A 57,671-nucleotide genomic window follows, 5' to 3' on the forward strand; every position below is an offset into this window, starting at 1 on the left:
ATCTGATAATGCTGCAAAGGCATACTTAGAAAGAAATACGATTGCCACTAAGTTAATAACAGCCATAATACCCATGAATAAATCTGCTACATCCCAAACGATTTGAATTGTCGCTACAGACCCTAGCATAACCATACCAAGTACAGCAATGCGGTATGCATTTAATAACACTTTACTTCCATTTAAGAACTCAATATTCGTTTCACCATAGTAGTAGTTACCTACTAATGAACTAAATGCAAACAAGAAGATCGCAACTGCTACAAATATAGAAGCCCATGGACCGATATGTTGACTTAACGCCTGCTGCGTTAATTGAATTCCATTTAAATCAGCTGCATTATGCACATCTGATAAAAGAATAATAAATGCTGTACAACTACAAATTAATAATGTATCAGTAAATACCCCTAAAGTTTGAATGAAACCTTGTTTAACTGGGTGCGTTACGTTTGCAGTCGCTGCTGCGTTCGGCGCACTACCCATACCTGCTTCATTTGAGAATAACCCACGTTTTACCCCTAATAAAATCGCAGCTCCTAATCCTCCGCCTACTACTTCTTTAATTCCGAAAGCATGTAAGAAAATTTCTTTAAATACATATGGAATTGCCGTAATGTTTGTTACAACAACGAATAATGCCACTGCTACATAAATAATTGCCATTACTGGAACAATCATTTCAACCGCGCGAGCAATTCGTTTTACTCCGCCAAAAATAATAACTGCAAGTAAACCAGCCATTACAAGACCTACTAATCTACTATCTGTTTTGAATGCTCCATCAAAAGCAGCTGCTACAGTATTAGATTGCACAGCGTTAAAAATCAATCCGAAACTTACTGTTATTAATACAGAGAAAATAGCTCCAAGCCAGCGTTTATTTAAACCCTTTTCCATATAATACGCTGGACCACCACGGAACGTATTCCCATCTTTCACTTTATAAATTTGCGCTAATGTGCTCTCTACAAATGCAGAAGCACCCCCAATTACCGCGATTAACCACATCCAAAATACTGCTCCTGGACCACCTGCTGAGATTGCAATAGCTACACCAGCTAAGTTACCAGTACCTACACGAGAAGCTGTACTCATACAAAATGCTTGAAATGATGATACGCCGCTCTTCTCTTTTTGCGCTTTTCTCGTTTTCGAGCTTGCTCCATCCCCAAGCAAACGAATCATTTCACCGAAGTAACGAACTTGGACAAATTTCACACGAAATGAAAAATAGAGCCCTAACCCAATTAACATCGCAATAATGACATATGACCAAAGGATATTATTTACATCCCCAATTACCTTAGCTAAAAAATCCATATTTGCATTGCCCCCTCTTCCTAACAATAAGAAAATTATATTCTAAAAACTTTAAGTAATCAAGAACTTTATGTAAGGTTTTATGACATGAGTATGTCAAATATCTTAACGTATATGTTTTTTTACATAAAAATATAGCCATCACATGCATTTATCCAATACTCAATCACTTATCCTCTTCGACCAGTCATACTTTTAAAATAGTACGTTCCCCACAAATAACGAGAGGAACAAACAAAAAAAGTTATATTAATAATTACCTCTCACCCTTTTCATCATTTACTACAACAAAAAAGGCGAGCATCGAATTCATCTCGATGCTCACCTTTTCATTATACTGCTTTTTCTTTATCCATTACTGCTGACTTATCCCAACACTCTGTATTTGTTAAGCCAGGAATAGAATCTGCACTGAAGACTGGATCTTTTCCTTGTTTCTTTTGTCTTACATAGTCTGCCAATGCAGCATACGCAAATCGTCCAAGAAGTGTAATCGCAATTAAGTTTGTGATTACCATTAGTCCCATAAATAGATCCGCCATATTCCATACAACTTGAAGCGTCGCAACAGAACCGAATAATACCATTCCTACTACCGCAATACGGTAAATCGTTAACCACGTTTTACTTTGTTTAATGAATTCAATATTCGTTTCACCATAATAGTAGTTTCCTAAAAGAGAACTAAATGCAAATAAGAAAATAATAATCGCTAAGAAGCTACTTGCCCATGGACCGATTTGTGAACTTAATGCATTTTGCGTTAACTCAATACCTTCTAAATTTGTTACTTTATATGCACCAGAACATAGTACGATAAATGCTGTTGATGTACATACTAAGAATGTATCTACTAATACGCCAATTGTTTGAATAAAACCTTGTTTTGCTGGATGCGTTACATCAGCCGTCGCTGCCGCGTTTGGCGCACTACCCATACCTGCTTCGTTCGCAAATAATCCGCGCTGAATACCGTATTTCATCGCAGCGCCGATACCGCCACCTACAGCTGAATCTAAACCGAATGCACCTTTAAAGATTTCCGTAAACACATCTGGTATTAAATAGAAGTTTTTAATAACAACAAAAATAGCTACCGCAATATAAATAAGCGCCATTGGCGGAACAATCATTTCCGACATACGTGCAATACTTTTTACACCACCAAAAATAATAACCGCAACTAATGCAGCTAATACAATACCAACAATATAACGCTCTAAACCAAATGCATTTTCAAATGCTAATGTTACTGTATTCGCTTGTACTGAGTTAAAAATTAAACCGTAACTAATTGTAATAAGGATAGAGAACCAAATTCCCATCCAACGTTTATTTAAACCTTTTTCCATATAATAAGCAGGACCACCACGGAAGCCACTGCCATCTTTTATTTTATAAATTTGGGCCAGCGTACTTTCTACAAAACTTGAAGAAGCCCCGATAATCGCAATAACCCACATCCAAAATACCGCGCCAGGTCCTCCCATAGATATAGCTAACGCTACACCAGCTAAGTTACCGATACCAATACGAGCTGCTGAACTCATACAAAACGCTTGGAAAGAAGATACACTACCTTTTTTACGCGTCTTTCCAGTTAATCCATCACTCATTAGTCGAACCATTTCCCCTAAATGAGTAATTTGTACGAATTTCAATTTAATAGAAAAATAAAGACCTAAACCAATTAACATCGCAATAAGAATATATGACCAAAGAATTGTATTCGTTGATGAAACAAATTGCTCTAAAATATTCATACAATTAACCCCTCCTTTTCTCCATAAAACGAATTATATTTAAAAAACATTCAAAAATCAACATTTTTCGACAATTTGCAATTTCCAAATATTAGCCAGGCTCGCAGTAACAATATCTTTATGACTGCCCTCCCTCTAACTGTGCATACTAAAACAAAAAATAAATTCACAAACAACCCCATTGACAAAAACACCAACCTGTAACTATAATGATTACAACAGGTTGTAACAAACCTAATTACAATACATTCATTCACTTTCAGATATACACTTTAACAAAACACTTTGGAGGGATTTATTATGAAAATCGGAATTATCGGAGCAACTGGTAAAGCAGGAAGTCGTATTTTAAAAGAAGCATTAGATCGCGGACATGAAGTAACTGCAATCGTAAGAAACGCTGCAAAAATTACAGAAGAAAACGTAAAAGTGTTAGAAAAAGACGTATTTTCTCTTACATCTAACGACCTACAAGCATTCGATGTAGTTGTAAATGCATTCGGTGCTCCAGCAGGACAAGAACACCTTCACGTAGATGCAGGAAACGTACTAATTGAAGCGATGAAAGGTGCACCTAACACAAAATTACTTGTAGTTGGCGGCGCTGGAAGCTTATTTGTAGACGAAGAGAAAACAACACGTGTATTTGAGACACCAGGTTTCCCAGGCGAATACCTTGCAACAGCTCAAAACCAAGGCAAAAACTTAGAAATCTTACAACAAACAAATGATATCACTTGGACATTCATCAGCCCTTCTGCACTATTCGCATTAGGAAAACGCACTGGTTCTTACAAAGCTGGTAAAGACAACCTTCTTGTTAACGCAAAAGGTGATAGCTACGTAAGTTACGAAGATTTCGCAGTAGCAGCACTTGATGAAATCGAAAATCCAAAACATGTAAACGAACGCTTCACAGTAGTTTCTGAAGCTGAATAATAAAAAAGCTCGTAAAACATTATGTTTTACGAGCTTTTTCTTATTATTGTACTTGCTCTAAGCCATTTTGAGTAATCTTGAAGGAAATCTCTTTAAATTTTTTCGCATCCCCTTTTCCAATTAACTCACCAGTTTTATACCAACTTAAACGATCAGATTCTGCATGATACACTTTTACTACATCACCATACTCGAACATCATACCATTTACTTGCTCAGCAAAATTCTTTGAAGTCTCTTGTCCTTCTGCCGTTACATGCTTTTTCTCGGTTCCATTTTGATCATATACCGTAAGTCCTATATACTGTTCATTTACAAAACGATAATGTATTTCACCATCAGTAAATGTTGCATGTAATTTCTTCGCATCATGATTTAAGGTAACGATTGAACGCGTTACATCAGCCACACCTTGGTATACTATACTATCTCCATACATCACTTCTAATGAAGCTTCCGTCACTTTCTTATTACCAAAGCGATCTTTTGTTTCTACTTTTACTTTTTGTTCACCAATTTTTGTTGTATTCGGTTTTTCTACAAATCCGAGTACTTCTCCATCTTTCACTTGAACAAAGTTTTTTGCATCTAATTTTTCAGCGTCTGTTCCAATTACTACTTTTTGTGGTACTGCTGTTACTTCTTGCCCAGCTTCCATTCTTTCAAAGCCGTTTTCAGTAATTTTGAAGACTAGTTCCTTTATCTCTTTATTCTTTCCTTCTCCCGCATATACACCTTTTTTGTACCAGTGTAGGCGTGAAGATTCTGCATGATATACTTTCAACATATCTCCATACTCAAATGTTAATCCATTTACTTCCTTGGCAAAAGCTTTCGTATTTTCCATACCTTTTACCGCTATATTTTTCTTCACTCTTCCTTCTTTATTGTACAGAGTAAATTCAAAATACTTCTCATCTTTAAAGTAATCATGAATCAAATTATCCGTATCTGTCGCACTCATTTTTTTCGTATCATGATGTAACGTTATAATCGATTTCATATCGTCACTACCATAACTTAATCCATATACAAATAGGCTATCTCCATAAGTTACTTCTACTGGAACTTCCGTCACTTTCTTATTTCCGAAACGATCTTTCGTTTCTACTTTTACTTTTTGTTCACCAATCTTTGTCGTATTCGGTTTTTCTACAAATCCAACTACTTCTCCGTCTTTCACTTGCACAAAATCTTTTGCTTCTAATTTTTCAACGTCTGTTCCAATTACTAATTTTTGTGGTACTGCCGTTACTTCCTGCAGAGCTTCTAATCTTTCAAATCCATTTTCAGTAATTTCAAAGAATAATTCTTTTATTTCTTTATTTTTTCCTTCTCCCACATATAAACCTTTTTGATACCAATGTAAACGTGAAGACTCTGCATGGTATACTTTCACCACATCTCCATATTCAAATGCTAACCCATTTACTTCCTTGGCAAAAGCTTCTGTATTCTCCAAGCCTTTTACCTCTATATTTTTCTTCTCTTTTCCCTCTTTATTGTACAAGGTGAATTCAAAATACTTCTCATCTCCAAAGTAATCATGAATCAAATTATCCGTATCTGTCGCACTCATTTTTTTCGTATCCTGATGTAACGTTATAATTGATTTCATATCGTCACCATCATAGCTTAACCCATATACAAGTAAACTATCTCCATATGTCACTTCTAATGGAACTTCCGTCACTTTCTTATTTCCAAAACGATCTTTCGTTTCCACTTTTACTTTTTGTTCACCGATTTTCATTGTATTCGGTTTTTCTACAAAACCAATTACTTCTCCACCTTTTACTTGAACAAAGTTGTTCGCCTCTAATTTTTCAGCGTCTGCCCCGATTACTACTTTTTGCGGTACTGCTTCTACTTCCTGTATACCGTCTATTAGTTCATATCCTTGTGGAGTAATCTTAAAGAACTTTTCTTTTTTATTCTTAGCTCCACCTTGCTCTACAAGTTTATTACTTTGATACCAATCGAAACGACTTGGTTCTGCATGATATACTTTCATAATATCGCCATATTGAAGTTCAACACCTTCAAGTTGCAAAGCAACTTTTTTAGAATTTTCTTGACCTTCTATAGAAATATTTTTCTTTTCATTTCCGTCCTTATCATATAAGGTAATCCCTACATACTTTTCATTTTTAAAGCGCTCATGGAACTCATTACCAACGAAAGAAACGTTGATTTTCTTTTCATCATGAAGGAGCGTTATAACAGAATTTACCTCATCACCGTAACCTTTAAATACCATAGTATCTCTATAAAGACTGTTAACTGGAACAGAAATGAAATTCCTCTGTCCTTTCTCATCCTCAATTTCTACTAATACCGCTCTTTTTCCAACCTCTAAATCCAGCCACATAATTCTACCTGTTACTTTTACATTTTCACCTAAATTTTGAACAAGACTATTTGCTAGATTTTCATTAAAATTCGCACCAACGATGAGATCTTGTACCACATTAGACGCTTCACCATAAGGAAGCCCGCCGTATGGTTTCACTTGTTTTTCACGAATAATATTACTATCTGTTGCTTTCCATATTTCTTTTTCTAATTTAGGTAAATTTAAATTTTCGATTTTCCCTCTAACCTCATCATTTGGACCTAATCCCCATTTCTCAAAAAACGGTACTAAGTTTTGTTTAGCCGCTTTCGATGCCATATAAATAAACATTTGCTTTTTATCTTCATCTGAAGCAGGCATTTCAGATTCTGGTAATAAGCGATACATTTGATGTAAATTAGGGTAAAAATGCTCTCCATAAGCTAAATCAAGTTGCCAAAACATTACTAGTTTCTCGAATTCTTCCATATTTTTTTGAGCATCAGGATTATCTAAGTAAGCAAAAGCTTTTTTATAATGACCATCTTCTTCTAGACTTGATTTATTGCCTAACATTCTTTGAACCGATAATGAATATATATTTACTGTTACTTCTCCTACACCTGACCAAAACCAAGGAGCTTGCTGATGTAAATGCCCTACTTCATGCCACGGTCCCCAGCCATCTCCTTGTAATCTCTTTATATTTAAAACCCTATCCATAGTCTCTGGAACATACCCTGTATGATAATGAGTAGCAAACATCCAATCATCTTTATCTGGTTTTCTCTTTTCAACAAATTGGATATAGTGGTTTGGAGCTTTTGACACCCCTATACCATCTTCAGATAATCCTGCTACAGAATTTTCAAAGCGAATAATCTTATCATGTAGCCTCATTAATTCTACTGGATCCGTCTCTCCCATATAGTTTTCCACTGCTTCAGGACTTGCAGTAATTAAACTTCTCTCACCCTTCAATTCAACTGCATAAGGATTTTTATACTTCTTTAACATTGCATCCCAATCTTTTTTTGTGTGCTTCCCTAAGATAAATAATGGAAAATGACTTCCTCCATGAATAACTGAAGCTGTTACTTCGCCATCATTATTCATGTTATAAAAATATAGTATTCCACCTATTGAAGATGAAATATTATTTTCACCAGGTTTTAACTCAAATTCTTCAAACCCTTTTTCATCATATGACTTCGTTCCTATGAACGCTTTAATAGATTGCGTTCCTTTTATTTCAATTTTAATTTCTTCATTTGGACCAGCATAAATTCCAGTTGGTTCATTCGCTGAAAGTACATAACGTACTTTTAAGCGTTTTTGCTCTTCTTCAATACTACCTTTCCCAGGCAAATGAAACGTTCTCTGCTCCAAACGATTCTCTTTACTCTCTTCCAACTGCCCGCCCTTATTCTCTTCCAAAGGCGCCGCATATCCTTTCGATGCTTCGAAAGCTACTGGTGATAATAATGTAGATATACAAATACCAGCTACTAATATCCTACTCTTTTTCTGCTTTGACATAATCTGTGTCCCCTGTCCTTTTTTTAGACAAACCATCCTATATATTCATTTAATAAGAAATCCTATTATTTTTATAAAAACATTTAACGAATAGACTAACGCCTCTCGCACCTATATCAATTACTTCCGCATTTCTCTAAATGTATTCGCTTTCTTACATTGTAAAATTTTTCATGTATTATGCCCTCCTCACTTCACTCTACTTGTGATGAGTTCTCTTCTTACATAAAAGAAACATAGTAAAAGATATATTTTAGTCTCGTCATCTATACATCTAAAAATAAAACCTTACATTTTCTTCATATATGACCACCTATAGGTAGTTTTTCCAACTGAATTGTACACGCTTTACACTTTGTTTGATAGACTTTTCAATTAGAATAATGTTACAATTTTGTGAATTTAATCTATTTATTGTAACGTTTGGATTTTATTATATTTTGTTATTTCCAAATAATTTTCTCAACATAAAAACAGTGTTTTATCTAATTAATAATTATCTTGATATAATTTTAAATTTCATATATAAAAAGCATTGGTTAACACCAATGCTTTCATCCTTACCTTTTATATTGATTCGGTTTATGCGGTTCATTTGGAGTATGTGGTTTATTATTATCATGACCATTTCCTTTTTTCCAACTCACTGATAACTCCGGACTTGTTTCTTCTTCACTACGCTCAAGTAATACAACTGCATTTTGAATTGTGGGTGTACCTTTATGTGCAATCCCTTGTAGCTTCGTTAATTTCCCGATTACTTTAAAGCTAAATCCACCAGCTGGTGTTTGTTTCGGAATTAAAATGCGGAACTTCTCTCCTACATTAAATTCTGTTTTTGTTTCGCCCTTTTCATTTGCAAATTTCACGCCCGCTGGTGCACCTGTTGGTTGCACTTTATACGTTCCGCTTTTTGCATTTGTTTCTACTGTATATAAGCCTGTTTCAAAGAAATCATTTTTCAATACCGCTTCTTGTTCTTCTGTTGGTACGACACTCATCGTAATTTCTTGTAACTCTTCACTAGCGCTAGCTTTTGCAACGATATCTTTCGTCACCTTTTCTACATTTTTATTACGGAAATCTAAATCATTAATATCGATTTGTTTTAACGCATTCCATACTGCAAGCTGCGTTGCATAATGAGCTTCTCTCCAATCAGAAACACCTAATTCTTGCGGGCTCTTTTGTGGATATCCATTCAATAATACGCGATATACGTTAATATCCACTTTCCCCATTTCCGGTAAATCTTGACCGCTTGGAGATTTTAAATCTACATTTAAGCAAAAAGCAATTTTGCCATCTGCCGTTTTAATAAGCTCTGTTCGAATTGGTTTCTTCTTGGACTTACTATAACTCCAATCCATTTGATACTTTGTATGGTCCATCACTTCTGCGAATGCTTTTTGAAGTGGGAATAACACAAATAAAACACTTAAAAACATAGCTAAAAGTTTGAACGATTGCTTTATATTCATGTTCACAGCCCCTTAATAACAAACTTAATACTAAGTAGTATTTAATTAGAAAATATTTTTATACAAAAAAAAGAGTGCTTTTACGCACTCTTTTTTCTTACCTTAATCTTAGAAATCGAAGTTATCAGGATCTGGACCAACGCGGTGATTTTGATTTAACGCATCGATTTTTTCCATATCTTCTTTCGTTAATTCAAAGTTAAATACATCAGCATTTGCAATAATGCGGTGTTCTTTCGTTGATTTTGGAATTGTAATCACTCCATTTTGAAGATCCCAACGTAAAATAACTTGCGCTGTTGTTTTGCCATATTTCTCAGCAATCTCTTGTAATGTTTCGTTATCTAATAATTGACCTTGCATAAGTGGTGACCATGCTTCCATTTGAATACCTTGTTCTTTACAGAAAGCTTGTAATTCTTTTTGTGTTAAACGAGGGTGGTATTCTACTTGGTTAATCATTGGCTTAATTTCTGCATCTTTCATTACATCTTGTAAGTGGTGAATTTGGAAGTTACTTACGCCAATTGCACGTACGAGATTTTCTTTATAAAGTGTTTCTAGCGCTCTCCACGTATCTTTATATTTTCCTTCTACAGGCCAGTGAACAAGATATAGGTCTAAATACTCTAGTTCTAATTTCTTTAAGCTCTCTTCGTATGCAGCAATTGTTTCTTCGTATCCTTGATCTGCGTTCCATACTTTTGAAGTGATAAATAATTCTTCTCTTGAAATACCAGTCGCTTCAATACCTGCACGGATTCCTTCACCTACAGCTTTTTCATTTCCGTAAATTGCAGCTGTATCGATGCTACGGTATCCTGCTTTAATCGCTGATTTTACAGCTTCTACAAGTTCTGGTCCTTCTTCTACTTTAAATACACCTAAACCGAACCAAGGCATTTCTACACCATTATTTAATACTGTTTTACTTTGTAAGTTTTTCATTTTATTTTCTCTCCTTTTATTTTACTTGATCTCTTTTTTCTAATGTCATGCTCCACGCTGTTAAAATCACAGCACCTACTACCATAATTCCGCCTACCCAAGCCGTATGAATTAATCCTAACGAGTTCGTTACAATACCGCCCAAGTAAGCACCAAGAGCAATTCCTGCGTTAAATGCTGCGATGTTAATCGCCGATGCTACATCAACAGCGCTAGGTACAAACCTCTCAGCCAAGATAACGACATACACTTGTAGCCCTGGGACATTCATAAACGCAAATAGTCCCATAAAAATAATTGTAATGAATCCAGCAACTTTAAATGGTGCTGTAAATGTTAAAACAAATAATACAATCGCTTGAATAAAGAACATGTAAAATAACGCTCGAATCGGATTATGATTTGATAATTTTCCACCGACCATATTCCCAATCGCAATTGCAATTCCATACACTAACAAAATAATTGTAACGGTACTTGCTTTAAATCCTGTTACTTCTTGTAATAACGGAGATAAATACGTAAATGTTACGAACGTTCCCCCATATCCTAATGCAGTAATAATAAATACAAGTAACAGTCTTCCATTCGTAATCAGCTTAAATTGATCGCGAAATGATACGGACGTACCTTTTTTAAAATTAGAAGGAATTAGCATACTATTGGCGATTAAAGCAACGATTCCAATGGCCACAATAACAATAAACGAGGCCCTCCAGCCAAATTGTTGACCGATAAACGTTCCAATTGGCACACCTGTAATAGTCGCAACTGTTAATCCAGTAAACATAATCGCAATGGCACTTGCACGTTTATTCTCAGGTACAAGAGCAGCCGCAATTGTAGATCCAATTGACATAAAAACACCATGTGCAAATGCAGATACAACCCTCGCAATAAGTAACACAGTAAAACTTGTTGCTACTGCCGCAATGCCATTACCAATAATGAAAATAATCATAATCCACATTAATAACGTCTTTCGCGACATACTAGCTGTTAATGACGTTAATACTGGAGCACCAAACGCTACTCCTAATGCATATAAAGAAACAGTTAACCCCGCTGTTGTAACAGAAACATGTAAATCCTCTGAGATAGATGGTAATAAGCCGACACTAATAAATTCAGTTGTACCAATTCCAAACGCACTAATTGCTAGTGCTAATAAAGCAAACATACTTCTCCGATTCGTCTGTACTGCCGAAGAAGATACTGTATATGAATTCAATTGAACTCCTCCTTAATGCGAGAAATCCAATCATAATAGTATGATAAAAAGGCCTTTTTATCTTCTACAAAAATAACTTTACTGTTGATATACGCTATTATGAATGGCTTTACTCTTTTTTTGAAGAACGCACTTAAAAGTACGATAGGTACCTAAAAGTAACATAGGCACTTTTTAGTACCGTACTACTCATTTCCCTCTTACGTATGCTATTATGGAACATATTCAACATGATAAAAAGTACGTACTTTAAAGTGCTATAGGCACTTTTTAGTAACATTTAATTATTTAGCTTCTTTTGTTGGAGAACTTAAATCTACATTCATCAAAGGAGATTTTTATATGAAAAAATATAATATTCCCGTTGAAGCGACTTTAGAGGTTATCGGTGGAAAATGGAAGGTTGTTATCCTTTGTCATCTAACGAAAGGCACAAAAAGAACGAGTGAACTAAAACGTTTAATGCCTGGGATTACACAAAAAATGTTAACTCAGCAATTACGTGAATTAGAAGACGATGGGGTCATTCAAAGAAAGGTATACAATCAAGTACCACCAAAAGTAGAATATTCACTTACAGAATACGGTTGGTCTTTAGAATCCATTCTTGATTCTCTTTGTACTTGGGGCGAATGCCATCTTGAAAAAAGCGGTAACACATCGATGCTAATTGTAGAAGGTGAATAATAGGAAAAAGGAAAAAACGAACATGAATTTGTTCATTTTTCCCTTTTTTTCTTTATATGTATATACATTTCTAACTGGAACAAAATATTTTATACGCTTTCATACCTTGTCAGCACTACGTTATACATTCAATATCAAATAATTAGGAATCATTTTTATGTTAACATAGGTGTATATAGTATATAATATAGGATATATATTATATACACTTTCCGGTAGCGGAGCTTTTCCATTATGCGGACAAGCCATGTATCGGACAGTTCATAAATGATAAGTAAGACGTTATGGTTTTAGATTTATGTTTGCAGCTTACTTGCTGTCGTAAATTTAAAGGCATTTTATTGTGTTTTGTGAAACTTTGTATAAAGTTTCGTAAACGTTTACTATCTTACTTATAAAAAATAAGAGTATTGCTATCGTAAAGGAGAATTGGAGATGCCAGAAACTATGACTCAAACAAAGCCAGAACAAGAAACTGTACAAATTTCTGCTAGCCAAGGACAACTTGATGTACTTGATCAGTTGTTAAAACCTGAGGTACAAGAATCATTAACAACACTAGTAGAACAGCTTCCAAAATTAACTGAGCTTGTTAACATTTTAACTAAATCTTATGACTTCGCTCAAACTGTTGCTACTGATGAAGTATTAAAAAGCGACACTGTTGGTGCAATTACAGAGCTTGTAGAACCTGTAAAAGATACATTGAAAAGCATGGCTGCAACTGCAATCGAAGCGAAAGATCGTGCTGAAGAAAGCAACGAAGTTATCGGCCTATTCGGTCTGTTAAAATTACTAAAAGATCCACAAGCACAAAAAATGTTCCGCTTTGTGAACGCATATCTTCAAATTAGTGCAGAACGTAACAATAAATAATTTAACTTATAACAACAATTAGTAAAGACGGGGGATATCATACTATGTCAAAACAAATTGTCATCTTAGGCGCTGGTTATGGCGGTCTTCTTGCCGCTTTAAACGTACGTAAATATTACAGCAAATCAGAAGCACAAGTTACAGTGATTAACCAATACCCAACACACCAAATCATCACTGAACTACACCGCCTTGCAGCTGGTAACGTGTCTGAGCAAGCAGTTGCAATGCCACTTACAAAGCTTTTCAAAGGGAAAGACATCGATCTTAAAATCGCAACAGTTGAGTCATTCTCAGTTGATAGCAAAGAAATCAAACTAGCTGGCGGCACTACTTTATCTTACGATGCACTTGTAGTTGCTTTAGGAAGTAAAACTGCTTACTTCGGTATTCCAGGACTAGAAGAAAACAGCATGGTATTAAAATCTGCTGCTGATGCAAACAAAATCTACAAACACGTTGAAGACCGTATTCGTGAATACGCGAAAACGAAAAACGAAGCTGATGCTACAATCGTAATCGGTGGTGGCGGATTAACTGGCGTTGAGCTAGTTGGTGAGCTTGCTGACATTATGCCTAAACTTGCAAAAAGCCACGGCGTAAATCCAAAAGAAGTGAAACTTCTTCTTGTTGAAGCAGGTCCAAAAATCCTTCCAGTATTACCAGACCACTTAATCGAACGTGCAACTACTAGCCTAGAAGCACGCGGCGTTACATTCTTAACTGGTCTTCCTGTAACAAACGTTGCTGGCAACGAAATCGACTTAAAAGACGGTCAAAAACTTGTTGCTAACACATTCGTTTGGACAGGCGGCGTACAAGGTAACCCATTAATCGGTGAATCAGGTCTTGAAGTTAACCGTGGACGTGCAACAGTTGATGCATACCTACAATCTACTTCTCACAAAGACGTATTCGTTGCTGGAGACAGCGCTGTTGTCTTCGCTCCAGACGGACGTCCATACCCACCAACTGCACAAATCGCTTGGCAAATGGGTGAGTTAATTGGATACAACTTATACGCAGCACTAGAAGGCAAAGCATTCGAAGAGTTCGCACCTGTAAACTCTGGAACACTTGCTAGTCTAGGACGTAAAGATGCGGTTGCTACAATTGGAGCAAGCAATACTCCACTTAAAGGCTTACCAGCATCATTAATGAAAGAAGCAAGTAACGTTCGTTACTTATCACACATTAAAGGTCTATTCAGCTTAGCTTACTAATCTGAATATAAGCCCGAATCATGCCCTGCATGGTTCGGGCTATTTTTATCCGTAATTTTCTCTAACTTATTTATTCGTCAAAAAAATTATATACCCTTTAAATTTATCTAAATATACTGACTTTTTACAATGAAAGCTGTCCCGTTCGGAACAGCTCTTATTGTCGCTTTTTGTCGGTAAATCGATATATTGGGAAAATCGCTGATATATTCGGATTTGCGCTGATATATTTCAAAAATCGCCGATATAATTCGAGTTACGGTCGATATATTCGAAAAATCGCCGATATATTTTCCAGCCTTACTTATTATCCTAATTTCACAAGACTGTAGTTCTTCTTCCCTTTACGAATAATAATAAATCTTCCATCAAACGAATTTTCTACAGTAACATCCGTACCCACATCTGTTACTTTCTCACCATTCATAGAAATCGCACCATTATTAATGTCCTCGCGTGCTTGTCGTCTAGATGGTTCGATTCCTAAATCGACTAGCCACTCTACGATGTTTTTCGTCTCTTTTGAAGACTTAAATGTTGGCATTTCTTTAAAGCCTTGTTCAATTTCATCAGCTGTTAACGATTTAATATCTCCGCTAAATAACGCTGCTGTGATTTTTTCAGCTTGCAGGAACGCCTCTTCTCCATGAACGAATTTCGTCATTTCTTCTGCTAACACTTTTTGTGCTTCACGTTTATGAGGCTCCGCTTCTACCCTCGCTGCTAATTCATCAATACGCTCTTTCATTAAGAACGTAAAGTATTTCAAGTATTTAACGACATCACGATCATCTGTATTTACCCAGAACTGGTAAAATTCAAACGGTGTCGTTTTTTCAGGATCAAGCCAAACCGCACCACCTGCTGATTTACCAAACTTCGTACCATCCGATTTTAATAATAATGGAATCGTTAATCCGAATACTTTCGCCTCATGACCTTCTAACTTACGAATTAAATCTAAACCACTCGTAATATTTCCCCATTGGTCACTGCCACCAATTTGAAGTTGAACATCCTCTTTCGTGTATAAATGATGGAAGTCCATCGCTTGCAAAATTTGGTACGTGAATTCTGTGAAAGAAATACCTGTATCTAAACGGCTTGCTACAATATCCTTCGCTAACATGCTATTGATGCTAAAGTTTTTCCCGTAATCACGTAAAAACTCAATAATATTTATTTCATGTGTCCAATCATAGTTATTTACCATCTTCACTTCGCTATTTCCGCCAAAATCAAATAGCTTTTTCATTTGTGCTGTTAGCGCATCTACATTATGCTGAACCACTTCTAACGTTTGAAGTTGACGCTCTGATTGTCGTCCACTCGGATCACCAATTGTTCCTGTTGCCCCGCCAATTAAAATAACAGGATGATGGCCAGCTAATTGGAATCTCTTCATCATCATAAACGGAATCAAATGTCCGATATGCATACTATCACCAGTTGGATCAACTCCGCAGTATAGTGAAATCTTTTTCCCTTCTACTAGCTTACGTAAGCCTTCTTCGTCAGTCTGCTGATTAACGGCGCCGCGCCATTCTAATTCATCAATAATATTCATCTTTTGTCATCCCCTTTATTTTTTAAAAACAAAAAAGCCCCTATGTCTACGATAGACATAGGGACGATTATTCACCGTGTTACCACCCAGTTTGCATAAATAGCATAGCTACTCATACCACTCTTAGCAATAATATCGATTGCTAGTCCGCTTAGCATTACCTAAGATACTCCAGAGTGTAATTCGCAAGTTTGTTTGTGCTAGGTTACAGCAACCCCTAGCTCTCTCGTTAACAGTGACAAACTGCTACTGGGCTCTTTCAACGTATGTTATTTGTTAAATTATTAGCCATTATATTGAATCGAAAACAAATTGTCAACAATACCCAAATATTATTTTAAAATAATTCATATCTTCATACGTATTTCGTTATTCTTTATCTTCTCCAATAATCCTTACTTCTCGCTCCAACTTCACGCCAAATTTCTCTTCAACTGTCTTTTGTACGAAGTGAATTAAATCGATGTAATCTTGTGCTGTTCCGTTATCAACATTCACCATAAATCCAGCGTGTTTTAAAGAAACTTCTACTCCACCAATTCGCTTACCTTGTAGTCCTGAGTCTTGAATTAACTTACCAGCAAAGTTATTTGGTGGGCGTTTAAATACGCTACCACATGAAGGATATTCTAGAGGCTGTTTTGACTCACGTTTAAACGTTAAATCATCCATTTTGGCTTTAATTTCTTCATGTACACCTTCTTCAAGTTCAAATCTCGCTTCAAGAATAATGTAATGGTTGTTCGCAAATACACTCTTACGATATCCAAATTCAAATGCTTCTTTCGTCAAAGTACGTAGCTCTCCATCACCTGTCATTACGACAGCTTCTGTTAATACAAACGAAATTTCACCGCCGTATGCACCAGCATTCATATATAATGCTCCGCCAACTGAACCTGGAATACCACAAGCAAACTCAAGACCCGTTAAATTATGGTCTAAGGCAATACGTGATACGTCAATAATTGCTGCACCACACTGTGCTACAATCGTCGTTCCTGTTACAGTAACACCTGTAATATGAATTAAACTTACTGTAATCCCGCGAATTCCACCATCTTTAATAATGACATTCGATCCATTTCCTAAAAACGTAACTGGAATATTATATTCATTCGCATATTTGATAACTTCTTGAATTTCATCATAATTTGTAGGCGCAACAAAAACATCTGCTTTTCCGCCAACTTTAATATGCGTATGATTCTTTAACATTTCATCTTGTTTAACATGTCCTTCAGGCAATACCGTACTTAAATATTTATAAACCTCTTGCATATTCATTTTACGATTCCTCTATTTCTATATTCATTTTATCCCGTTATACGGGCCCATAATATCCCCACGTACATGAAAGAACCTAAAGTGGTGGATACAGTGTACCCAAAATCAATTCGAGACACCTATAAACCTCTTAATTTATAAGAGGTGCCACTCATATTAAAATATATATTGCATAATAAAGCAACCCAAATGGACTACTAAACTTGACATGTCATCAGAAAGACAACAATTTGTAAAATATGTGACTTTTTCAAAACACTATCCCTCAGTATCTTACTATACCATACAAAAATAAAGTGGTATTTTTTTGTACTTTTTACTTTATTTACATCAATGAAAAAAGAGCACATCCGACAGAATGTGCTCTTTCTATACTCTTTATATTACTTTTCGTTCTCTTCTTTTTCTTTATCAAACCATAACAGCTCATCGTTATCAACTTCACCATTATAATTGATTAAAATTTCTTCTCCTGCTTTTATATCTTTATAAGCATAGAAGTTAAATGTATGATTCTCAAAAACGATGTCATACGTTGCATTCGGTGTATATGAATGATTAAATAACATACCATATCCTAAAAGGATTGCCGTATGATTGATCCCATACTCAAATGCGTAGTCAGCAAGTAACGTCTTCTCAATATGTTCATGCTGTTCATTCGGATAAGAGATAACTGGTGCGGCGTGTATCAACTCACCCTTTTTAATATCACGAGTTGCAAATACACCTCTATTAAATTCTCCATCACTAAGTTCAGAAGTCTTAACTTCGATCATATGCGTCACCTATATAATTCTTTCTTTGAAGTATTTTATTCCGCTATTTGCGGATAGCTTGATTGGTGAGGGCTAATAATCAGTATGTACTAGTCTCACTTTATCTCCTTAAGCTTGGCAGAAAACGCGCAGAAAAGCAATTAAATTCCTATCAAGTATTCGTTTCAATGAAAAAAGAGCACATCATTCGTGCTCTTTCCAAGTAATATTACTTTTCTAAAATATCTTCTAACAACTTCACTTGCTCGCTAACAGTTTGCAACGTCTTCACTGACGTATCATTTCGATGTTTTTCTTCTTCCACACTCGCTAGCACTTCTTCTGTAGCTGTAGAAGTTTGCTGAATTACGTTAGAAGCATGCGTAACATCCTTTACGATATTCGTCGTTTTAACTTGGAAACTTTCTTGATGAACAACAACCTCTCGCATTACTTCATTAATTGCATCAATAAACTTCCCTAAATCAGTTACATTTGTTAAAACACTTGCTAACATCTCGTTACATTCTTCTTGTACTCTTTCTGACTTTTCTACCTGCACTTCTACCTTACTTGCTTGATTACTAAACTCCTTCAAAATCCCTTGAATTCTTCCCGCAGAACGATTTGATTCTTCAGCAAGCTTTAACACTTCACTCGCTACAATAGCAAAACCTTTTCCATGCTCGCCTGCCCTCGCAGCTTCAATATTTGCATTTAAAGCTAGCAAACTCGTCTGACTTGAAATATTCGTTATTACATCTACAATTTCATTAATTTGTTTCAATTGCATCATTAAATCTCTAAATATAATTCCAGACTGTGAAACAACATCATTTAAACTTCTCATGTTAGTTTCAAAATTTCTTAAAGTATGTACACTACCCTTTGAAATTTCTAAACTTTCATCCACACGAGCCGATGCAGTTCTTACTTGAGAGATGATTTGTTCAATATTTACCTCCATATCATTCAATACTTCTACCGAGCGATACATCATCTCTGATTGTGCTTGCGTACCAACTGCCACCTCTTCAAAGGCAAAATTAATCTCACTCATCGATTCCATCGACTTGTTCATATTTTGTCTTAAATGATTGAAATTACTATCTAGTTTCACAACTGTTTCTTCAATAAGCCTTTGCGTCTCTTCTAGCTCTTGTGCTTTTCTCATTACTTCTTGCTTCTCATCACTTAAACGAAGGAGCAGATTAGAACCGATTTTCGTGACGCCCCACATAGCGATTGTTACAATCGCTAACAAACTTGCAAAATTAGCAGCTTCAGACGAGGCTGTATAAGCAAAGAATTGCTCCGGCCAATAGCTACAAAGGATAAATGTAATCACAACAGCTACCCCGCCAAGAATTAAAATAAGGCGCTCACTTAAGTAAATAAGTGAAACAGCTAATGTGAAATAGACCATTTGAAATACAGCCGGGCTTTCATTAAAAGCTTGTACCATAATGTAAGACATTGTAAGCAACATAAATGTCATGATATATTTATACACTGATTCCATACTTTTTATAAAAGTAAAAATCGTTCCAAATGCAACGACAGAAATACCACAAATCCAAAACGCTATTGCTCTCTCTGTAAAAATATATCCATAATACCCAATTGCGATTATCCCAAGGAAGAAACTACAAATCGTTATAAACAGTAATAAATGATTTTTCTGTGATTCTTTCTCAAGGTTAGAAAAACAAGTCCTCTTTAACCACTCCATATGAAGCCCCACCTTCTACTTATACATATCAATTACTTCAGTTTAAATACCGCACTCACTGGGTTATGATCGCTATTTTCAAACTTTAAATCTTTCCCTTGTACATTTACAATCTCTACATTCGGTGAAACGATAAAGCCATCAATAATAGTAACGAAATTTTCACCTTCTACATATTTCTTCACATCATCTCTCACAGTCATAACAGACGGATCTACAGCCCACTTAAAGCCACCGTCCGTAAAGTCCTTCGGTAACTCTACTAACCACTCAGGACGCTCTTTCACGAACTTCGGATCACTTAATTGAGCGTTCGAAACTAATTGATTCCAATCTCCACCCATTATTACGTAATCACCTTTTTCATAATGTTTGTTCATATATTCTTTTAAATACTCTACTTGCTGTTTTCTAATTTTCCCGCCTTCATCATAAGCAGACAAATGTAAATTTACGAGTCTAACATGTTTCCCATTATTAACAGGAATTTTATATTCCACAATTGCTCGATCTAAATCAAACAAACGCTTTGGCCAAGGCTCCATTCCAGGAAGCTGGAATCTCTTCGCTTCTTGAACAGTGTATTTAGAAAACGTACTTAATCCAGCCTCCGCATATCCCATTGGATTTGTTATTGGCACTGGAACCCATTTCGTATCGTAGTTCTTGCCAAATGACGAAACATAATCAGGTAATCCTTTTTTCAAAAATTCATGTCCATTTACATCAAATGAACGAAGTGACTTTATATCAACTTCTTGTAATAGTGCAAAATCACTATTCTCATTTTGTAAAAACGAAAGCATATTCTTTAAATTAGTTTCCGTTTGCTCTTTACTACTTGAACCAGATCCCTTTCCGCCATCCATAAAGAAATCTTGATCCTTATCTAATCCAGCATATCCAATATTAAATGTTGTAACTTTAAATTCATGTCCAGTCGCTAATACGCGCTCCTTATTATTCTCCACCTTCAAGGCTATAACATCAACAGGCTGTTCTTTAGTAAGTGTCATATACGCTAGAAATCCCCCTACAATGCCCGCTACCACTAAAACACATGTAAATACGATTTTTAAAAATTTCTTCAAATAAATGACTCCTTTTCACGCGAATTTATTTTTCTTTATTTTCAGTCAAATAAAACAAAACGACACACATAAGAAACATTTTATCATAATTAAAACCGTATATCATTATATTTAGTTGATAAGTAATCAATCCCATTTTAATTACTTAAAAAACCTTCAGACATCAAAAAAAAGAAAAGTTACACCTACCTCCTCACTGGAAATTAAACGGTATTTTTAGTACACTATATGTAATAATCATAGGCGATGGAGTTCGCCATAAACGCTGCTTAGCTAATGACTCCTACCAGTATATATACTGGTAGGAGTCTATTTTTTTGAGCAAGCTATTTAAAGAGGTGAGAAAATTGATTTATATTATCGTCGGCATTGCCGGTATATTAGGAGCTCTTTCTCGTTATTATTTAGGTCTTAATATCACCACATTTTGGCATCATTCATTTCCATTAGCAACATTACTCATTAACTTAACCGGTTGCTTCTTCTTAGCGTGGCTAACTACTTATATCGCTCGGCTAAACATCTTACCTTCAGAGATTATCACAGGCATCGGGACTGGATTCATCGGTTCCTTTACAACTTTTTCAACATTTAGTGTAGAAACTGTGCAATTGATCAATCATTCTGAGTGGAGTATAGCCTTCTTATATGTATCATGTAGCATACTTGGTGGCCTCATTATGTCTAGTCTTGGCTATACACTTGGAGATTTCTTAATTAAGAAATCTCTTACGGAAGGTGATTACTCATGATAGAGGCTTTATTAGTCGCAGCAGGAGGATTTTTCGGTGCGATTACACGATTTGCAATTAGCAATTGGTTTAAGAAAAGAAATAAAACACAATTCCCACTTGCTACATTCCTTATTAACATAACAGGGGCGTTTTTACTTGGATATATAATTGGAAACGGGGTCACTACAGGCTGGCAACTACTATTAGGTACTGGATTTATGGGGGCATTCACAACATTTTCGACGTTTAAACTAGAATCTGTTCAACTCCTCAATCGTAAAAACTTTAGCACATTCCTTTTATACTTAAGCGCTACTTACATAATTGGTATCGCCTTTGCATTCCTTGGAATAAAGCTAGGCGGAACATAAAAAAAGCGACTCTAACCAGTCGCTTTCTTTCATAAGAAGTATGTCCCGCCATATGGAATGGAAAATAAACCAGCTGGATGTACATCGTAATGTACAATTTGCATCGGAAGCTGTGAATACGGCATATACTGACTTTGCATCATTTGTGCAAAATATGCTTGTTGTTGCATTTGAATAGCTTGATTCACAGCATGAATAGTTCCCTGTGCCCCAGCCAAAGTAATAGCTGCTCCTACTTGTCTTCCATTATAAAAATGATGGTTCATCATGATTCATCTCACTTATTCTTTTTCTTCCATATGGTATGTTTCTATTTCATAGTGAGTGTTTTGTCCCTATCTATTGCCCTTTTTCAGCTTTGAAGTAATAAATCCAAATAATAATACACCAATACCACTAAGGAACAATACATAACTTATCGGTACTAGGAAAAAGAAAGGTTCTTCAAGGAATCCATCCGCTCCTACTTTACTGTTTGAAGCATGTATAGTTAAACAAATAATTGCTAAAATCATGAAAGAAATAGCTACTATGTATTTATTTTTCATTTCAAATTCTCCTCTACTCGTGTAATTCTCCTTGGATCGTTAACATCATATTATCTAAAATAACATTAACAGTCAATAAGTATTTATCGTTTAACAATAAATACTTATTGACTAGACTAATAACAAAAAGGTTTGCAAAGCATCTTAAATCACTTTGCAAACCTTCTAAATTATAAAGTGAAACTTTAATCAGCTCTCACCAATTGGGCGTTTACGGGCAGCCCGACTCGCAAATAACGGAATAAATCTTTACGCTTCAAACCTCTTGCTTAATACAACATACATTGCGCAAAATAGCACAAATATCCCAGCATAAATTAACAAAATCCCTACACTAAACATATCCGACAATGGACCAAATATTATCATTCCTAAAGGAAGCGCACATGAATTCGCAATTTGTACAAGGCTAAACATCCGTCCGTGCATTGATGGTTCTACTTTCTCCTGCAATAACACAGTAACTGGTGTATTGAAGCACGGCATTGTTATACCAATTAAAAAGTTAAATACTAAATACATAATAAATACCGGAGCGATCCCTAGTCCAATCATAAGCAGTCCATATAATGCACAAGCTAGCGCTGTTGTATGCATACGATTACGAAAACCACCCCATGCCGCAATCAATATGCCACCAGCTGCCGCACCCGCACTAAAGGTCATCTCACTAGCAGTAAGTCTCCACATTTCAGCCCCGAAAGAACGAGTTACCATTAAAGGTGTTAAAAAAGCAGCTGGACTTATTAAAATCATGACGATAATCAATAAAACGATTAGCCTTTTAATAAATACATTTTCTTTTAAATAAGAGAACCCTTCTTTAATTCCTTGTAGGTTAGATTTTTGCTTACTCTCTACATTCACATGTCCTTCCACCTGAATGACAAACATAATACTAATTCCAAACATAGCTGTAATAACATCAATAAAAAATGTTGTTTCAATGCTGGCAATAGAAAGAATCGCCGCACTTGCTGCTGGAGAAAGAAACATAATTAAAGATGTAATACTGCTATTTATTCCATTTACTTTCATCAGATACTCTTTCGGAACGATTTGCGGAATTAATGCATTCACAGCTGGCGTTTGTACTCCTGTTCCAGCTGAACGAATGAGTAACACAATAAAAAGTAACCAAATACTTTTATATCCTGTTAAAAATAAAATTGCTAAAACTAACGTCGCAATCGCTATAATCCCGTCCGATAACATAATCATCTTTTTGCGGTCATAACGATCAATCCAAACACCTGCAAACAAAGATATCGCAATTTGTGATAGAAAACCGCAAACAGTTGAAATAGTCAACATCACTCCTGATGATGTTGTAAGGGTGATATACCATATAATCGCGTATTGCACGAGAGAGGAACCGAACAACGAAATAGTTTGAGCGGTCAAAAATAATATAATTTTCGTTTTCCAATTGTTTTCACTCATATGTTTCACACCCCATTAACTAATCCCGTCTCTATATGAAAAATGCTATCTGCCCAATCAAGATAAAAACTCGCTTCGTGAGATACGAGTATAATGCTGCCCTTAAACTTAATTAGCGCCTTTTGTAAAGCTTCCTTCGCTTCTGCATCTAAATGATTTGTCGGCTCATCTAAAATTAAGAAGTTACAAGGTGATAGTAATAATCCACACAGTTTCACCTTCGATTGTTCACCACCACTTAACGTACGAATTTCTTGCGAAACGTGCGTATCCTTCACACCACACGCAGCTAAATGATGGCGTATTTCCTTCATATTCAGTTTAGGAAACTGTTCTGAAATAATTTGAAGCGGAGTTAAAGAATCATTGCTCCAATTTAAATCTTGCTCATAATATCCAATCTTTATTTGCTCTGAAAAGTGAAACTCTCCAGAAATACTAGCAATATTTCCAACGATTGTTTTTAATAAAGTAGATTTCCCTACTCCATTGAAACCTGTAATAACAAGTTTTTGCCCACCCATTACTGAAAAATCCAACTTTGGTAAGAGAGCGAAGTCATAACCAACTTCAAGGTTATTTACTTCAAGAACTGTCTGAACTGAAATGGGAAGTTCCTGAAAATGAATAGACGGTTTATGAGTAAAACTTGGTGGCGCAATTCTTTCCATACGCTGCAATTGTTTTCGACGACCTTGCGCTATTTTTGAATTCACCCCGGCAATATTTCTACGAATATACTCTTCCGTTTTTTCAATTTTCTTTTGCTGTGCATAATATTGGCGAATATAATCTTTTCGCAAATGCTCCTTTTGTCTTACAAAATCTAAGTATTTGCCATAATACTTCTTAACCGTTCCGAACTCTACATCACATATGCAAGAAGTTACTTTTTCCAAAAAATCAAAATCATGTGATACGACAATAAACGCTCCTTCAAACTTCATTAAATAATTAGCAAGCCACTCCACATGCTCCTTATCGAGAAAATTCGTCGGTTCATCTAGTAATAAAATATTAGGCTCTTCTAATAAGAGCTTCGCTAAAATTACCTTTGCACGCTGACCTCCGCTTAATTCACCAATAACACGATCCATCCCAATCACATCAATACCTAGACCAGCTGCCACCTTATTTATTACGCTGTCTACTGAATAAAAATCACGAGCCTCCAGCTGCTCTTGCATTTCAGCTGCTTTTAGTAGTTGATTCTCATCTCCAGTCATCGCACTTTCTTCATATAACTTGTTCATTCTCTTTTCCATTTCATACAAATCATAAAAGGCTCTCTTTAAATATTGTGAAATGGTATAACCCTCATCAATTTCAGCGTATTGATCAAGATGCCCAATTTGAATATTGGGTTGCCACTTTATGTCTCCCTTATCAGGAATAATTTCCCCCACTAATATTTTCATTAATGTGCTTTTTCCTGCACCATTCTGTCCAACAATTCCCATATGCTCCCCTTTATGCAAATCAAAAGAAGCATTTTCGTATAATACTTTATCTATAAAACTATGTGATAAACTTTCAACTTTAAGTAAACTCATTTTTATTCCTCTTTTCCTGAAATTAAAAAAAGCAGAGAGATAGCGTCATTCGACACTAGCCCTCTGCTTCGTGGTTTTTCCTATACTACTCCAATTTACAGTAAAGACTCATCGGAATAATATACACAAAGGGCCATAGACAAAGCATTGTCTATGGCCCCTTAATCTATTTTATACACCAGCTGAAAAACCATAACGAAATAAGCATAGATATACTATACTTTTTTCGAAAAGTTATTCAGCCGATGAATATAGGGGATTTAAACCCCTTGATTAAGCTCCGTACAACGCTTCACCGTATACATTTGTGCGGAGCAAAGTTTTCTAATGAGTTTTACAAATTTTATATAAAGCATATTCTGCACCTTCCTTAATACTTAAAAGGGATTTTAGCATACGGTTTTACGAAGCGTCAACATTACTTCTGAATCTTTCAACTACTTGTTTTCAAAATATTGCTTCTGAAACATACACATTCTTATCGCATTATGATAGTTACCATCAACGAAAAACTCATCGATAAGCTCACCTTCTACCATAAACCCAACTTTTTTATAAACATGTACTGCCTTTTCATTTTCCTTATCCACAACTAAATATATCTTATGCATATTTAGTACAGAAAAAGCGTAATCCATTGCTAAACGCGTCGCATCCACTGCATAACCATATCCTTGATAATTCGGATCAATAATAATTTGGAATTCTGTTCTACGATGAATATAATCAATTTCTACTAACTCAACTAATCCAACCATTTCATTGTCTTTCTCAACGATAAATCGGCGTTCGCTTTGATCATGTATATGTTTATCGTATAAGTCTTGCAGCTCCACAAATGCCTCATATGGCTCTTCAAACCAATACGACATAATGTGCGCATTATTATTCAGTTCGTGTACAAACTTTAAATCTTCTCGTTCTAATGGACGTAACTTCAATTCCTGATTCATTCCTATAACCTCCAAGTAAAAAAAACTCTTCACTTAATTTCTCAATTTTTTTCGATTTCAAACGCCCTAATTTCATTGTAAACTTTCAAGCAACTTGAAGGTCAAGATGTAAAAACTAATGTAAAAATATTATGCCGAAATTTATAACTAATTAATAAAGAATGTAGGTATTTACAGTAACTTAACGAAAAAAGAACAGTCTTTTTGCTTTCCAAAAAGCTCAGTAAGATAAAATAAAATTATAAATATATCATCGTTAAAAATTAAGAAAAGGAGCTGAATCTATGAGTATACAATATAGAAAATATGCGTTATCTGTAATCTCATTAGCCTTATTTACTCTTATTGGTTGTACTAATAATGAGCAAAAAAACGATAAAAACGAGACATATACTTTTGAGGCTTCCAAAAAACGTGGTGATATTATTGAGAAAAACGATGAAGTTTATAACATAGAGAAATTAGATACTTTCGTAAAAAACTATAATTCAAATAAAGACGATTCAGTTAGAATTACTAAATTTAATAACAAGAACGAGCCTATTATTATTGATTTAACTGTAAAAAAAGAAAAGGAATCTACCTCCGTCTATTATGATGTCGACTACACAAAAACAAATGAGAAACTTAATGAAAACCAAGAGATACAATATTCGAATACTACATGTCAAAAGATAAAGAAAGATATTGAAGACAACAAAGTAACTTATAAATTAGAATGTCCTGACACTATTCATTTGATTACAGCCCCAAAATCATAGGGTGGAAAATTCCACATAAAAAAGTAGTGCAAACTTACGTCTGCACTACTACTCTTTTCTCAAATCTCTCATATTCGATATGTATAAAGCAATAACTAAAACAAGAATTGCTCCCGCGTATAATAACGTCTCCATCGGTTCCTCATGAGACACAATAATCAACCGAATTAAAGCCGTAATTCCGATATAAATAAAATAACGTAACGGGAAATGATAATTCGATTTAAAATACTTAATAATTAATGCAATGAACTCGAAGTATAAGAAATAGACGATGATACTTTCAACCAATTTATAAGACGTATACTCTTTTGACGAAAAAATATACTGCACAAACGTGATCGTCTCATTCACTAAGAAAATCGATAACACAATGGATAATATAATTAAAGCTATATTTAATATCCATTGCAAAATACTAGCTATAACATGATCGATATTAAACGACTTCATTTTATCTTTAAACTCCCCTTCGTATAAGTACTTATTTATTATAGCAAAATTACGATTGGAAAGAAGTTAAATCATATATTCGTCCTTTGTTGTTGCCAGTATAGGCCAGATTTAGTGTGTGGAGAATTCTGTTTACAACCATACCTGACGAAACATGGAGAAACTCTTTCAAATTACCGTTCGTACATGTCGTACTAATGAGCAATGCATAATCTCGTATAGCACCCTCATGTGCCACTTTTGAAAAATCTTTACAACTTGTACAACGCCAACCCTTCTTAACTTTAACCATTGGAATAACTAAGCATTTCTCACATTGTACTCCATTTAGCAACTCCTCTTTTTCTATTTTATATTGCTCAAGTATATTTTGTTGAAGTGGAGAATGCTCCGCTATTATTTGATGAATGAGCCTATCTACATTATCTATAACTTTTTTCTTATATTTACTTTCAAACCACTTTATTTTATGAGGTAGATTTGCACTATGAATAATTGTATGAAGAAGATTGTCATCTGAAGATTTTATAATGGTACGAGGCGAGCTAATAACAACGAGGGACTCGATTGGAAGACTAGAAGAAAATCCATGTAAGCTTAACCATTTTTTAAGTTGTATTTCCTGCCTTTTTATTTGTAAAACAGGGTCTGGAAATCCCTCTGAATTTTCTTCTGTTATTCGGATAAGTTGATTAAACTTTGTATCAAATATTAATGTACCTGCTATATTTTTTATCTCAAGAAACAGAAGAAACTTTGTGGAAATGATAATAGTATCAATTTGAAAGTATTGATCATGATTAGATAAGCGAACATCATGTAAAACACTGTACTCTTTCTCAGAAATAAAACTAAGTGGATAATCAATCGCTTGCTCCCCTTTATACCCCGCCATGTGTTTTGCCAAGTTTTCTCCAATTATATTTCGTTTCGGATGATGTACAGGTAACCTTCTAAGAAGCGCTTCTAACTGTCTTATATAAATCGGTATTTTTCTTTCTTTCACAATCACCTCAAACACCCCTTTACAAATATATCAACGATTTTTTCAATATATCTATCACAACTAGCAATATATCAACGATTTTTCCAATATATCTATCATAACTTACAATATATCAACGATTTTTCTAATATATCGATCGGTCGACAATATCCGACACTACCTCACTTCAATCACTCACAGCATATCCTAGAAAAACACCTTCAGCAAAAACTTAAAATCGCATTTCCTCATAAAAAAACCATAACCCGATCCTCCAGCAAAGTTATGGTTTTTATCCTACAACGCCACTCTACCTATAACTTTGCCATGAATTCCACAAAATCCATTTGTGCCTATACCAACTTTCACCTTTTTCACAATGAAACTATATACGTTAAAATCGTTTCATAACGCTATTACTTCCGCATACCTACACTTTATATAATAACGGTACAGTACAAACAACGTACTGTACAAATATATGTGGGGGGATTAACTATGAACGAAGCGTTACTATTAGTCGACATACAAAATGATTACTTTGAAGGTGGCAATATGGAATTACATCAACCTGAAAAAGCCGCACAAAAAGCGAAAGAAGTTTTGAAAGCATTTCGTGAAAAACATAAAACAGTTATTCACGTACAACATATTGCGAACAATGAAGGAGCTACTTTCTTCTTATCCGATACAATAGGTGTTCAAATTTATGATGATGTACAACCAATTGCTAACGAAAGAGTCATTCAAAAACATCACCCTAACAGTTTTTTAAGAACAAATTTATTAGAAACATTACAGACAGAGAAAATAGACCGACTAGTCATTTGCGGTATGATGACTCATGTATGTATTGATGCAACAGTGCGCGCTGCCAGTGACTTCGGATTTCAATGTATTGTAATTGAAAATGCTTGTACAACAAAAGATTTAGAATTCCAAGGAAATCTAATCCCCGCAGTACACGCTCATCAATCGTTCATGAGTGCATTAGAGTTTGGTGATATTTATGCAACAGTCATGTCAGCAAACTGTTTTATAAACAAGAGCAAATAAAAAATTACAGTTCAAAAAAAAGAAAGGATAAATATCTTATTCTTTCTTTTTTTCCATTGTCTTAATGACCGTATTTATACGATAATCACCATAATGTAAAACATCTGCAAGAGCCTCTTCTAATTGCTGATGCGAAGATGTGTGAAGAGTCATGACATAGCACCCATCGCCGCTTATACGATACATTTCAGTAATTACGTCCGTTTTTTCAAAAAAGTTTTGAATTTGATTATGATAGTGCGGTGCATGCAAAAATAGTGTAACAAAGGTCATAATAGATCCTTCTAGCTTAGCCCTGTTGATATTTATCGTATATTTTTGAATGACACCTGCCTCTTCTAATTTATGAATTCGTTTCCCGACAGCCTGACCAGTCAAATGTACTATCTCCCCAATTTCCTTCCAGTTCATTCTAGCGTTTTCTTGTAGTAATTGTATAATCTTAAAATCTGTCGAATCAAACATGGACATCCCCTTCCTATACGAAACGAATTCTATAAAATCTTCATTTCCCCTACAGTTTAGCTCGAAAATTTTGCAATACAATCGATTGGCTCCATTAGGAATTACATTATTGTTAACGACTTTCCTTCTTCATTACAATGTATTTGTTGGATTACTCGTAGGCACTACAACAAGCTAGCGATTTTTTATAAATATGAACATTTTTTAGGAATTAGTTTATCTTTTTTTAATGTTTTATTTAGAGGCAGTTTATAGTCGAGTATTAACATAAGAAACGTAGCAACTAAGTTTATATATGACGCACTGCTACTATAATCGCAAACCGTACTACTTAAAATTATAAAATAAGGAGACGATAAAACATGAACAAAAAAACAAAAACACTATCATCCATACTGCTCGGATTCACATTAGCATTAACAGGGTGTGCTGGTACTAAAGCTGAAGAAAATCATGGGAAACAAAAACAAGAACAAGTTGCTAAAGAAACAAAACAGGAAAACAAATTAACTAAAGGGCAAAAAATGGCTAATATTCTTAGCGAGACGAATTGGCAAGGTACACGAGTGTATGACAAAGATAAGAATGACTTAACAAAAGAGAATGCAAACTTCATTGGTCTAGCAAAATATGATGCGAAGTCAGGCAGATATGAATTTTTCGATGCTAAAACAGGTGCAAGTCGTGGCGATAAAGGAACATTCTTTGTCACAAATGATGGGAAGAAGAGAATATTAATTTCAGAATCAATGAAGTATCAAGCTGTCGTTGACATGACAAAACTAAATAAAAATGTATTTACTTATAAACGAATGGGGAAAGACGCTAACGGTAAAGATGTAGAAGTTTTCGTTGAACATGTTCCATATAAAGAAAAAGAACTTTCTTTCACTGATCCTGACAAGCAGCTGAACACGACTACAGGAGATATTGTTAAAAACGTTGATGGAGATAAAATTTTAGGCGGTACCCTTTGGCACGGAACAAAGGTATTAGACGAAGCTGGTAACGATGTAACACAGTTTAATTCGAATTTTATAAGTCTAGCAAAATTTGATGAAAAATCTAATAAATATGAGTTCTTCAATAGCGAAACAGGTCAAAGCCGCGGTGATTATGGCTACTTCGATGTTGTACACGAAAATAAAATAAGAGCCCATGTTTCAATTGGAAATAACAAATACGGTGCTGCTCTTGAACTTACTGAACTAAATAAGAATAAATTTACGTATAAAAGAACTGGTAAAGACCAAGCTGGTAACGATATAACTATATTCGTTGAACATGAACCTTATAAAGGTGATATGAAACCACAATTTAGCTTTTAAAAACGTTTGATTAAAGAGCCTGTACTGAGTTACAGGATCTTTCTTATTAAGCAAGAGAACGAAAAGACGAAAAACATGTAGCTTTTCGTCTTCACAATATTCCCACCTTATAGTTGATGATTTACAAAACCTAAAAACATACCGATACAAAATAAAATTTGTGACTAAGTAAAAAGCGCCCTACTTATAGGGCGCTTTTTTTATACTTAATGACTAATACTAGCTGTTGGGTATAATGTTGTTCCTCCAATTGAAACTTTTATTTCATTTGTTAATGGAACGTTTTGTTCATTAATAATTGTTCTCCACCATTCCCATGCAAGACCTGTACATTCTCTTGCAACAATTTTTATATTTTTTGAGTTCGGTGGAAGTGGGATAACTGTAGAGTAATGAGCCGTTTTGTCTTTTCCGCTACCATCCCATGTTTTATGTGTTAGTACTTCGTTACCCTTTTGGTCAAATGTGAATTCATCCCAAGATACATCAAATTGAGCAACGTAAGCACCGTAATGATCAAGTGTCATTTTAGCACTTGAATATTCTGTAGTTGTCGTCTCAATATAATCTGTATTGTTATGAACAGCAGCAGTTGCATTATCTTTTAAGAAAGTACTTGTATATGAAATTGGGTATGCTGGATTTTTAAGACTTAATTCAGCATTATCTTTAATGATATTTCGGATTTCATTGAAATCTTTAGTAACAACCTTGTTATGCTCTTTCGCATCTCCGCCTAATACTACAGCAGTAAAGGTACTTTCTTCAAAAATATCTTTATACTGTCCACTTGCTTCAACGCTGTTATCCTTAAGTAAGGCTTTAAAAGCAGCTTGTACATCTTTACTCTTAGATGTTGTTTCTAATTTTACATAAATCGTTCTACCATAAGCTACATTTGAAACCATAACAGGTGGAGCCGAATTACTTACGCCTTTTCGAGTTAACTCATCAAAAGTAACACTATTATCAAAAAGGTCGGATGGATTGTTAGGTAGTTCAGCACTTACCGTATAAAATATTTGCTTATATGCGGCAACCATCACTTTTTTCTCTCCATTTGCAACCGCATTAAAATCAATGTTTAGACTGTTATCAAGATATTTAGCGTTAACATTAAGAGCACTTGCGATTTGTGATTTACTATAAACCATAGATTCCGTATACTGCATTCTTGCAGGTAACGTATGTGTTGTAGAATACTTTTCATTCCAAGTAGATACTAAATCGTCTACTGCTCCAGCTACATTACCATATGTCGGATTTTGGACAGTGATTGTATTTTCTTTTCTCATACCCGGTAAGTCTATACTAATATTCAGAGGCTTTCTCTTAGCCACTAATAAACTTGGTTGATTGTCTGCAAAAGCTTTATTTGCAAGTTGTACAGCTCCTGGGTACGTGCGATTCACTACAGAATCAATAATTGAAATATCGACTGGTGACGTTGCAAGTGATTTTTTCTCGCGTTCCACCACTACAAATTTACCATTTGAATTGATACTTTCTTTCGGAACAAAACTCTCTACTTTATCACCATTTATAGCTAAAACCTCTTGATTATTATATTTAAGATTTGCTATACCAGTATCAATGCCACTAGCATTTTTGGTTACATCAGTTGCATTACTTGCTTGTGTTTCTGCGAAGGAAATAGATGAATAATTAATAGTGCATAGACTGACTAATAAACATGCAAGGAACTTTCTTCTTTTAGTGTTTTTCTTAATATTCAGAAAAATCACCCCGTTCTTTTTTTAGTAAAATATGATAATGATTGATAAATGATAGCTAACTAATAAACTTACATAAATGCTTTTAAAAGTTCTTGAATTAACGGGATTACGCCACCTACAAATTTTAATACTGCCATTGCGATTTCCATATTATTTCCTCCTTTTTATTGCTACGAAAATGTAATTTATCTTTATGCCCTCATTATAGTGACCCCTTACACTTTTATCAATACACTCTGGTATGCAATATTACATATAAAAAAAACAAGCTGAATTCTTTTAAAAAGTTATACAGAGATATTTTTTTCGTTTGGTACATACTTGAAAAGGTGAAGCATTCTTTTGCATTTTATGAGTAGTCACATAAAAAAAGCTGCTGCCTATAAAATATAGACAGCAACTTCAACTAGAGTAGCTTGCATAATCTACGCAAGCTACAGTATTTTTTACATTTTATAACTAATAAACAGCGATTGGCCCATAAGGACCTTTAATAATTTCTATTCTTGTTTCAAAAATATCTGTCAAAAGTGTTGAGTCCATAACTTCTTCTACTGTTCCAAAAGCAGCAATTTGTCCATCTTTCATAGCACAAATTTTATCAGAGTATTTGGCTGCAAAATTTATGTCATGCATAACAGTCAAAATTGTTCTTCCAAATTCATTAGCTGCACGTCTCAAATGCTCCATCATTTGAACAGATCGAGCAACATCCAGGTTATTCAGAGGCTCATCCAAAAGTACATATTCAGTCTCTTGGCACAATACCATCGCTACGTATGCCCTCTGTCTTTGACCACCAGAAAGCTCATCTAAATATCTATTCTCTAAATTAGTTAAATCTAGGAAGTCGATATATTTAGAAATGATAGCTTCATCCTCTTTCGTTAATCTTCCCTTTGAATAAGGAAAGCGCCCGAATCCAACTAATTGTCTAACAGTAAGCCTCGTTACAAAATGATTTTCTTGTCGCAATATAGTCAAAACTTTTGCTAAGTCTTTTGATTTGGATTCAGAAACATCCATATTTGCTACCTGAATTTGACCTTCATCCATATCTAAAAGTCTGCCAATCATCAAAAGTGTCGTTGACTTTCCAGCACCATTTGGTCCAATTAAAGAAGTAAAGCCTGCTTTTGGTATTTCAATATCCAAAGGTCCTATTTTTACCTTATCAGTATAGAACTTTTTAACATTATCAATTTTTATCATAAAGCCCTCTTCCTTAAAACTATAGTTAAGAATATAATTCCACCAAATAATTCAATAATAACTGAAACTACACCTTGAGCATGGAATACATGATACATTAAAAAGTATGCGCTCGTCATTATTAAAAATCCTATAGCAAAAGCCATCGGAAAAATATATCTATGATCATAAGTTGCCGCTGCCTGATAACTCAAAGTTGCCACTAAAAAGCCGTAGAAAGTAAGTGGCCCAATTAGAGCTGTTGAAATGGACATTAAAATAGCAACTAATACAAGTGTATAAATTACACTAGGTTGATATTTAACTCCAAAAGAAGTAGCAACATCCTTTCCTAGTGACAAAACATTTAAATTCTTAGAATGAGCAAAAATTAATACCGCTACAATTATAATCATAGGAATTACAATAGGAAAATATGCAGGATCTGCATGATTAACAGAACCAAATAATCTTGCTTGTAGAATATCAAATTCTGAAGGCGCAAGTAGTTTTCTCATGAAAGTTGAAACTGAATTTAGCCCGGTACCAATAATAATTCCAACTAAAAGCATAAGTTGTAAATTCCCGTATTTACCGGAAAGTAACCATCCATAAAGTATCAAACTCATGAAGACCATAACAACAACTTGAAATAAAAATGATCCAATTCCATTAAAATTTATTAATGCACTAGCACCAAAGAAGAATATTGTACTCGTTTGAATTGCTGAATAAAGTGATTCGAAACCTAAAAGCGATGGAGTAATAATTTTATTATTCGTAATAGATTGGAATGCAACTGTCGACAAGCTATGGCAAACTGCAGCGATAATCATTGCAACAATAGCTACTATCCTTCTCTTAACGACTGGGATAAAAGAAGGTGAATCTATCGGAACTGGATTGTTATAAACTAAAAGTCCATATGAAGAAAGAAGACCTAAAGCAATCAATGTTATCAGTAAAATCCAATAACGTCTTGCTTCCTTCTTAGACCGAAAAGCGCTAGCTGATCTACTTTCATTATGAAGGCTAGAATCGATTTCGACATTTTCTTTTTTTCTATATTCTAATGTGATCATCGTAGCCTCCTTGGTTTTCTTTGTCTCAATAAAATAGTAATAAACACGACTGCTCCTACTGTTGCAAGTATTAAAGAAACAGGTAATTCAAAAGGCTGTATAATTGTTCGAGAAATGATGTCACAGGCAGTTATTGATCCCATTCCGATCACACAAACCCAAGGTAAATTACTCCTAAGATCATCACCTCTAAACATTGAAACGATATTTGGCACAATTAATCCTAAGAAAGGTAAGTGTCCAATAACAGCTGCAACAATTCCAACTGCAACAGAGATAAGAGCAGTCCCAAAAAGAACAATTCTATTGTAATTAACTCCAAGACTTGTTGCGACATCTTCTCCTAGTCCAGCTAAAGTCAATCTATTCGCATACATAAAAATAAGAAAAGTAATGATAACAATCAGCCATAAATATTCATATCTTCCCACCTGAATGTTAGCAAATGAACCTACAAACCAAGTTTCAATACTTTGCGTCTTTTGAAAAAGGAGTCCTAAAAAAGTAGACACTGCAGAAATTACTGCTCCAAGCATCAATCCAATAATCGGAACAATTAAAGACGAACGAAGCTTAACTCTTCTTAAAAATAGAAAGAAAATCATAGTTCCTATAAAAGAAAAAATGATTGCACCAGTCATTCTTTGAACTAAAGTCGGGGCAGGAAATAGTAAATACACAAAAAGCAGGCCTAAGCCTGACCATTCAATCGTCCCCGTTGTAGTAGGTTCAACAAAGCGATTCTGTGTAATGAGTTGCATTACGAGCCCTGCCATCGCCATCGCAGCTCCAGTAAGCATTAATGCAGCTGTTCTCGGAACACGAGTTATGAAAAACATCTCTGTCCCGTCCTCTTGTCCACGTATATCATAAACTCCAGTAAACAGTGATATAATCCCTAAAATTATAACAACTATAATGGCTATTATAAAAGGTTTTGTCCATAATTTATTGTGATTATAAAACTGGGGTTGAGAAATATTCTCAACCCTAGAAATTATATTTTTTGACACTGTTTCGTACTCCTTTACACTACTTAGCTAAAGTTTTTGCCATATTTCCAAATAACTCTATATAAGTTTGAATTGATTCATTTGTGTAAGTATCTTCTGGTGCATAAATAACTTGTTTTTTAGAAACAGCAGTTGTGTTTTGAAGAGCAGGTGATTTAGAAATAACATCCTTAGCAGGTGTTGACTTAGCTGCATCAGATGTTGCAGCATCACGATCTAATACGAAAATCCAATCAGGATTTGTTTGTGCAATAGCTTCAACAGAAACGTCATCACCTTTATGACCTGCAGTAGAATTTGAAACTTCTAACGCTGGAGTCCAACCGAAAATTTCATACATTGGTCCCCAAACACGACCAGAGTGCGGCGCAGCAAAACCAATATTACCACCAGTAACGATAACACTCATAACTTTATCTTTTCCGTTATAAGCAGATTTTGCTTTTTCAATAGATTTATCAAAATCAGCTACTAATTGTTTAGCTTCTTTATCTTTATTAAAGATTTTTCCTAAAGTAATTGTAGAATCTTTAAGTCCTTTTACTAAGTTTTCGCCAGGCTTAGTAGCTTTCTCAGAAACATCAAAATTAAGATCAATAACTGCTGCATTTGGTACTAATTTTTTGATTTCTTCGTAATGGTCAGCAAATCTTTGACCAACGATTACAAGTTCAGGATTTGCCGCTGCAATAATTTCTAGATTTGGTTCACGGTGATTCCCAATATTTTGAACTTTTTCATCCTTTTTATATGCTGAATCAGCAGGCATGATATCCTTTGGAGCAGCCGCTAATTTAATTCCCCAATCAGATAAAGTTTCAAAAGTTCTGTTATCCAAAGCAACTACATTCTTTGGGTTTACAGGGACTTTAACAGTTCCATGGGCATCAGTGATTTCAACCGTTTTTGGCTTATCACTACTATTATCTTTATTAGCTTTTGACTCTTTAGTATCATTACTTGGATTTGAGCAAGCTACTAACATTAAAGTAAAAATTGCTAGAATACTCACTAATTTTAAAAGCATAGATTTTTTCATATGTATACTCCTTATAGTGTGATTTATTTCGAAAATGATGACATCCATAGATTGAATTAGAAAGTAACTTTTATTCAATTGAATCGCTATTGATAATCATTTTCATTTGAACATCCTGTTAATTAGTATAGTCTTTAATTCTGTGAAAATCTTGTGAATGGTGTGAATTAATAAAATCAGGCACACAAAGTAATATATGAAGTCGGGCGTGTTGATTAACCTTTATTCTTCAGAGCGTGTCGATTTCTTTCGAGTAGACACTTTCATTAGATCCGGTCTCAACTAATGCGCGCTAGAATCGTCCCCTACACAATACCAAAAAGATGAGCACCTTATAAACCATAATTTCCCCTGCAAAAAATGCTCATTAATAGCTAATGTTTTCATAATCCATTACCTGATAGAAATATTTTTTTACATCTTTTCATACTTCTCAGGAACTATTTGATCATCATATTTAATAAAAAAACGAGTAAAACTGAATGAAATAGTTTTACTCATTTTTTATTATTCAATCATTGAATAGCCTCTGCCGTGTATCGTTTGAATATATCTGTCTTTCTTCTCACACTTTAACTTTTTTCTTACATAACCAATATATAAATCTACTACATTTGGATTTACTACTACGTTATATCCCCAAACTTGATTCAACAGCATTTCACGGCTCAATATTGTGTTTTTGTTTTTGATTAAAAATACAAGCAAATCGTACTCGCGCTTAGTAAGCGAGAGGTTTTCGCCACCCTTTTTCACAATATTGCTAGATGCATCAACAAAGAGATCTTTAAACTGAAAAAAGTTTATCTCATTTTGCTGGTTACAATCACTTCTTCTTAAAATAGCTTGAACTCTTGCTACTAATTCTTCTTTCGCAAATGGTTTTCTTATATAATCATCTGCTCCTGCTTGTAACCCTGCAACGCAATCCTTACTAGAAATATTGTCAGTCACAATAATAATCGGTGTCGTTTTAACAAGTCGTATTTGTCTGCAAATTTCTGGTCCTGATATACTTAATGAATCCCAATCCAATATGATAATATCCCAATCTTGTTCATATATTATATTTAAACCTTCGTTTTCATTGTGAAGTTTTAAAATGAAATAGCCTTCTTGCGTTAGACCGCTTACGATTTTCTTTGCTGAAGACCGTTCATTTTTAATCACCAACACCTGCTTCACCGATGGTTCACCTCTACTTCAATATAACTTAGTTAGATAAAAATTATCCCAAAAAACAATTTAAGATTTATAAATTTAAACCTCCTAAATAATCCATAAAAACAGCTTATTAGGAGAACTCTATATAATCTTACAATAGGTATGGATAAAAACACAAAGCATATGAAGATTTGAATACAGTGAAATCTTCATCCCCCCCCCAATTGGGCGTTTACTAGCAGCTATAGTATCTACCTGCTTATCATCAATAACTATTCATTCAGTTTCTATTTCAGGGGTACCCCCCTCAACTTAAATATTTTATAAAACCACAAAACAAAAAGAACCAAAACCTTACCTTATTTTGCAGCATAAGTCTGCCGTAAATCGCAATTTTTAGGGCCATTCCTTATATAATTTGAAACATATTATTGCCAAAAGTTGTTTATAAACCCATAACTTTGCCGAGAATACCTGTTCTCTCAAATGCGATTTCTAATTAATTACTAAAACTTGAAACAGATATACAAACAACGGTTTAAGAGGAGAATTTATATTAAAAGGAGAGTTACGAAAAACGTTGGAAAAAATTATAGGAAGAATTACCAACGTCAGTGTGATTGCCCTTCTTGTGGCACAAAATGCAGCGCTCAATATTAGAAACGAAGCAATGCGTCTCTTAACCGTAGGAACTACGGGGATAGCCTATACTAAGGAATCCCCCACTTCAAACAGTCCTTGAGAGTGTTAAATGGTCAGTAGTTCAAAATATAATCGTGTTTTGTACATCTGATAGTCTGTACTGAAACTAAAATAATGAGGAATTAATATAATGAACAGTTCCACTATTTCACTAAATAACATTCTAAAAAATATATTCGATTAAAAAAGACGACGCTAAATACGTCGTCTTTTTTAATCAGAAAAGTGAAATCTCAAGAATTTCTTATTGAATCAAAGCCCATCATCTCTTAGTTCATACCTAGATAAAACTTACACTGTTTTCCATAATGATAAGGCATAAATCCAATTTGGATCCCCATTTCCTTGATAACTCTGGACTGCTTCATATATTTTTCCCTCGTGTAGAACTCTATCTCCTTTTTTATATGCTTTCTTTGCATTCCACTCTTCATATGAATCGTTTTCAGTTTTTGTAGTAATTGTAAATACATCACTTTGTACGGATTCATTTCCAGCTACATCAACAGCTTTCACCACATATTTATAAGTAGTATTAGCGAGTAGATTTTTATCCATATAAGAAGTCGTATTGGCTGTTGCAATCTTCTTCATTGATCCTTCTGTTTCTCTATAAATATCATAATGGTCTACACCAATATTATCGTCAGAAGGACTCCACATTAGATCCACACTTGACGTTGTTGTTCCCATGCTATGTAATCCTTTTGGTTGTGTTGGTGCTTCTGTATCAGGAGTCTCGACAGTTGTTTTTACTGTAAGCGATTGGCTTTCTTTCGATACATTCCCAGCTGCGTCAATTGCTTTTACAGTATAAGAATACTCTGTACTTGCTTGTAATTTTTTATCAATAAAATGAGTGCCTGGTACTGTGTCAATCATCTCTCCGTTACGGAAGATTTGATATCCTTTTACCCCTATATTATCCGTAGAAGCGTTCCATGTTAATTCTATACTATTCGCTGTTACTTTTTGTGTCTGAAGTCCATCTGGAATACTTGGCGCTTCTATGTCTGGTTTCACATCATTAATAAGATTAACATCAATTACATTATAGAATGCATTTGCTGTATCAGCTACATCCCATACTGCTAAAATCACATGATAGCCACTACGATCAGTAGGTACATTGATTTTATGAGTTAAATTATTTGAAGCCGTAGAACCATCATGTTGTACAGTTCCAATTGGTTCAAAATCCGCTCTCGTAAGCGCTTTATTTGGATTCCATCCTTTTTTGGTAATATAGTAATGCCATTTGCTCGTTAAGTGAGGTGCTGTATACTTCCAAGTAAATGTATTTTCACCACCAGTGATTGTATTTTTAAACCAACGACCTGCTGTTTGTTGATCTAAAATACCACCAAATTTCCCACCTGCAGACGCGATTTGTCCATCAGCTGGGCCCCCTTGTGGGAATCCTTTTGGAGCTTCTAAACTCTGTGGTTCATACATAACACTTCCGCAGTTTCCATTTAGTGCACCATAAGTTGCACTACATAAAGCAGATCGGCTACCAGGTTTTTCAACAAAACCATGTGCAGAAGCATTTTGAGGAATAATTGTCGTGCCAATAATTCCAGCTGTTAATACAACTACTCCTAGACTTCTTTTGTTCATTTTCATGTTTTGTAGTTGTTTTAAAAATCGATTATTCATGTTTACGTCCCCTTCTTGTTATACTTCGTAGTGTAATGTGGGCTTTGATGTAAAAGAATAACAAGAGACAAACTTGTACCGATGTATGTATTAGTTATGCATACACCGCATTGAAAATAAATTTTGTTTCTTGTGAAATATTTCACTTGATGAATATATCATTACATAGAAATTATCGTAATATGTGCAGAAGTTGTGCAGAAACATTGAATGTTTTATTAATATATAACATTTAAAACTGAAATCACCTGTTAAAAAAGTAATATTTAACCGTCTGCATTTTCACCAACACATTCATTTCTCTTGTCTTAATATAAGTGGTTATGTTTAGTTATTCATAAGTAAACCGTGCGTACATTCTGTATTTCTTCAAGGTAATAAAGTCTTTTCTTCCAACGAAAAAAACTCCATTGAATTTGTATGCTTAGTAGCAATTTCAATGGAGTTTTTTCATGTCTCACTATTCGTTATAGCTTCGCAAGTTCATTTATCTACAATATAATTAATGTGCGCCACTTAATTTAACTAGAATTTTCGCTTGAGACTTATCATGAATTAATGCTTCAAAGCCTTGTTCAACGATATTATCTATATCCACTTTACTTGTAATAATTGATTGCGCTGGTAATCCTCCATTAGCAAGTAATTTAATGACCTCATTGTAAGTTTCATTGCTATATCCCACAGACCCCATTATTTTTACACCACTAAAAATTAATGAAGCAGGACCATTAAACTGGATATCTTCCGTGTGAAAACTGATAACCATCATTGTGCCACGAACTTTAGTTGATTGAATGGCTTGATTAAATGTTGACTCAACACCTGCAGCTTCAACTGTAACATCTGCTCCATCTGGGAATAATTTACGAATTTCTTCAACAGGGTTCACTTCTTTAGCATTAAAGACATGTGTCGCACCCATTTCAGTTGCTTTGTCGAGTCGACTATCCAATAAATCGACAACAATAATATTAGAAGCACCTGCAGCTTTTGCACCTAATACAGCAAATAACCCAATTGGACCCGCTCCATAGATAACAACTGTATCGCCTTCTTTTACATTTAAATCCTTAATTGATTGGAAAGATACAGCTGCTGGTTCAACCATTGCTGCTACTTCTAGTGGTAAATTATCTGGAATTTTAAAAATCGTTTTTTGTGGAAGTATCGCGTATTCTGCAAACCCTCCGTCAATATGTGCACCAACCGCGTCTATAGTGATGAAACGTTCAGTTTCAGCATTTGAAGGATCTTTAAGCATCATTGGATAGATACATACTCTGTCACCTTCTTTAAATTTCGTAACATTAGAACCGACCTCTACAATTTCACCAGAAAATTCATGTCCGATTACCATATTCGTATTCATTGGTACTGAATCTGGATGCAAATATGCATGCAAATCAGAACCACAAATACCAGCCCATGCTACTTTAACTTTCACATCATTCGGTTGTAATTCTTTCACTTCTCTTTCCTCAATACGAATATCTCTTTCGCCATACCACACTGCAGCTTTCATAAAATACCCTCCCTTAAATCATTTCAATATTATATATGAATTTTCATTTAACATTAGATTAATTACATTTTTTAAAGCATGAAAGCACATTTCTTTTGCTCTTTAACCTTCCTCATCATTCCTTCCCTCCTTTGCTATGTTCATTAATCTATCATAGGTTTTGAAGGAATTCGCTGAGCAAAAAATAATATATGTCTCAAAGTGAGACATATATCTCGAATTGGTTCATTTATTTAGAAATTCTTAGAAATCCTGATTAATTCTTCTTTTGAATATGGATATTCATTCCCTATCCATTTTTTTATAATCTCAAAAAAACCACTACAGTAGAAATCACATAGTACCATTGGGTACTCAGAGTTTTGGATTCGTTTGGAAAGAGAATCATTATATTCCATTGAATTTTCATATAAATTTTCTGCACCAAACTGAATCAATTTTTCGTATAACTCAAGGCTATTATTTTTACTGGTAATATTAAAAAACAATGTACGATTAACATCTATGTATTCGATTATTTCCTCAAACAATGTACGTTCTAAATCCAAACCCTGCTTTGTTTGTTCAAAGAGATTTATTGCAATGGAATTTGACACATCACTAAATAACACATATTTATCTTCGTAATGACGGTAAAATGTGCTTCTATGAATCATTGCTTTTTCACAAATATGATTAATTGTAATGGATGAAAATGTTTTTTCTTTTAATAATTCCATGAACGCATCTTTTATTATGTTTTGTGTGCGTAAACGTGTAAAATTGCTCAATTCAAGTATCCTCCTACAATTTAACTCCTAAGTAATGCTTGATATTATAATGGTTTTGACTGCATGATCCTTTTTTCTTTTAGTATGCCTAAATCCATAATAATATGGAATTCTTTCCCCTAAATATAATACTTTTTATGAAGCTGAGATGGATACTATAGACTTGGATTCATTAAAAAATAAAATGATTTAAAATTTTAGCTTGATTGCTCTAATTTATGAATAAAATTGGCCCTGGCACTTATACCAGAGCCAAAATGCTTATTTTATATGAAGTAGTTCACTTTTCACAGGGAAAGAACTTAATCCATATATGGTACTACTATCTGAAATAGGAGTGGGAAGATTCTGGTCAATAAACAAAAATGATTTATATCTTTTTATTAATTCCGTTAATACAATTTTAGCTTCTAATCTAGCTAGAGGAGCACCTAAGCAAAAATGGATTCCATGTCCGAATGTAAGGTGAGGATTACGCCTACGATATATATTGAAACTATCAGCATCTTTAAATTGATGCGAGTCACGGTTAGCCGATCCAACCCATGCTGAAACGATTTGATCTACTTGTAAAGTTTGGCCTTTTAATTGAATCTCTTTTTTTACTCTGCGTACAACCCTTTGAACTGGTGAACGATACCGCAATACTTCTTCAATTGTTTTTGGAATAAGAGATATATCCTGTTGTAATTGCTCATAAACATTTGGATGTTCTATTAAACAATATAGTGCGTTTCCAAGTAAATTCGTTGTTGTTTCATTTCCTGCTACTAATAGCAGTTTACAAAACGCTACTAATTCCTCGCCCGAGATATTTATATCCGCTTCACTTTGAACTAATAAAGAAATAATGTCATTTGAATCTTTTTTGGCTTTTCCTCGATTGAGTTGGATCATCTCTTCAAAAAAGTCCCCTAATTCATTTTCTGCTTGTAAACGTGTATGAAAAAATTCTGTCAAATAGTCCGGATCTTCATGACTGGGTGAACTTACGATAATATCAGACCATTTCTTGAATCTTTCCATATCCTTAGCAGAAACCCCTAACATTTCAGCAATTACTATAACGGGTAATGGATAGAATAACTCTTGGACAACATCAAAAGTTTTACGATTGGATAACTGGTTGAGTAAATCGTTTGTAATTTGCTGGATTCTAGGCTCCCATTCTCTTAATGCTTTAGGAGTGAAAGACCGATTTACAATAGACCGTATTTGTGTATGCTTTGGTGGATCCATCCCAAGGATACTTTGTGGAAATGGTGATTTTTTCTTCTCAGGCATAATATTAGAAAAGTACTCTTTATCCTCTAAAACAGTTTTTACGTCTTCGTACAAAAAAACATTCCACATGTCTGCCTGATGATTAAAACAAATAGGCTCCTTTTCCCGCATCTCTTTGTACCATGCAAATGGTTTATACGGTTCTTCTAAAGCCTGTTTTCCTATCAGCTTATTTGTAGGAATCATATCAATTGATTGATAAGGTGTTTTCATGTATAACAATCTCCCCTCAAAAAATAATTTCCATTAAACCAAGGGAAATTGACGTTGTATAAAAAAATCTGTCAAAGAGAAAACAACAAGCTCTATGCTTTCTTGCCCTATTTTTTATATTTAAGTCTGTTTGGTGTTAAATCAGCTAAACTAAAAGAAAAAGCATGATCCTTCTTTATACTGCAAGAAGGGCATGCTTTTTTGTTTACAATACAACATATAGACCCCACATCGATTCATTTCAAAGTAGTTCATTCCCCATTAGATATTTTTCTATCCCTCTGAAAGGGAGAGTAACGGTCAAAGCACATGTAAAAAGTCAATAAAATAACTAATTCATAGATGCTGACTTTGGTACTGTATATACTTTATACCGTAACAAATTTATCGAGAAATGAACCATTTTGAGATAAATGTCTCATTTTGATACATATACACATTTTTGTTTATCGCTTTCCATTGATGCCTATGATAAATTGCTAAACATAGCTAGCTTACAATTTAATTTTGATGATTTCGTTACAATTAAATTTCTAAAAATAATATTTCACCTTTCATATCATAAAAAATTAAAAAGGAGTTTTTAAAATGAAAAATCGAGTAAATCCAGAGTTATTACCAGGGTTAGAAATGTATCCAGATCAAGATTTACGCCCAGAGTGTTTGCAAGCAATGAGAGAAGAAGCTGCACGAGTCTTCCCAGCTACCGTCGTTGATGAATCTCTTTCTTTAACAGAGGAATTTATTGAAGGACCTGATGCGAATCAAGTACGAATAAAAATTTATCGTCCAAAATCAAATAATGAAGCCTTACCTGCCCTGTTATGGATACATGGTGGTGGTTATATCTTAGGCTCTATAAATGATAATGAAGATCTTTGTGTGAAATTTGCAAAAGAAGTTGGCTGTGTAGTCGTTTCTGTAGACTACCGTTTAGCTCCTGAACATCCTTATCCAGCCCCAATTGAAGATTGTTATGCAGCATTAAAATGGATTGCTGATAATGCAGAAGCATTAAATATTGATTCGAATCGAATTGGTGTTGCAGGAGTGAGCGCTGGAGGGGGACTAACAGCAGCATTAACGTTATTAGCCCGTGATCGACAATACCCTTCTATCTGTTTCCAAATGCCGCTCTATCCAATGATTGATGACCGTAATAATACACCTTCTACAAATGAAATTAAAGAAGGATTTGTTTGGAATCAAAAATCAAATGAAGCTGGCTGGAAAATGTATTTAGGTGAATTATATGGAACGGATCACATTCCTGCTTATGCAGCCGCTGCTCGAGCAGAAGATTATCGTAATCTGCCACGTACCTACACATGTGTTGGTCAATTAGATCCATTCCGTAGTGAAACATTAACCTATGTAACGAAACTTGCGGAAGCTGGTGTTGATGTTGAATTCCATTTATATCCTGGAGCTTATCATGGGTTCGAAATGTTCCACCCAGATGCTGATATATCTATTCACGCCTTGAATGATTATGTACGAGCAGTTAAGACTGGTTTGGCAAGAAAGTAGCTTAGGTATAGACTTAATCTCTTTACAAAAGAACCACTCGCAAATGAACTAGATCCAAAAAGTTGGGCACATATTTAAGCAGCTAATAAGGATTGAACTCTGTATTATACAGGGGGCAATCCTTTTAATTTTTTTATGGGGTATTTTCCTTTCTTAGGTTGATAGCGATAGGGTATCAACCTAAAAATAACAAGTTCCTAAAAACAAAAAGATAATTCAGGTAACTATATAAGGATAAAATTTTATTTTAAAATGTAAATTTGAATTAAAGCCTTAATATTTGTAAAAAAGACAAGAAACTTTGAAGAAAAAAAGCTTAGCTTGATGAATCTTATTTATATATATAATTGGCCCTAGTGCATCTGCACTAGGGCCAAAATATTTATTCTATATGGATAATTTCACTTTTTACCGGAAAAGTTTTTAATCCATATATAGAACGACTATTGGAGATAGGAATGGGAAGATTATGGTCAATAAACGAAAAAGATTTATATTTTTTCATTATTTCTGTCAATATAATTGTAGCTTCTAACCTAGCTAGTCGAGTACCTAAGCAAAAGTTGATTCCATAACCAAACCCAAGGTGAGGGTTTCGCGGACGATGTATGTTGAAACTATCAGCATCATTGAAATACTGAGAGTCACGATTAGCTGATCCAATCCAAGCTGAGACGATTTGATTTACTTTTAAAGTTTGGCCATTTAATTGCATTCCTTTTTTTACTCTACGTACAATTCTTTGAGTTGGTGAACGATAACGTAATACTTCCTCAATTACTTTTGGAATAAGAGATAGATCCTGTTGTAATTGCTCATAAACATCTGGGTTTTCTATCAAACAATATAAAGCGTTCCCAAGTAAATTCGTTGTTGTTTCATTTCCCGCTACTAATAGTAGTTTACAAAAAGGTACTATTTCCTCGCCTGAAATTTTATTGTCTGCTTCACTTTGAACTAACAAAGAGATAATATCATTGGAATTTTCTTTTGAATTTCCTCGCTTGATTTGTAGGATTTCTTCAAAAAAGTCCCCTAATTCATTTTCTGCTTGTAAACGTATATGAAAAAATTCTGTTAAGTAATCCGGATCTTCATGACTCGGTGAACTTACGATAATATCAGACCATTTCTTAAACTTTTCCATATCCTTAGCAGAAACCCCTAACATTTCAGCAATTACTATAACTGGTAAAGGATAAAATAACTCCCTTACAATATCAAAAGTTTCACGATTGGATAACTGAGTAAGAATATCTTCTGTGATTTTCTGTATTCTCGGTTCCCATGCCTCTAATACTTTAGGAGTGAAAGACCGATTTACAATAGACCGAATTTGCGTATGCTTTGGTGGATTCATCTCAAGGATACTTTTGGGAAATGGAGGCTTTTTCTTCTTGGGCATAATACTAGAAAAATGTTCTTTATCCTCTAAAACTATTTTTACATCATCATACAAAAAAACATTCCACATATCATTCTGAGGATTAAAACAAATAGGTTCTTTTTCCCGCATTTCTTTATACCATGCAAATGTTTCATATGGATTTTCTAAGGCCTTTTTTTCTATTAGCTTATTTGTAGGAATCATAACAATTGATTCATAAGTTGTTTTCATATATAAAAATCTCCCCTCAAAAAATCAGTTTCATTACATAGAATTTAATTCACCGAATGATATTCGGTATAATTGAAATTATATAACAATCAACCATGTTTTCAACCCACTTTTTCATATCTAAGATATCAGTTAATATATAATCAAGGAGGAATAAAATTTGTGTAAAAAAAATCTGACCAAAAGAAAACAACAAGCTCTACTAACACAGAGCAATATATCTCATGTGTTTTTGAATTTAACGAAAGAAAAAAAATTTGAGAATATAACAATTGAAGATATTTGTAAAAAAGCAAATGTCTCAGTAGGAACTTTTTATCATTATTTCTCTTCCAAAGAGGATATTTACAAAAAAATATTCCAACAAATTGACGAAAACCTACATGTTGAATTAGAAAATATTGATCAACATACAACAGTGCAAACGACTATTTTAAATTTCTTCCAATGCATAGCTGAATATACAACTAAATTAGAGTTACATATCAATCTTCTTAATGATTTAAACAAACGATCATTTATATATGAGCCTTCATTAATTTACAAAGCTCTAAAAGGTTTTGTTTATAAAGGACAACTCGAAAAAGAATTAACAAATGATATGAGTGTAGAAGAAATAACAACGTATCTTTTTACATTCGCTAGAGGGCTTATATTAGATTGGTGTATTTTAGAGGGAGCATACTCTTTAGAGCAGAGAATGGCTACTTATATGAAGTTGGCATTGAAGTCTTTACAACCATAAATTTCATTCAAGCTCTATGCTTTCTTGCCCTATTTCTTATATTTAAGTCTGTTTGGTATTAAAGCAGCTAAACTAAAAAAGCATCGGACCGAAACGGACATCAACGGTATCAAAAAAGCGAGTCCATGAACGAATTTCGCTCATGAACTCGCTTATAATCTTTATGGGACTTTTCATTGCCCTCCTAGGCGGGTGAAGGGCTTTTCATGGGAATATAAATTCCTTGTTATGATTGTAGGCTTTCAAGAGCCGAGTTGCGGTAATTGTTATTTTGCTCAACGGTAGCTTCTGAAAGTGCCTTCTTCAACGCCACAGCATTCAAGTCCTCCTCGATAAAATCAGGCGTTCCAGAAGCAGGCGTTCCAAGCTGAACACGCCATGAATCATCAATGGAACCGCCATCGACAGGATCAAAGCCGAGTGAGTTGACAAGCTTCATCACAATCACTTTGGATGCAGGATCGTCTGCAAAAACCGGTAGCGCAATCCGGTCCTCAGCGCCTTCCGGTTTCGCCAAATCAACAATACGCTGAGACACGATGTTGCTGAACGCTCTGACGACTGGGGCGCCGATTTGCTGCTCCACCCAACGGCTTTCCGTTTTTATGCTGCCATCCAGGAGTTGTTCAATTCTACCATCCCGGTGTACAGTATAGTTGTTAGTATCGATGATAGCAGCCTTAGCTTGCCGAAGATCGAACAATCCGCGAGGGAGTGACGCAATTTTGCCGAAAGGGATTGAAAGAATAATAAGATCGGCTCCACGAACTGCTTCTTCATTAGTCACCGGTTTCGCTCCGGTGAGAGTTACGACCTCTACTAATGTGTCTGGTCCACGTGAATTTGAGATGTTAACCTGATGCCCCAAAGCAACAAGCTGTTTGGCCAAAGTTGACCCGACAAGGCCAGCGCCAATAATTCCAATATTCATACCCGTATTCCTCCAATTCAAATATAATATAGAAACACTATTCAAAATAAAATAAAACGAAACAGAACAGTTCTGTTTCGTTTTCATGTTATAGAATAGATTTTCCAATGTCAAGAAAGAAATGAAGACGTACAGCCGCTACACAACTATTGGTTAAGGTGCAGATCGATTAAGCAAGCCGACACTTTTTTTAATTGTTCTCCTGAAATATCCGCTCCTACAATCGGTGCTGTGGAAAATGCGCCATTAATGACAAGCAGAAGCTGGTCAGCCAATGTATCATCTGAAGCCCCGGCTTCTTTTGTGAGCCGCTGTAGGAGATTTCTTAACGCCTCGGTATGCTTTTGAACGAGATGTTGGATAGGATTCTGATTTGAAAATTCGGCATGGGCATTCAAAAAAACACAACCACGAATTCCAGGCTCGGTCAACAAGGCATTAATACTTTCCACTAAAGCAAATATTTGCATACGTGGCGATCCCTCGTAGGCAGAGACGGCATCATTAAACTGAACCCACAAACTTTCACTCTTTTCTTCTAGGTAAGCGATAATTAGATCATCTTTTGAAGGAAAATGACGATATAACGTACCTTTGCTCACTCCGGATACTTCCACAATTTTATCAACACCTACGGCGCGGATGCCTTCGTTATAAAATAACTCAGAAGCCACGTCCAAAATTTTCTGACGAGCCGATTTACGGGTTTGGTTCATCTATAAACACCTGACCTATCTATAAAAATGATAAAACTTCGCCTTTAATGAGGCAGTTCTATCGTACCATCAATATCTTTTTACCACAATGTATGAAGATTTTTTATCATACATTGTGCCTTCATATAAAACAGATTATTAGGCTAGTATATCGAAGAGAGAACGCTCACTTCCTGTGCAAAGGAGAAATACTTCACCGAATACTGATAACTATAGGCTTCTATGTATGGACTCGACATATCCCCACTGTGCAATCCACGTGTGTAGTGTATGTGATAACACAAGAGATTGTTGCTGAGCATTAACATCTAAACTAATAGGCTACAGCAATTTTGTATTTTTTATATTACTTATTTTATCAGCTTGATACAGCAGTAATGCTTGCAAGCTTGTTTATAAAATAAATAAAAGATGCTTTTACATAAGAGGCTTACCCTATCGCCATCAAACTAAAAGAACGAGTTACCCCAAAACAATAAACATGAGCAAAATGCAAAAAAATTTCGTTCTGGGGAGAGTATGAGATTTTAACTTTTGGGCATACCCTTCGTCCCTCATTAGGTAATTTTTCAATAAGCTCGAAAAGGGAAACATGAGCTAAAATATGTGTATAAAGACAAGAGTCATGAATGAATTTGATTACTGATTTTGGTACTGTTTATATTTTCTACATATCGTTAGAAGTTTATTGAGAAATGAACCAATTTGAGGCTTTTGTCTCATTTTGAAACATATACACATTTTTGATTATCGTTTCCCTCTAATGCCTATGATAAATTACTAAACATAGCTAGGCTATATTTTAATTTTGATAATTTCGCCACAATTGAATTGCTTAAAATAATATTTCACCTTTCAGAAAAAATACTGTAAAAAGGAGCTTTTAAAATGAAGAATCGAGTACATCCAAAGTTATTACCAGCGTTAGAAATGATTCCAGATTTTGAGTTACGTCCAGAGAACTTGCCAGCAATGAGAGAACAAGCCGCACTAATCTTACCAGATATTACTGGTGATGAATCACTTTCGATAACAGAGGAAATCATTGAGGGGCCTGATGCGAATCCATTGCGATTAAAAATTTATCGTCCAAAATCAAATGATCAATCCTTACCTGCCCTGTTATGGATACATGGTGGCGGTTATATCTTAGGCGCTGCAGATGAGAATGATATCCTTTGTGTGAGATTTGCAAAAGAAGCAAACTGTATGGTCGTTAATGTTGATTACCGTTTAGCTCCTGAACATCCTTATCCAGCTCCAATTGAAGATTGTTATGCAGCATTAAAATGGATGGCGGATAACGCCGAGGCTTTAAATATTGATTCAAATCGAATTGGGGTTGCAGGAGCGAGCGCTGGTGGCGGACTAACAGCAGCATTAACGTTATTAGCTCGTGATCGACAATATCCTTCTATTTGTTTCCAAATGCCACTTTATCCAATGATTGATGATCGTAATAATACGCCTTCTGCGAATGAAATTAAAGAAGGATTTACTTGGAATCAAAAGACAAATGAAGCTGGATGGAAAATGTATTTAGGAAAATTACATGGAACGGATCATATTCCTGCTTATGCAGCGGCTGCTCGAGCAGAAGACTATCGTAATTTACCACGCACCTACACATGTGTTGGTCAATTAGACGCATTCCGTAGTGAAACATTAACCTATGTAACGAAACTTGCAGAAGCTGGTGTTGATGTTGAGTTCCATTTATACCCTGGAGCTTATCATGGGTTTGAAATGTTACCTTCAGATGCTGATATATCTACTCATGCTTGGAATGATTATGTACGAGCAGTGAAGACTGGTTTCGCAAAAAAGTAACTAGGGTAGCGACAAAAGATTTCAAAATAAAGGAGGATTTATAGTGAAGAATAGAGTTCATCCAGAATTAAGAGAAATGTTTTCTGTATTACCAGAAGTAGATAATAGCCCGGAAAATTTCCAACAATATAGAAAATGGGCTAAAGAATCTTTTACTGCAACAGTTTTATCATCGAATGATAAAGTTACCGTATCTAATCGATTTATACCTGGTCCTGAAAGAGCGCCTGAAGTTAGAGTTCGCATTTATGAGCCAACTAAAAAAACAGAAGCTTTACCTGGGGTTCTTTGGATACACGGTGGTGGCTACCAAGTGGGATCACCCGAAATGGATGACAAACTTTGTGAAAAGTTCGTATTGGAAGCCAACTGTATAGTGGTTTCGGTTGACTATAGATTAGCACCAGAATATCTATTCCCTGCACCACTTGAGGACTGCTATGCAGCTTTACAGTGGGTTTCTAATAATTCGGAAGATCTTAGTATCGATTCTTCTCGAATTGCAATTGCCGGAATGAGTGCAGGCGGTGGACTTACAGCAGCCCTTGCTCTTTTAGCAAGAGATAGAAAAGGACCTTCAATCATATTCCAAATGCCGCTATGCCCAATGATTGATGATCGTAATATAAAACCTTCTGCTTTTGAGATAACGGATTCAAAATTATGGAACAGAAAAGCTAACATCTCTGGCTGGAAAATGTATTTAGGTTCAGTTTATGGTGAAGAGGTATCCCCATACGCTGCTCCAGCTCGTGCGACTGACCTTACAGGACTTCCACCAACGTATACAATGGTGGGTGAAATAGACCTATTCCGCGACGAAACAATTGAATATGCAAATAGATTAATGCAAGCTGGAGTACCAACAGAATTTCATGTTTATCCTGGTGGCTACCATGGATTCGAATTGATAGTGCCTAATGCTGAAATTAGTCAAAGAGCTGAGGAAGAATATATTGGTGCATTAAAGCAAGCATTACAAAAAACAGAAATTTAAAGGTAAGTGTAATAAAAAATTGATTTACTACTATCTATTTATTTCCCAAAGCTACTCTATTCAAGGATTGATGATCGCAATAATACAAGCTTCTGCGAATGAGATTACAGAAGCTTGTATTGGGAATCCAACATCAAATGAAGTTGATTGGAAAATGGAGTTTTTGTATTTGCTGTTAAATAAGAATTGAAGAATATTTTTTAATCAAACTTTATTCTAAAGCTACACCATAAGCAGAAAAAAACATAATCTTGTCCCAAAACAAAAATATTAGTAATTCATCATAAAAAGTGCTCCTAGCTAAATCAAGGAGCACTTTTTATGAAACATTATTTTTTATTAGCTTATGAACCACCTTATTATAACAACCATGTTTTACTACTTGCCTAACATCATCTACTTCAATTCCCATTATCTCTGTAATATCTACAACAATTGTATTCTGTAGAACACTTACTACATATCCCGTTAATTGTAAATTAGGATTTTTACGATATGAAAATTGAACGTAATCTCCAATTGTTACCTTTGTTTTATGCTCCATTTTGTCCCTCCTTGAATCATCATTAATTATTGATTAGGTTTCCCTTTTATTGCTTCTCCATACTGTTTGGCAAGTTTATAAATTGAAAAGCCTAGTAATTATTAGGCTTTTTGTTTAACTCATTTATGTTCTACATAATAAATCTCAAAGTAAAACATCTATTCAAAAATTACCACTCTAACACCTTTTTTAAAACCCAACGTATAATGCTATGAGCATTTACAACACGTTCTTGGTCCCTGTTAATAAGAAAAACCACAGCAATTGCTGCGGTTTTTCTTATTGAAACTGTGAAATTATAATTTCCTATTCTAAATAATAAATAAGCTTAGTTCTCATATTTATCTTTCTATGGACCTTTAAAAATAAATTTCTTAGCTTGTTGGATATGTAGTGCTCCTCCTATAGCAAATCCTATATCAATAGATGTATTCAATTTTTGGAACCATAAATTTGCCACAAACAAAAAGAACCATAACCTCGCCAATCCGGCAAAATTATGGTTCATATCATATAAAATAAAAAAACCACCAAATATGTATTGGTGGAGACGGTGGGAGTCGAACCCACGTCCAAAAATATCGGCACTTAAGCTTCTACGAGTGTAGTCGATATATTAGCATTTCGCGAACTCTTCGGCCTATCGACAGGCTTCCAAGTTGCTAGTCTGGTTGTTCTCTTCCTTTGTCCTCAGACGGCGAACTCCGGCGTAGTCCACTTAGTTTGAGTCCCTTACCCTACCACATGGACGATGGAGGGAGGAACCTTTAGTGCAATTAAGCAGCTAAAGAAAGATTGTTTTGTTTGCCAATTATAGGCTTTGACGTTTTAACGAGGCCGATCCCCTCGACTCGCAACCTAAGCTCGAACTATCCCTGTCGAATCCGTAACGTCCCCATGATAAAAATGGAGCATACGAAGAAAATATCGTGATAGCTACTAAGAGCTGTTTTTCAATGTGCAACAATCTTACATAAGTTATTATAACATACGTGCTCTATTTTACAAATGTAAATATCTGTATTACATCTTTTGGCGATCACGGAACGCGCGTGCAATTTCACGTTTAGCTTCTTTCTCTTTTAAATCGTGACGTTTATCGTATTGTTTCTTACCTTTTGCTAAGCCAAGTGCCATTTTCGCAAATCCATTTTTCAAATAAATTCTAAGTGGAACTAATGCGTAACCTGTTTCTTTCGCAGCACCCGCTAGCTTATCAATTTCTTTTTTATGAAGAAGTAATTTTCTCGTACGAAGTGGATCATGGTTGAAACGATTCCCTTGTTCATACGTATTAATGTGCATATTATGAACCCATACTTCACCATTATGTACACGTGCAAACGCATCTTTCAAGTTTACGCGTCCAGCGCGAATCGACTTAATTTCCGTTCCTTGAAGGACAAGCCCTGCTTCGTATGTTTCTTCGATGAAATAATCATGAAATGCTTTTTTATTTTGTGCAATAACCTTACCTGTACCCTTTGGCATATAACGTCCCTCCTCTATTTTTACTATTGTAACAAATGTTAATAAAAAGCGAAAGTGGCTCGCTCAGAATGTGAGGTGGATGGAGCTTCTGACCTTGAGGCGCTCTTTGCCTCTCGGGAAGAAGTGAAGCCGCCCAACATTCTAGCCACTGTAGCTGGATTCCAACAAAAAGCGAAAGTGGCTCGCTCTCAAGCCACGAAGAAAAAAGAAAACGGCCCCGCTTTTGATCAAAGCGAAGCCACCCTTTTCTTACTTACGCTTTTTCTTTTTCTTCTTGAATCCTGGTACGTTTTCGAAGAATGCTTTTTTCTTCTTGCCGTTACCGTCTTTTTTCCCTGGCTGGCTAGCGGATGTGGATGCCGATGCAGATCCTCTTCCTTTTCCTTTACCACCACGGTCAAATTTTCTTGCTGTGCCACGTTCGCCGCCGCGCTCATTGCTACGCTCACTACGTCCACCACGTTTCTTTCTGCCTGTTCTTGGCTGCTCGATAACGACTGGACGATCTTTGAACTTACGGCGAGGTGTACCTTTCATGCCAACGATTTCAAAGTCGATTGCACGCTCGTCTTTGTTTACGTTAATAACGCGAATTGTAATTTCGTCACCGATGCGGAATACGTTTCCTGTACGTTCTCCAATCATAGCGAAATGCTGCTCGTCATAACGGTAGTAATCATCCGTTAAATAACTAACGTGTACAAGACCTTCAATTGTATTTGGAAGCTCTACGAATAAACCGAAGTTTGTTACAGAGCTAATCATACCGTCATACTCTTCACCGATCTTATCAACCATATACTCTGCTTTTTTCATCTCATCTGTTTCACGCTCTGCTTCAACAGCACGGCGTTCCATATTAGAAGAATGCTCTGCAATCTCAGGTAATTTTTCACGCCATTTTGCTTGTGTTTCATTGTCGACTTTACCATTAATAATGTATTCACGAATTAATCTATGAACGATTGTATCTGGGTAACGACGAATTGGTGATGTGAAGTGTGTGTAGAACTCAGTTGATAAACCGAAATGTCCTAAACTATCCGCATCGTAACGAGCTTGCTTCATAGAACGAAGCATAACTGTTGAAATAACTACTTCTTCTGGCTGTCCTTGAACCATTTCAAGAATTTGTTGTAGCGCGCGAGGGTGCACTTCATTCGCGCGTCCTTTTACCGCATATCCGAAATTCGTTACAAACTCGAAGAAACGCTCAAGCTTATCTTCTTTCGGATCTTCATGGACACGGTACATAAACGGTACGTTCATCCAGTGGAAGTGCTCTGCTACTGTTTCATTCGCAACAAGCATAAATTCTTCAATTAACTTCTCTGATACAGAACGATCGCGCATAACAACGTCTGTCGGTTTTCCTTCTTCATCTACTAATACTTTCGCTTCTTTAAAGTCAAAGTCAATTGCACCACGGCGCATACGTTTTTCACGTAAAATTTGTGCCAATTGGCCCATCTCTTTAAACATCGGTACGAGCGGCTCATAACGCTTAATTAACTCTTCGTCCTCATCTTCTAAAATGCTTCTTACATCAGCATACGTCATACGCTCTGTCGTTTTAATCACACTTTGGAAAATCTCGTGTTTAACAACATCACCTAAGTTGTTGATTTCCATTTCACAAGATAATGTCAGACGGTCTACTTTCGGATTTAATGAACAAATACCGTTAGATAGACGATGTGGAATCATCGGAATTACACGGTCAACAAGATACACACTCGTCGCTCTTTCTGCTGCTTCTACATCAATTGGAGAACCTTCTTGAACGTAATGACTTACATCCGCAATATGAACGCCAAGCTTGTAGTTACCGTTCTCAAGCTTCGTTACTGTAACAGCGTCATCTAAATCTTTTGCATCTGCACCATCAATCGTTACGATCATTTGATCACGTAAATCGCGGCGATCCTTTAAATCTTCTTCTGAAATCGTTTCTGGTACACTGTTTGCATGCTCCATCACTTCCTCAGGGAATGCCAAAGGTAAATGATGTTTATGAATGACAGATAAAATATCTACTCCTGGATCATTTTTATGACCTAGAATTTGAATAACTTCACCTTCTGCGCTTAAACGATTCTCTGGGTAGCTCGTAATTTTCACAACTACTTTATGACCTTCTACAGCTCCCATTGACGCACTTTTCAATACGAAAATATCACTTGTCCAGCGCTTATTGTCAGGTATAACAAAGCCAAAGTTTTTCGATTCTGTATATGTACCAACTAGCTCTTTCGTGCCACGTTCTAAAATGCGTACAATTGAACCTTCTTGACGTGAACCGCTTGATTGAGAACTAAGGCGTGCTAATACTGTATCGCCATGAAGTGCACCGTTTAATTCTGTAGGCGGGATGAAAAGATCATCGTCTCCAGTTTTCTTCTCTTCTGGTACAACGAAAGCAAAGCCACGTGCATGTCCAATTAACTTACCTCTTACTAAA

General features: G+C 35.1%; 48 protein-coding genes, 1 other RNA gene, 1 riboswitch and 1 other annotated feature (2 of these 51 only partly in view). Of the genes, 13 read left to right on the plus strand and 36 right to left on the minus strand.

Translation table 11 applies throughout. The features are described from left to right. A protein-coding gene (locus tag BAQ53_RS23975; RefSeq protein ID WP_000346393.1) for an alanine/glycine:cation symporter family protein crosses the window boundary here: on the minus strand, window positions 1-1,323 show its 5' portion. It extends 117 nt beyond the left edge of the window; only the first 1,323 of its 1,440 coding nucleotides appear in the window; the start codon lies at window positions 1,321-1,323; its stop codon lies off the left edge, out of view. Between the two features lie 332 nt (window positions 1,324-1,655). Next, window positions 1,656-3,086, minus strand: coding sequence for an alanine/glycine:cation symporter family protein (locus BAQ53_RS23980; protein ID WP_208906307.1), 1,431 nt, complete (start codon window positions 3,084-3,086; stop codon window positions 1,656-1,658). Window positions 3,087-3,386: 300 nt separating this feature from the next. Here BAQ53_RS23980 and BAQ53_RS23985 point away from each other — a divergent pair, with 300 nt between their 5' ends. After that, complete coding sequence (locus BAQ53_RS23985) at window positions 3,387-4,025, plus strand: NAD(P)-dependent oxidoreductase (RefSeq protein ID WP_000689904.1); 639 nt, start codon at window positions 3,387-3,389, stop codon at window positions 4,023-4,025. Window positions 4,026-4,068: 43 nt separating this feature from the next. Here the strand turns inward: BAQ53_RS23985 and BAQ53_RS23990 are convergent, their stop codons facing one another. The 4 genes from BAQ53_RS23990 to BAQ53_RS24005 all read right to left on the minus strand — a co-directional run bounded on the left by BAQ53_RS23990 (window position 4,069) and on the right by BAQ53_RS24005 (window position 11,508). Continuing rightward, window positions 4,069-7,899 carry a putative mucin/carbohydrate-binding domain-containing protein gene (locus tag BAQ53_RS23990; protein WP_208906308.1) on the minus strand — a complete coding sequence of 1,277 codons (3,831 nt, stop codon included), beginning with the start codon at window positions 7,897-7,899 and terminating at the stop codon, window positions 4,069-4,071. A gap of 560 nt (window positions 7,900-8,459) precedes the next feature. Beyond that, window positions 8,460-9,380 carry a thioester domain-containing protein gene (locus tag BAQ53_RS23995; RefSeq protein ID WP_001022543.1) on the minus strand — a complete coding sequence of 307 codons (921 nt, stop codon included), beginning with the start codon at window positions 9,378-9,380 and terminating at the stop codon, window positions 8,460-8,462. A gap of 108 nt (window positions 9,381-9,488) precedes the next feature. Next, window positions 9,489-10,328: an aldo/keto reductase gene (locus tag BAQ53_RS24000; protein ID WP_000793560.1), complete on the minus strand. Its 840-nt coding sequence runs from the start codon at window positions 10,326-10,328 to the stop codon at window positions 9,489-9,491. A 16-nt stretch (window positions 10,329-10,344) separates the two neighbouring features. Then, window positions 10,345-11,508: an MFS transporter gene (locus BAQ53_RS24005; protein WP_178379653.1), complete on the minus strand. Its 1,164-nt coding sequence runs from the start codon at window positions 11,506-11,508 to the stop codon at window positions 10,345-10,347. Between the two features lie 393 nt (window positions 11,509-11,901). On the opposite strand from BAQ53_RS24005, the gene BAQ53_RS24010 reads away from it, so the two are divergent. The 3 genes from BAQ53_RS24010 (at window position 11,902) to BAQ53_RS24020 (ending at window position 14,345) form a co-directional block, all read left to right on the plus strand. Then, window positions 11,902-12,246 (plus strand): winged helix-turn-helix transcriptional regulator, encoded by a 345-nt coding sequence (locus BAQ53_RS24010; protein WP_000760475.1) that lies wholly within the window; start codon window positions 11,902-11,904, stop codon window positions 12,244-12,246. Window positions 12,247-12,681: 435 nt separating this feature from the next. Continuing rightward, window positions 12,682-13,122, plus strand: a complete 441-nt coding sequence (locus tag BAQ53_RS24015) for a DUF1641 domain-containing protein (protein ID WP_208906309.1) — start codon at window positions 12,682-12,684, stop codon at window positions 13,120-13,122. A gap of 44 nt (window positions 13,123-13,166) precedes the next feature. Further along, entirely contained in the window at window positions 13,167-14,345 is a 1,179-nt protein-coding gene (locus tag BAQ53_RS24020; RefSeq protein WP_000043202.1) for an NAD(P)/FAD-dependent oxidoreductase, read from the plus strand. 307 nt (window positions 14,346-14,652) lie between these two features. On the opposite strand, the gene tyrS is transcribed toward BAQ53_RS24020, so the two are convergent. The 5 genes from tyrS to BAQ53_RS24045 all read right to left on the minus strand — a co-directional run bounded on the left by tyrS (window position 14,653) and on the right by BAQ53_RS24045 (window position 20,780). Next, entirely contained in the window at window positions 14,653-15,912 is a 1,260-nt protein-coding gene (gene tyrS, locus BAQ53_RS24025; protein WP_208906310.1) for a tyrosine--tRNA ligase, read from the minus strand. A gap of 56 nt (window positions 15,913-15,968) precedes the next feature. Next, window positions 15,969-16,184, minus strand: a binding site (T-box leader). Between the two features lie 97 nt (window positions 16,185-16,281). Then, the gene (murB, locus tag BAQ53_RS24030; protein WP_001057102.1) at window positions 16,282-17,199 is read right to left on the minus strand and encodes a UDP-N-acetylmuramate dehydrogenase; all 918 of its coding nucleotides are present in this window, start codon (window positions 17,197-17,199) and stop codon (window positions 16,282-16,284) included. Between the two features lie 383 nt (window positions 17,200-17,582). Beyond that, window positions 17,583-17,978 (minus strand): SET domain-containing protein, encoded by a 396-nt coding sequence (locus tag BAQ53_RS24035; RefSeq protein WP_000573649.1) that lies wholly within the window; start codon window positions 17,976-17,978, stop codon window positions 17,583-17,585. Window positions 17,979-18,186: 208 nt separating this feature from the next. Further along, window positions 18,187-19,689: a DUF4077 domain-containing protein gene (locus tag BAQ53_RS24040; protein ID WP_208906311.1), complete on the minus strand. Its 1,503-nt coding sequence runs from the start codon at window positions 19,687-19,689 to the stop codon at window positions 18,187-18,189. A 32-nt stretch (window positions 19,690-19,721) separates the two neighbouring features. After that, the gene (locus BAQ53_RS24045) at window positions 19,722-20,780 is read right to left on the minus strand and encodes an endonuclease/exonuclease/phosphatase family protein (RefSeq protein WP_000714053.1); all 1,059 of its coding nucleotides are present in this window, start codon (window positions 20,778-20,780) and stop codon (window positions 19,722-19,724) included. Window positions 20,781-21,013: 233 nt separating this feature from the next. Continuing rightward, a riboswitch (Fluoride riboswitch) is annotated at window positions 21,014-21,073 on the plus strand. A gap of 54 nt (window positions 21,074-21,127) precedes the next feature. Between BAQ53_RS24045 and crcB (BAQ53_RS24050) the strand changes: the two genes are divergently transcribed. Further along, the gene (crcB, locus tag BAQ53_RS24050; RefSeq protein WP_000639317.1) at window positions 21,128-21,532 is read left to right on the plus strand and encodes a fluoride efflux transporter CrcB; all 405 of its coding nucleotides are present in this window, start codon (window positions 21,128-21,130) and stop codon (window positions 21,530-21,532) included. After that, window positions 21,529-21,885: a fluoride efflux transporter CrcB gene (gene crcB, locus BAQ53_RS24055; protein WP_000568571.1), complete on the plus strand. Its 357-nt coding sequence runs from the start codon at window positions 21,529-21,531 to the stop codon at window positions 21,883-21,885. Before crcB (BAQ53_RS24050) ends, crcB (BAQ53_RS24055) begins: the two co-directional genes overlap by 4 nt. A 29-nt stretch (window positions 21,886-21,914) precedes the next feature. Here the strand turns inward: crcB (BAQ53_RS24055) and BAQ53_RS24060 are convergent, their stop codons facing one another. The 5 genes from BAQ53_RS24060 to speG form a co-directional block, all read right to left on the minus strand. Continuing rightward, complete coding sequence (locus tag BAQ53_RS24060; protein ID WP_000980932.1) at window positions 21,915-22,154, minus strand: DUF3947 family protein; 240 nt, start codon at window positions 22,152-22,154, stop codon at window positions 21,915-21,917. 66 nt (window positions 22,155-22,220) lie between these two features. Further along, the gene (locus BAQ53_RS24065) at window positions 22,221-22,433 is read right to left on the minus strand and encodes a DUF3955 domain-containing protein (RefSeq protein WP_208906312.1); all 213 of its coding nucleotides are present in this window, start codon (window positions 22,431-22,433) and stop codon (window positions 22,221-22,223) included. Window positions 22,434-22,682: 249 nt separating this feature from the next. Then, window positions 22,683-23,876, minus strand: a complete 1,194-nt coding sequence (locus BAQ53_RS24070; RefSeq protein ID WP_208906313.1) for an MFS transporter — start codon at window positions 23,874-23,876, stop codon at window positions 22,683-22,685. A 5-nt stretch (window positions 23,877-23,881) separates the two neighbouring features. Next, complete coding sequence (locus BAQ53_RS24075) at window positions 23,882-25,429, minus strand: ABC-F family ATP-binding cassette domain-containing protein (RefSeq protein ID WP_000054867.1); 1,548 nt, start codon at window positions 25,427-25,429, stop codon at window positions 23,882-23,884. A 437-nt stretch (window positions 25,430-25,866) separates the two neighbouring features. Further along, window positions 25,867-26,382 carry a spermidine N1-acetyltransferase gene (gene speG / locus BAQ53_RS24080; RefSeq protein ID WP_001071092.1) on the minus strand — a complete coding sequence of 172 codons (516 nt, stop codon included), beginning with the start codon at window positions 26,380-26,382 and terminating at the stop codon, window positions 25,867-25,869. Between the two features lie 284 nt (window positions 26,383-26,666). Between speG and BAQ53_RS24085 the strand changes: the two genes are divergently transcribed. Beyond that, window positions 26,667-27,143: a DUF4362 domain-containing protein gene (locus BAQ53_RS24085; RefSeq protein ID WP_000027507.1), complete on the plus strand. Its 477-nt coding sequence runs from the start codon at window positions 26,667-26,669 to the stop codon at window positions 27,141-27,143. Between the two features lie 48 nt (window positions 27,144-27,191). Here the strand turns inward: BAQ53_RS24085 and psiE are convergent, their stop codons facing one another. Both psiE and BAQ53_RS24095 read right to left on the minus strand, forming a co-directional pair. Continuing rightward, window positions 27,192-27,596: a phosphate-starvation-inducible protein PsiE gene (psiE, locus tag BAQ53_RS24090; protein ID WP_000834707.1), complete on the minus strand. Its 405-nt coding sequence runs from the start codon at window positions 27,594-27,596 to the stop codon at window positions 27,192-27,194. A gap of 49 nt (window positions 27,597-27,645) precedes the next feature. After that, entirely contained in the window at window positions 27,646-28,602 is a 957-nt protein-coding gene (locus tag BAQ53_RS24095) for a nuclease-related domain-containing protein (RefSeq protein ID WP_208906966.1), read from the minus strand. 477 nt (window positions 28,603-29,079) lie between these two features. Here BAQ53_RS24095 and BAQ53_RS24100 point away from each other — a divergent pair, with 477 nt between their 5' ends. Further along, on the plus strand, window positions 29,080-29,637 hold the full coding sequence (locus BAQ53_RS24100; protein ID WP_074593763.1) for a cysteine hydrolase family protein: 558 nt from the start codon (window positions 29,080-29,082) through the stop codon (window positions 29,635-29,637). 36 nt (window positions 29,638-29,673) lie between these two features. Here the strand turns inward: BAQ53_RS24100 and BAQ53_RS24105 are convergent, their stop codons facing one another. Then, window positions 29,674-30,102 (minus strand): Lrp/AsnC family transcriptional regulator, encoded by a 429-nt coding sequence (locus BAQ53_RS24105; RefSeq protein WP_000460474.1) that lies wholly within the window; start codon window positions 30,100-30,102, stop codon window positions 29,674-29,676. Between the two features lie 362 nt (window positions 30,103-30,464). On the opposite strand from BAQ53_RS24105, the gene BAQ53_RS24110 reads away from it, so the two are divergent. After that, window positions 30,465-31,430 (plus strand): DUF4822 domain-containing protein, encoded by a 966-nt coding sequence (locus BAQ53_RS24110; protein WP_208906314.1) that lies wholly within the window; start codon window positions 30,465-30,467, stop codon window positions 31,428-31,430. A 206-nt stretch (window positions 31,431-31,636) separates the two neighbouring features. Here BAQ53_RS24110 and alo read toward each other — a convergent pair whose 3' ends face one another. From alo to BAQ53_RS24160, 10 genes are all read right to left on the minus strand, one after another. Next, window positions 31,637-33,175, minus strand: a complete 1,539-nt coding sequence (gene alo, locus BAQ53_RS24115; RefSeq protein WP_208906315.1) for an anthrolysin O/cereolysin O family cholesterol-dependent cytolysin Alo — start codon at window positions 33,173-33,175, stop codon at window positions 31,637-31,639. 450 nt (window positions 33,176-33,625) lie between these two features. Continuing rightward, entirely contained in the window at window positions 33,626-34,378 is a 753-nt protein-coding gene (locus tag BAQ53_RS24120; protein ID WP_000590060.1) for an iron ABC transporter ATP-binding protein, read from the minus strand. Beyond that, entirely contained in the window at window positions 34,375-35,439 is a 1,065-nt protein-coding gene (locus BAQ53_RS24125) for an iron chelate uptake ABC transporter family permease subunit (RefSeq protein ID WP_000631241.1), read from the minus strand. The genes BAQ53_RS24120 and BAQ53_RS24125 overlap by 4 nt, the downstream gene beginning before the upstream one ends. Next, window positions 35,436-36,452: an ABC transporter permease gene (locus BAQ53_RS24130; RefSeq protein ID WP_000041820.1), complete on the minus strand. Its 1,017-nt coding sequence runs from the start codon at window positions 36,450-36,452 to the stop codon at window positions 35,436-35,438. The genes BAQ53_RS24125 and BAQ53_RS24130 overlap by 4 nt, the downstream gene beginning before the upstream one ends. 19 nt (window positions 36,453-36,471) lie before the next feature. Next, window positions 36,472-37,491: a siderophore ABC transporter substrate-binding protein gene (locus BAQ53_RS24135; protein WP_000749441.1), complete on the minus strand. Its 1,020-nt coding sequence runs from the start codon at window positions 37,489-37,491 to the stop codon at window positions 36,472-36,474. A 507-nt stretch (window positions 37,492-37,998) separates the two neighbouring features. Next, entirely contained in the window at window positions 37,999-38,676 is a 678-nt protein-coding gene (locus BAQ53_RS24140; protein WP_000815817.1) for a response regulator transcription factor, read from the minus strand. 972 nt (window positions 38,677-39,648) lie between these two features. Next, window positions 39,649-41,016 (minus strand): lytic polysaccharide monooxygenase, encoded by a 1,368-nt coding sequence (locus BAQ53_RS24145; RefSeq protein ID WP_208906316.1) that lies wholly within the window; start codon window positions 41,014-41,016, stop codon window positions 39,649-39,651. A gap of 502 nt (window positions 41,017-41,518) precedes the next feature. Continuing rightward, window positions 41,519-42,541: a 2,3-butanediol dehydrogenase gene (locus BAQ53_RS24150; RefSeq protein ID WP_000642462.1), complete on the minus strand. Its 1,023-nt coding sequence runs from the start codon at window positions 42,539-42,541 to the stop codon at window positions 41,519-41,521. 233 nt (window positions 42,542-42,774) lie between these two features. Next, on the minus strand, window positions 42,775-43,311 hold the full coding sequence (locus BAQ53_RS24155) for a TetR/AcrR family transcriptional regulator (protein WP_000064555.1): 537 nt from the start codon (window positions 43,309-43,311) through the stop codon (window positions 42,775-42,777). Between the two features lie 261 nt (window positions 43,312-43,572). After that, window positions 43,573-44,808, minus strand: a complete 1,236-nt coding sequence (locus BAQ53_RS24160) for a cytochrome P450 (RefSeq protein ID WP_000856900.1) — start codon at window positions 44,806-44,808, stop codon at window positions 43,573-43,575. 588 nt (window positions 44,809-45,396) lie between these two features. Here BAQ53_RS24160 and BAQ53_RS24165 point away from each other — a divergent pair. Beyond that, window positions 45,397-46,338, plus strand: a complete 942-nt coding sequence (locus BAQ53_RS24165; protein WP_000797648.1) for an alpha/beta hydrolase — start codon at window positions 45,397-45,399, stop codon at window positions 46,336-46,338. A gap of 382 nt (window positions 46,339-46,720) precedes the next feature. Here the strand turns inward: BAQ53_RS24165 and BAQ53_RS24170 are convergent, their stop codons facing one another. Beyond that, window positions 46,721-47,956: a cytochrome P450 gene (locus tag BAQ53_RS24170; RefSeq protein ID WP_000859239.1), complete on the minus strand. Its 1,236-nt coding sequence runs from the start codon at window positions 47,954-47,956 to the stop codon at window positions 46,721-46,723. Window positions 47,957-48,116: 160 nt separating this feature from the next. On the opposite strand from BAQ53_RS24170, the gene BAQ53_RS24175 reads away from it, so the two are divergent. Beyond that, on the plus strand, window positions 48,117-48,701 hold the full coding sequence (locus tag BAQ53_RS24175) for a TetR/AcrR family transcriptional regulator (RefSeq protein ID WP_000335148.1): 585 nt from the start codon (window positions 48,117-48,119) through the stop codon (window positions 48,699-48,701). Window positions 48,702-48,927: 226 nt separating this feature from the next. Here the strand turns inward: BAQ53_RS24175 and BAQ53_RS24180 are convergent, their stop codons facing one another. Together BAQ53_RS24180 and BAQ53_RS24185 are read right to left on the minus strand one after the other, a co-directional pair. Beyond that, window positions 48,928-49,632, minus strand: a complete 705-nt coding sequence (locus tag BAQ53_RS24180; protein WP_001020517.1) for an NADPH-dependent F420 reductase — start codon at window positions 49,630-49,632, stop codon at window positions 48,928-48,930. 146 nt (window positions 49,633-49,778) lie between these two features. After that, window positions 49,779-50,348: a TetR/AcrR family transcriptional regulator gene (locus BAQ53_RS24185; RefSeq protein WP_001077083.1), complete on the minus strand. Its 570-nt coding sequence runs from the start codon at window positions 50,346-50,348 to the stop codon at window positions 49,779-49,781. Between the two features lie 888 nt (window positions 50,349-51,236). Here BAQ53_RS24185 and BAQ53_RS24190 point away from each other — a divergent pair. Both BAQ53_RS24190 and BAQ53_RS24195 read left to right on the plus strand, forming a co-directional pair. Further along, window positions 51,237-52,178, plus strand: a complete 942-nt coding sequence (locus tag BAQ53_RS24190; protein WP_000797641.1) for an alpha/beta hydrolase — start codon at window positions 51,237-51,239, stop codon at window positions 52,176-52,178. Window positions 52,179-52,221: 43 nt separating this feature from the next. Further along, window positions 52,222-53,175, plus strand: coding sequence for an alpha/beta hydrolase (locus BAQ53_RS24195; RefSeq protein WP_208906317.1), 954 nt, complete (start codon window positions 52,222-52,224; stop codon window positions 53,173-53,175). Window positions 53,176-53,494: 319 nt separating this feature from the next. On the opposite strand, the gene BAQ53_RS24200 is transcribed toward BAQ53_RS24195, so the two are convergent. The 4 genes from BAQ53_RS24200 to rnr form a co-directional block, all read right to left on the minus strand. Further along, the gene (locus BAQ53_RS24200) at window positions 53,495-53,719 is read right to left on the minus strand and encodes a DUF2187 family protein (protein ID WP_000400421.1); all 225 of its coding nucleotides are present in this window, start codon (window positions 53,717-53,719) and stop codon (window positions 53,495-53,497) included. Window positions 53,720-54,261: 542 nt separating this feature from the next. After that, window positions 54,262-54,616, minus strand: a transfer-messenger RNA (tmRNA) gene (gene ssrA, locus BAQ53_RS24205). Between the two features lie 126 nt (window positions 54,617-54,742). After that, on the minus strand, window positions 54,743-55,210 hold the full coding sequence (gene smpB / locus BAQ53_RS24210; protein WP_001123919.1) for an SsrA-binding protein: 468 nt from the start codon (window positions 55,208-55,210) through the stop codon (window positions 54,743-54,745). A 249-nt stretch (window positions 55,211-55,459) separates the two neighbouring features. Then, a protein-coding gene (gene rnr, locus BAQ53_RS24215) for a ribonuclease R (RefSeq protein WP_000391110.1) crosses the window boundary here: on the minus strand, window positions 55,460-57,671 show its 3' portion. Its footprint extends 215 nt past the window's final position; only the last 2,212 of its 2,427 coding nucleotides appear in the window; its start codon lies beyond the right edge, outside the window; its stop codon occupies window positions 55,460-55,462.

It is taken from the genome of Bacillus sp. B25(2016b) (assembly GCF_001679765.1).
GTDB classification, from domain to species: domain Bacteria; phylum Bacillota; class Bacilli; order Bacillales; family Bacillaceae_G; genus Bacillus_A; species Bacillus_A thuringiensis_K.

Bases quoted from the DNA above. Each gene is read 5' to 3' on its own strand.
- BAQ53_RS23980 (WP_208906307.1), bottom strand. From the start codon at position 3,086: ATGAATATTTTAGAGCAATTTGTTTCATCAACGAATACAATTCTTTGG.
- BAQ53_RS23985 (WP_000689904.1), top strand. From the start codon at position 3,387: ATGAAAATCGGAATTATCGGAGCAACTGGTAAAGCAGGAAGTCGTATT.
- BAQ53_RS23990 (WP_208906308.1), bottom strand. From the start codon at position 7,899: ATGTCAAAGCAGAAAAAGAGTAGGATATTAGTAGCTGGTATTTGTATA.
- BAQ53_RS23995 (WP_001022543.1), bottom strand. From the start codon at position 9,380: ATGAATATAAAGCAATCGTTCAAACTTTTAGCTATGTTTTTAAGTGTT.
- BAQ53_RS24000 (WP_000793560.1), bottom strand. From the start codon at position 10,328: ATGAAAAACTTACAAAGTAAAACAGTATTAAATAATGGTGTAGAAATG.
- BAQ53_RS24005 (WP_178379653.1), bottom strand. From the start codon at position 11,508: ATGTTTGCTTTATTAGCACTAGCAATTAGTGCGTTTGGAATTGGTACA.
- BAQ53_RS24010 (WP_000760475.1), top strand. From the start codon at position 11,902: ATGAAAAAATATAATATTCCCGTTGAAGCGACTTTAGAGGTTATCGGT.
- BAQ53_RS24015 (WP_208906309.1), top strand. From the start codon at position 12,682: ATGCCAGAAACTATGACTCAAACAAAGCCAGAACAAGAAACTGTACAA.
- BAQ53_RS24020 (WP_000043202.1), top strand. From the start codon at position 13,167: ATGTCAAAACAAATTGTCATCTTAGGCGCTGGTTATGGCGGTCTTCTT.
- tyrS (WP_208906310.1), bottom strand. From the start codon at position 15,912: ATGAATATTATTGATGAATTAGAATGGCGCGGCGCCGTTAATCAGCAG.
- murB (WP_001057102.1), bottom strand. From the start codon at position 17,199: ATGAATATGCAAGAGGTTTATAAATATTTAAGTACGGTATTGCCTGAA.
- BAQ53_RS24035 (WP_000573649.1), bottom strand. From the start codon at position 17,978: ATGATCGAAGTTAAGACTTCTGAACTTAGTGATGGAGAATTTAATAGA.
- BAQ53_RS24040 (WP_208906311.1), bottom strand. From the start codon at position 19,689: ATGGAGTGGTTAAAGAGGACTTGTTTTTCTAACCTTGAGAAAGAATCA.
- crcB (WP_000568571.1), top strand. From the start codon at position 21,529: ATGATAGAGGCTTTATTAGTCGCAGCAGGAGGATTTTTCGGTGCGATT.
- BAQ53_RS24060 (WP_000980932.1), bottom strand. From the start codon at position 22,154: ATGATGAACCATCATTTTTATAATGGAAGACAAGTAGGAGCAGCTATT.
- BAQ53_RS24065 (WP_208906312.1), bottom strand. From the start codon at position 22,433: ATGAAAAATAAATACATAGTAGCTATTTCTTTCATGATTTTAGCAATT.
- BAQ53_RS24070 (WP_208906313.1), bottom strand. From the start codon at position 23,876: ATGAGTGAAAACAATTGGAAAACGAAAATTATATTATTTTTGACCGCT.
- BAQ53_RS24075 (WP_000054867.1), bottom strand. From the start codon at position 25,429: ATGAGTTTACTTAAAGTTGAAAGTTTATCACATAGTTTTATAGATAAA.
- speG (WP_001071092.1), bottom strand. From the start codon at position 26,382: ATGAATCAGGAATTGAAGTTACGTCCATTAGAACGAGAAGATTTAAAG.
- BAQ53_RS24085 (WP_000027507.1), top strand. From the start codon at position 26,667: ATGAGTATACAATATAGAAAATATGCGTTATCTGTAATCTCATTAGCC.
- psiE (WP_000834707.1), bottom strand. From the start codon at position 27,596: ATGAAGTCGTTTAATATCGATCATGTTATAGCTAGTATTTTGCAATGG.
- BAQ53_RS24100 (WP_074593763.1), top strand. From the start codon at position 29,080: ATGAACGAAGCGTTACTATTAGTCGACATACAAAATGATTACTTTGAA.
- BAQ53_RS24105 (WP_000460474.1), bottom strand. From the start codon at position 30,102: ATGTTTGATTCGACAGATTTTAAGATTATACAATTACTACAAGAAAAC.
- BAQ53_RS24110 (WP_208906314.1), top strand. From the start codon at position 30,465: ATGAACAAAAAAACAAAAACACTATCATCCATACTGCTCGGATTCACA.
- BAQ53_RS24120 (WP_000590060.1), bottom strand. From the start codon at position 34,378: ATGATAAAAATTGATAATGTTAAAAAGTTCTATACTGATAAGGTAAAA.
- BAQ53_RS24125 (WP_000631241.1), bottom strand. From the start codon at position 35,439: ATGATCACATTAGAATATAGAAAAAAAGAAAATGTCGAAATCGATTCT.
- BAQ53_RS24135 (WP_000749441.1), bottom strand. From the start codon at position 37,491: ATGAAAAAATCTATGCTTTTAAAATTAGTGAGTATTCTAGCAATTTTT.
- BAQ53_RS24145 (WP_208906316.1), bottom strand. From the start codon at position 41,016: ATGAATAATCGATTTTTAAAACAACTACAAAACATGAAAATGAACAAA.
- BAQ53_RS24150 (WP_000642462.1), bottom strand. From the start codon at position 42,541: ATGAAAGCTGCAGTGTGGTATGGCGAAAGAGATATTCGTATTGAGGAA.
- BAQ53_RS24160 (WP_000856900.1), bottom strand. From the start codon at position 44,808: ATGAAAACACCTTATCAATCAATTGATATGATTCCTACAAATAAGCTG.
- BAQ53_RS24165 (WP_000797648.1), top strand. From the start codon at position 45,397: ATGAAAAATCGAGTAAATCCAGAGTTATTACCAGGGTTAGAAATGTAT.
- BAQ53_RS24170 (WP_000859239.1), bottom strand. From the start codon at position 47,956: ATGAAAACAACTTATGAATCAATTGTTATGATTCCTACAAATAAGCTA.
- BAQ53_RS24180 (WP_001020517.1), bottom strand. From the start codon at position 49,632: ATGAATATTGGAATTATTGGCGCTGGCCTTGTCGGGTCAACTTTGGCC.
- BAQ53_RS24185 (WP_001077083.1), bottom strand. From the start codon at position 50,348: ATGAACCAAACCCGTAAATCGGCTCGTCAGAAAATTTTGGACGTGGCT.
- BAQ53_RS24190 (WP_000797641.1), top strand. From the start codon at position 51,237: ATGAAGAATCGAGTACATCCAAAGTTATTACCAGCGTTAGAAATGATT.
- BAQ53_RS24200 (WP_000400421.1), bottom strand. From the start codon at position 53,719: ATGGAGCATAAAACAAAGGTAACAATTGGAGATTACGTTCAATTTTCA.
- smpB (WP_001123919.1), bottom strand. From the start codon at position 55,210: ATGCCAAAGGGTACAGGTAAGGTTATTGCACAAAATAAAAAAGCATTT.